Origin of the sequence: Novosphingobium sp. Leaf2 (assembly GCF_001421325.1) — a bacterium.
Classification (GTDB): Bacteria; Pseudomonadota; Alphaproteobacteria; order Sphingomonadales; family Sphingomonadaceae; genus Novosphingobium.
The window spans coordinates 1-57,671 of record NZ_LMJY01000005.1 but is presented as its reverse complement, the minus strand read 5'-3'; the positions used below and the strand labels follow the sequence as shown (position 1 = coordinate 57,671).

Genomic DNA, 57,671 nt, shown 5'->3' with positions numbered 1-57,671 from the left:
CCGCTCGCCTTTGGGGCAACGACCGTGGCTGCGGGTCATATTGGTCGCGGTCCAGGTTTCGTCGATGAAGACCAGGCGCTCCGGTTCGAGATCGAGTTGACCCTCGAACCAGTCCTGACGCTGCTTCAGGACGTCAGGTCGATCTTGCTCTATCGCATGGCCTGTTTTTTTTGCGCGTCAGTCCACGACGAACAAAAAAGCGATGTAGCCCGGCAACGGAAACGTCCATGCCCTTGTCCGCCCGCGCCAAACGCAGTTCCTCGAGGGTGATGTCCCTGCGCTCCTCCCAAATGGCCAGAATGTCCGCCGCCCGCTCTTCCATCCGCCGCGAGCGCATATCCCCGCCGCGGGGCTTTGGGGCAATGTCACCCGTCTCGCGCTGCTGTGCCCGCCAGCGCGTTCTGTCGCAAAAATCTGCAGGTGGCGGTAGAGGAGGCGTTTGTTGGCATTTCCACGCAGAGGTAGAATGTTCAAGGGCCGCCATTTTGACCGACCGGTGATCCTGCTGTGCGTACGCTGGTACCTGAGCTACCCCTTGAGCTTGCGAGACCTGGAGGAGATGATCGCAGAGCGTGGTATCCGGACTTCCTGTTTTCGCCGACCCGAAATCTCAAGGACGCGAAGCGCTTCTTCCGCAAGGCATATGCGCGCCATGGTCTGCCCAGGCAGGTAACCATCGACGGCAGCCAGACGAACTTGGAAGCGGCCCGGAAATGTCACGCCGAAGTGCGGATGCGGAGCCGGCCGGACACAAAGCCACTCACAGTCCGGCAGAGCCAGTACCTGAACAACCGGATTGAGCAGGACCATCGACGCATCAAACGCCGTATCCGCCACATGCTCGGTTTCAAGTCCGAGCACACGGCCGCCGTCATTCTCGACGGCATCGAACTCGTTCACATGATCCGCANTCCTGTTTTCGCCGACCCGAAATCTCAAGGACGCGAAGCGCTTCTTCCGCAAGGCATATGCGCGCCATGGTCTGCCCAGGCAGGTAACCATCGACGCATCAAACGCCGTATCCGCCACATGCTCGGTTTCAAGTCCGAGCACACGGCCGCCGTCATTCTCGACGGCATCGAACTCGTTCACATGATCCGCAAGGGTCAGATGATCTCTGCGAACGACGCCCGAAATCCGTCCATTGCAGAGCAGTTCAACCGCCTCGCGGTATAGTTCACCATTTCAAAGACTCAACACCGTCTCTAGCCGGCGTTTGCGACAGAACCGATAGTCCGAACATCCTGCTGGTGGACTTGTCCGAAAGCCGAAATCCGTCCATTGCAGAGCAGTTCAACCGCCTCGCGGTATAGTTCACCATTTCAAAGACTCAACACCGTCTCTAGCCGGCGTTTGCGACAGAACCCGCGATGTTCCATCTGATAAAATGCCGACAGCTCGGCGCCCGCGACGCGCGCAAGCACGCGCGGGAGCGCTTCAAGCAGCGTGACGTTGAGCCCCAGCTTGGAAAGCACCGCCGCCGCCTCCAGGCCGATATATCCGCCGCCGATGACGACGATGTTTCGCGCACCCGCGTCGATCTGGGCCATCAGGCGGTCACAATCCTCACGCGTGCGTACCGAGTGCACCCCGACGAGATCCGCGCCGGAGCAGGAAATCCTTCGAGGATCGCCTCCGGCCGCCCAGACCAGCTTGCCATAGCCATGCTTTTCGCCGGTAGAAAGCGTCAGCTTACGCGTGCTGGAATCGACTTCCGTCACTTCTATGCCAAGCCGAAAAGCGATTTCCTTTTCTGCCCAGAAGGCCGGGGGCCGGATGTAAAGCCGATCGAAGCTTTTTTGTCGCGCGAAATACTCCTTCGAAAGTGGCGGCCGCTCATATGGGAATTCCGGTTCGCGGCCGATGACCGTGATGCTGCCTGCAAAGCCGTTTTGCCGCAGGGCGATGGCGCACTGCGCCGCGCCATGCCCCGCTCCCACGATCACGACATCGGAGCTGTTCATCACACCCGCTCCAACAGGAGCGCCAGCCCCTGCCCAACGCCGATGCACATGAATGCAAGGGCGTAGCGCCCTTGGGTGCGGTGCAGTTCCTCGACAGCCGAAAGCGCGATGCGCGCGCCCGACATGCCCAGCGGATGGCCAAGCGCGATGGCGCCGCCGTTCGGGTTCACGCGCGGGTCGAAGGGGTCGATTTCGAGATCGCGCAACGTCGCGATGGCCTGACTGGCGAACGCCTCGTTGAGTTCGATGACGTTGAGCCGATCGGCGGTCAGTGCCTTGCGGGCGAGCAGCTTGCGCGCCGCCTCGATCGGTCCCACGCCCATGATGCGCGGCGCGACGCCCGCCGCCGCCATGCCGATGATCCGCGCGCGCGGCGTTAGGCCATGGCGCTTCGCCGCCGCTTCGGACGCAACCAACATCGCGGCGGCGCCGTCGTTGAGGCCCGACGCGTTGCCTGCCGTCACGGTGCCATCCGCTGTGACCACCGGCTTGAGGTTCGCGAGCGCCTCAAGGGTCGTGGCGCGGGGATGCTCGTCGGCGGCGAAAACGATCGGGTCGCCTTTCTTTTGCGCGATGGTGACAGGCACAATCTCGGCGGCGAGCCGGCCGTTCGCCTGCGCCCGCGCGGCCTTCTGCTGGCTGGCGAGGGCGAAGCGATCCTGCTCCTCGCGGCTGACCCGCCATTGCTTGGCGACATTCTCGCCGGTCTGCGGCATGGTGTCGACGCCATAAGCCGCCTTCATCGCCGAATTGACGAAGCGCCAGCCCAGCGTCGTGTCCTCGATCTTCTGGTCGCGGCCAAAAGCGCTGCCCGCCTTGCCCAGCACGTAGGGCGCGCGGGTCATGCTCTCGACGCCGCCCGCGGCCATGAAGTCCGCGTCTCCGCTGCGGATCGCCTGCGCCGCGATGCCCAGTGCGTTGAGGCCGGACGCGCACAGGCGGTTGACGGTCACGCCGGGCACAGTCTCGCGCATGCCCGCCAGCAGCACGGCCATGCGCGCGACGTTGCGATTGTCTTCGCCCGCCTGGTTGGCGCAGCCAAGGATTACGTCGTCGAGAGCCGACCAGTCGACCGTCGGGTTGCGCTCCATCAGCGCTTTGAGCGGAAGCGCGGCGAGATCGTCGGCGCGAACGGTAGAAAGGCTGCCGTTGAGCTTGCCGATGGGTGTGCGGATGGCATCGCAGATGAAGGCCTGTGTCACGGATGTTCAGCTTTCGAGAAAGGAGACGATGGACGCCGCGAGCGCTTTGGGGGCTTCGAGCGGTGCGAGGTGCGCGGCGTCCAACACGATATGGGCAGCGCCCGGAATGCACGCCACCAGATGCTCGCCATGCCCCTCATAAGGGGTCGAGGCGTCGCGGGTGCCGGTGACGACGAGGGTGGGGGTGGCGATGCCCTCGATCCGATCGGCAAGGTCCATGTCCCGGATCGCCGCGCCGCATGCCGCATAGCCCTCCGCGTTCATGCCGATAAGCTGGCGGCGCACAGCCTGATAGATTGCGGGGTCGGCGGCGTCCGAGAGGAAGCGGCCCATAGCGAGATCCGCGATCGCCGCCATTCCCTGCGCGCGAACCGTGGCAACGCGATCCTCCCATGCGGCGCTGTCCATCGCCGCCGACGTGCAGATGGGGACCAGCCTCTCGACGCGATCGGGCGTTTGCAGCGCGATTTCCATGGCGACCATGCCGCCGAGCGACACGCCTGCCAGCGAGAAACGCCCGAACCCGGCGGCATCCGCGACGGCGAGCACGTCGTCGGCCAGCGTCGCCATGGATAGATCTCCGCCCGGCGCCGCCGAAGCGCCGTGGCCGCGCGCGTCCAAGCGCAGCAGCGCGAAGCGCCGGCGCAGGAAGGGAAGGGCGCCGTCCCACAAGTCCATGTCGGTGCCTATGGAATTGAGCAGCACCAGCGCGGGTGCGTCTTCGATCCCATCGCGCTTCCAGTACAGGCCGGTCGGCGTGAAGGGCATGGGCTCAGTCCTCCGGCGCGATCGTGACGCGCAACCCGTCGAGCGCGGGGGTGAGGCTGACCTGGCAGGACAATCGCGAAAGCGGACCGCGATGGTCGGAGCTGTCGAGCAGGTCATTCTCGTCCTCGCCCGGTGCTCCGGTACGGCCGATCCAGTCCGCGTCCACGAACACATGGCATGTCGCGCAAGAACAGCAGCCGCCGCACAACGCCAGGAGTTCCTCGAAGCCATTATCGCGAATGGCTTCCATGACGGTCACGCCCTCACGGGCATCAATGGTGGTTTCGTCTCCCGAACGGTCGACGACGGTCAATTTGGGCACTCTGGACGCTTTCTGGGTTAGGCTGACTGAAGCAAGGTGAGCGGCGTACCGGTCTTTTCGATAATCTCGGCCTCGGTAACGCCGGGTGCAAGCTCGACGAGGGTGAGGCCGCCATGGGCGCGATCCACCGCGATCACGGCGAGGTCGGTGATGATGAGATCGATGCACGCCTTCCCGGTCAGGGGGAGCGAACATTCGGGCAGGATCTTGGGACTACCATTCTTGGACACATGGTCCATGACCACGACCACACGCTTGACCCCGGCGACGAGGTCCATCGCCCCGCCCATGCCCTTCACCATCTTGCCCGGGATCGTCCAGTTGGCGAGATCGCCCCTGGCCGATACCTCCATCGCGCCCAGCACGGCCATGTCGATATGGCCGCCCCGGATCATCGCGAAGCTGTCCGCGCTGGAGAAGTAGCTGGACGTCGGCAGCGCGGTAATCGTCTGCTTTCCAGCGTTTATGAGGTCGGGATCGACGTCCTCGTCATAAGGAAACGGGCCGATGCCGAGCATGCCGTTCTCGCTCTGCAGCGTCACGTTAACGCCCTCGGGCACATGGTTCGCGACCAGCGTCGGGATGCCGATGCCGAGGTTCACATAGTAGCCGTCACGCAGTTCCTTTGCGGCGCGCGCGGCCATTTCATCACGACACCAGCCTTTGGATTCCTGGGGCATTACGCGGCCTCCCTCTCACGAACTGTACGCTTTTCGATGCGCTTCTCGTTGACGGTGCAGAGTACCACGCGGTCCACGTAGATGCCGGGCGTGTGGATGCAGTCGGGATCGAAGGTGCCTTCGGCCACGATCTCCTCCACCTCGACTACCGTCACCTTGCCCGCCGTCGCCATGTTGGGGTTAAAGTTGCGCGCGGTCTTGCGGAACATGAGATTTCCTGCGGGATCGGCGCGCCATGCCTTGATGATCGAGAGGTCGGAGCGCAGCCAGGTCTCGCGCACGTATTCCTCGCCCTCGAACACTTCGACCGGCTTGCCCTCGGCCACTACGGTGCCGACGCCGGTCTTCGTGTAGAACGCCGGAATGCCTGCCCCACCCGCGCGAATCCGCTCGGCCAGCGTGCCCTGCGGATTGAGTTCGAGTTCCAATTCGCCCGAGAGATACTGCTGCTCGAACAGCTTGTTCTCGCCCACATAGGAGGAGATCATCTTGCGGACCTGACGGCTTTCCAGCAGCATCCACAGCCCAAACCCGTCCGCCCCTGCATTGTTGGACACGACCGTCAGGCCGGTCACGCCCGACTTGCGGATCTGCGGTATCAGGCTCTCGGGATTGCCCGACAGGCCGAAGCCGCCCGACATTATCGTCATCCCACTGAACAGCAGGCCATCGAGGGCTGCGGCGGGGCTATCGTAGATCTTCGACATTTCTGGCTCCTTCAGCCGATATCGCCGCCGGCGACGGGGAGCACCGATCCAGTCACGTAGCTAGCCTCGTCCGAGGCGAGGAAGAGAATCGGGGCGATCTGCTCCTCCAGCGTACCGTAGCGCTTCATAAAGGCGGAGGACGTGACCTGCGCGACCGCTTCGGCCATCCATGCCTGTTCTTGTGCGTCGTCGCCTAGCGGGTTGCGGGCAACGCGGCGCGGCGGCGCGCTGGTGCCGCCGGGTGCGGTTGCGACGACACGGATTCCGGCCTCTGCATACTCCATGGCGAGCGCCTGCGTCAGCCCGTTGATCCCCCCCTTCGCTGCCGAGTACGGCACCCGGCGAATGCCGCGCGTGGCGTTGGACGACAGATTGACGATGGTGCCAGATCCCTGCCCCAACATCACCGGCAGAACCGCGTGACAACAGTAGAGCGTGGGCATTAGCGAACGCCGAATTTCCGCGTCGATCTGCGCGGGCTCGAACTGGGCATAAGGCCGCATCCGGATCGCGCCGCCGACGTTGTTGACGAGAATGTCGATGCGGCCGAAAGCCGATACCGCCGTCGTCATGGCCTGCGCCGCGCCTTCGTAAGTTTCAAGATCGCACTGCACGGACACCGCCTTGCCGCCCGCCGCGACGATGGCCTCCTCCACTTCCGTCACGAAGTCGGCGCGGTCGACGAGGACGACGCTCGCCCCCTCCGCCGCCGCGCGGGTGGCGACGCCCGCCCCGATGCCCTGCGCCGCGCCGGTCACGACCATGACCTTGCCGGCGAACCGTGCTGCGAAGATCACTGCAACCTCCTCAGACGTGATAGACGTCGATGACCTGATGAATGTAATCGTCCTTGAGGACGATCTTCTTCTGCAGGATCTTCGGTGTCGCACCAGTCGTGTCCAGCGTCAGGAACGTAGTGCCGAAGAACTGCTGCGTGTGCTGGTAACGGTGGGCGAGCGTGTTCCAATTATATCGCAGGTCCACGCCGCCTTCGCGCGTCTCCAGTACTTCGACATTGCCGATGAGATGCGCCGTGCGCGCCTCGGGGGTACTGGCCGACGAGCGTTCGGTCTTGAGGCGATAGACGCGGTCTTCGAGACCCTTGCGGTTCGCGTAGTAGATCAGCGAGATCTCGGTCTGCGGATCGGTGGTCAGCGCATCGTCATCGGTCCACGCGGGCATCCAGTACTCAGCGGCCTCTGAATAGCATTCCAGCCATTCGTCGAACTTGCGATCGTCGAGCAGGCGCGCCTCGCGGTAGAGGAAGGCGCAGATGTCGGCGTAGGACAGCGCGGGCGCATTCTTTTGGATAACCAGGGTCATTCCGCTGCCTCCAGCATCGGTTCGGTATCCTTGGCCATGCCGTCGAGCATGATCTGCGCCCAGAACTCGTGCTGGCGCACGAAGAGGCCCTCGTCCTCGCTACGTTCGCTGGAGAGCAGCGGGTTCATGCCCATCGCCTTCGCATTGGCATCGGGACCGGCGATCCAGCGCGTGGCGCCGCGGCTGAGGTCGTTCCAGAGCTCGCCGGCGCCTTCATAGGCCTTCTGACAACTGCGGAATTCCTCCAGATCGTCGGGCGTGCCCATGCCGGTGACGTTGAAGAAATCCTCATACTGGCGGATGCGGTTGGCGCGGTCCTGAGCGCTTTCGCCTTTGGGGGCGTAGCAGTAGATGGTGACTTCGGTGGTATGCACGTCGATAGGCCGCACCACGCGGATCTGGGTGGAGAACTGGTCCATCAGGAACACGTTCGGGTACAGCGCCAGATTGCGGGTCTGTTCGAGGATGAACTTTGCCTTGTCGGCACCAAGACGCTCCTCCAGAGCCGCCTTATGGTTCCAGATCGGGCGTACCTCGGGGTTCAGCACCTGGGTCCAGAGCAGGATATGGCCATGCTCGAACCCGTAGACGCCGCTCGCCGGAGCCTTCGACCAGCCGTTGGCGTCGACGGCCTTGGTCCCGCCCTCGGCGCGACGGCCCATGGTCGACTGGTAATTTTCGTGGACGGAACTGACGTGATAGCCGTCGCAGCCATTCTCCATCTGCATCTTCCAGTTGCCGTCGAAAGTGTAGGTGGAATTGCCGGTCAGGATTTCCAAACCTTCGGGCGCCTGATCGACCATCTGGTCGATGATGACTTTCGCCTCGCCCAGATGCTGCTCCAGCGGCCGCACATCATGGTTGAGCGAGGCGAATATGAAGCCGCGATAGCTCTCTACCCGGGCGCGGGTCAGATCGTGGGATCCTTCATGGTCGAAGCTGTCAGGATAGGCGCCGGTGCTGGCGTCCTTGGCGCGCAGCAGAGCACCGTCGGTCTTGAAGCTCCAGCCGTGAAAGGGGCACACGAAGAGCGGTTGATTGCCGCGCTTGCGACGGCATAACTTGGCGCCGCGATGGGCGCAGGCGTTGACCACGCAGTTGATGCCGCCATCTTTGCCGCGGGTCAGGATGACAGGCGTGCGCCCGATCCAGGTCGTGAAATAGTCGTTCTTCTTCTCAAGCTGGCTTTCGTGCGCGACGTAGACCCAGTTGCTCTCGAAAATATATTTCATTTCGAGTTCGAACAGCGCCGGGTCCGTGAAGACGTCGCGGCGGCAGCGGAACAGACCGGTTTCGGGGTCGTCGACCACTGCGGTCGCGACGCGGTTCATCAGGTGTCCTTGCATGATCCTGTCTCCTGCTTCGCGATTTTCAGACGGTCTCGGCTTGAGGCAGCGGCTCCGCCTCCGCGCGGGCCCGCGATGAGAAGCCCTCATCGCCCGCGTCGTGAGCCCGCTGGAGCTGGAAATCGAACTGGATGGAGGCGGTGTCGCCCTGGCGGATCGGCATGGGCAGCAGGCCCTCTCGCGTGCCGAAGGCGAAATCATCGGCGGCAAAGGGATCATCGCCAAAGTTGATCTGCGTGGTCAGCGTACGGTAGCCCGGCGCCTCGATGAAAAAGTGGACATGCGCCGGACGGTTGCCGTGACGGCCGAGCGCCTGCATCAACTGATCGGTGCCGCCCTGCGGCGGCACTGAATAGCCGCTTGGCTGCCTCGAGTGGAAAGCATAGCGCGCGTCCGGCCCCAGCTTAATGCGGCGGCGGTTGTTGAACGGAGTCTGCTCGCCCGTCGGATCGAAGTGCGAGTACCAGCCCTTGGAGTTGGCGTGCCAGACATGGACGATGGCGTTCTGAACCAGTTCGCCATCGGGGCCGGTGATCGTACCGTTCATGTTCAGTGCCTGACTGCCTTCGTCCGGATCGCTTGTGAGGTTGACATTGCCTTCCATCAGCGGCGCGCCGGCGACGTATAGCGGTCCTTCGATGGTGCGCGGCGTGCCGCCCGTCAGGCCTGCTTCGGCGTCCTTGGCGTCCATGTAGAGATCGAGGAAATGCTCGAGGCCCGTACCCGGCACGATCAGGCCGATCTCGTCTGCGCTGTCGGCGAGATACTTCATCGCCAGCCAGAATTCGTCTTCGGAGATGTCGTGCTTCACGATCAGCTCCATCACGCTTTCGGTCAGGTCGCGGAAAATCGCCTTGAGGCGCGGATTGCCGCCGCTCTCGTTCACGCCTGCGGCGCGATCTAACAACTGCTGGATTGCCGGGGTCTGTACGAAGCTGATGTCCATTTCATTCTCTCCCAAAGACTTGATTATCAGGCTGCAGCGATCACCGATCGTCCTCATGGATGGAGGAAGGGTGCCGACAGAGCGGGGTCACCTTAATGGTCATGAAGGAATAGAGCGGCAGGCCCATAAGCGTGTCATGCAGCGCCGCATTGCTATCGACGTCGAAGATCGAGACGTTGGAGTAGAGGCCGACCTTGCGCCAGATGTGCCGCCACAGGCCAGCCTGCTGAAGCTTCTGGAAATAAGCCTTTTCGGCCGTCTTGATCTTCGCGGCTTCCTCCGTGTCGAAGTCCAGCGGAATATTGACATCCATTTCGACCATGAACAGCATGGGTGTTATGCTCCTGCGGTGACGGCGTGGAGGAGGGGAGCGGTGCGGTCGCGGCGGAAATACGCGACCTTGTCCTCGTCGAGGCTGATCCCGAGCCCTGGGCCCGTGGGAATCGCCAGTGAGAAGTCGCCATAGGCGAGCGGGTCGCGTAATATTTCCTCGATCTGCAGGAGCGGGCCGAACAGTTCGGTCCCCCATGCCAGTTCGGGCAGGGTGGCAAAGACATGGGCGGACGCGATCGTGCCCACGCTGCCTTCTAGCATGGTGCCACCGTAAAGCCCGATGCCCGCCGCCGACCCGATCGCCGCGACTTCGGCCGTAGCGAAAAGGCCGCCGGACTGCGCGATCTTGAGCGCGAAGACGCCTGCCGCGCCCGCTGATGCTATCCGCAGCGCTGTACGCGGGCCGTGCAGGGCTTCGTCCGCCATCAACGGAACGGCCTGCCCAACAGAGAGGCGCGCCATGCCCGCGATATCATCCCCAGCGACAGGCTGTTCCACCAAGTCGCATCCGACGTCATGCAGCATCGCCATCCCGAGTTTGGCCTGCGCCTCACTCCAGTTCTGATTGACATCGACGCGCACGCTAGCGCGATCGCCCAGCGCCTTACAGATCGCGCCGACATGCGCGACATCGGCGCGCATCTCGCGCTTGCCGATCTTCAGCTTGAAGATCCGGTGACGGCGCAGGGACAGCATCTCCTCGCCCTCGGCGATGTCGCGCGCCGTGTCGCCGCTGGCCAGCGTCCATGCGACCGGAAGACTGTCGCGCACTCGGCCTCCGCCGATCAGCTCGGAGACAGCGACGCCAAGGCGCTTGCCCTGCATGTCGAGCAATGCCGTTTCGACAGCGCATTTGGCGAAATGGTTACCGCGCACATATTTCGCGATTTTCGCCATCGTAGCTCCGACTTGCGCGATATCGCAGCTTTCCAGGATCGGGACGATATAGGTGTCGATGGCCGACTTGATGCTCTCGGGGCTTTCCTCGCCATAGCTGAGGCCGCCGATGGTCGTGCCTTCGCCAATACCTTCCACGCCGTCCGCATCCGTCAACCGCACGATCACCATCGACTGCGCATGCATCGTGGCCATCGCGAGTACATGAGGTCTGATTGTAGGAATATCGACGATGAAGGTATCGGCGTTTTTCAATGCAGCCATCGCAGCGACTCTCCCGGGTGCCTGTTTTTTCCAAGGCAGCGATACTATCGCGCTGCCACTTGTTCAAAGACCGATCTGGTCATAATGCTATACTCTACAGGTATAGAGAAGGCTCGCTTATGATGGATTTGCGCCTGCTTCGTTATTATGTGGCAGTCGCGGATGCGGGCAGCTTCAACCGGGCAGCCGAGCGATTGAATATCGCCCAGCCGCCCTTGTCGCGCGCGATCCAGCAGTTGGAGGCACTCGTCGGCGCCGCGCTCATCGACCGGTCGACGCGACCTGTGCGGCCAACCCCCGTGGGCAACCTGCTATATGTGCAGGCACGGCAGATGCTTGCGCGAATGGAAGATATGGAAGGAATGCTCAAGGCCGCGGCAGTGAGCGAACGTCGCCGCTTCGTCATAGGCTTTGTCGCGTCGACCATATATGCGAGGCTGCCGGAATTGATCCGGGAATTCCGTCAAGTAGCGGAGAACGTTGAGCTAATCCTCGTAGAGCATTCCACGCTCGATCAGATCGCGGCGCTGAAAGAGGGCAAGATCGATGTTGGATTTGGGCGCATACGGTTCGACGATCCAGCCGTTCGACGCGTCATATTGCGAGAAGAAAGACTGATCGTCGCCCTGCCCATGGGCCACCCCTTGGCGGCGGGCAGCGGCCCTTTGTCGCTACAGGATCTGGCTGACGAGCCACAGATACTGTATCCGCGCTCACCGCGTCCAAGTTACGCCGACCAAGTGCTCTCGCTGTTCCGCGACCATGCGGTGGAGCCCCGTATTGCGCATGAGGCGCGCGAACTTCAGATAGCGATCGGATTGGTGGCGGCGGAAGAAGGCATCGCAATCGTCCCGGAATCCGTCCGTTTCGCCCGGAGCCATGATCTGGTGTTTCGCGAAATCAGGGAAAAGGCCACGTCTCCCATCATCATGAGCCATCGCCTTCAGGACTCCTCGCCTGAACTGGTTTTGATGCGCGAGGTGATATCCCGCAAATATGGGGAATGGGGCTATGAAACGCCGTCCGCGCTTCCGCGCGGTGGATAACGGCCTGGGCTGCGGCGTCCTGCCCGACGGTTTCGCGCCGATACCCATTCGCGTCTGCGGCTCCACCGGCGTGCCGAAGATCGGTGCGGCAGCAGGCCCGATGGTCGTGCCTGTCCGCCGCCGTTCCTGTCTCTTAAATCGCGACCTGCGGGTCCGCATTATTCGACCGCGAGAATTTGGCGGCGTTCCTGCCCGCGATGCGACCAAATACGACCGCATTGGCGACGGCGTTGCCGCTGCCCAGATAGACTTCGCCCATGGCACCTCCCGACGCTTCGCCCGCCGCGTACAGGCCGGCAATGGATTGCCCCATGGCGTTCTGCACGCGCGCCTCGCGGTCGATTCTCAGCCCATAGGACGTCAGGCCGAGGCTCCGCATCTTCATTACCGCTGCATAATAGGGGCCATCTCCCAGCGGCCGGAGGTGAAGGAGATGCTTGAAAAACAGTGTGTCCTGGCCAGTCGCCACATCGTCGTTATATTTCGCCACGGTAACAAGCAGCGCCTCGGCGGGAACGTCCAGCGTGGCAGCGAGGTCCGTCAGGGTTTCGCCACGCAGGATCAGGCCGTCGCGCAGACCGGCGTCAAGCGTGTCGCGTTTCCAGTCGTTGGCCAGTTCGCCCGCCTGGATCATCGGCGCGTAGCGGAAGTCCAAGGGCGAATTTTCGAAGGACGCCTGATCGAAGATGGCGAAGGCAAGCTGATCGGGCTGCGCTTCCATGATGGACTTCTGGATGCAATAGGCAGCGCCCTCGTCCATGAAGCGGCGTCCGAAGCGGTTGACGAACATGAGCCAGCCGGGCGGCAACGTCAACTCGCGGCTCAAGCCGGCCGTCATCATCATCGTGCCCCGGTTCTCGCCATAGAGATCGGCGCCCACCGCCGGTCCGAAGGTGAGGGCGTCCCCCTGCGCGGTCGCGGGGCCGCCATACCATCGCCCCTCCACATAGGAGCTCGGATAATGGCGGTCGAGGAGGTTCTCGTTGGCGCCAAAACCGCCGGTCGCGACGACGACGGCCTTCGCCCTGATGACTTCGCCCTCGACCTCGATGCCCACAACCGCGCCATTCTCGACGACCAACTTCTGGACACGGGTGTGTGTGGCAATCTCCACACCAGCCGACTGCGCGTGACCTTCGAGTATCTCGACCAGGCCTGCACCCCCGCCCACCGGCCAGTGGCTGCGCGCGGTGTCGGACACATCGCCTTGCGTAAGCGCGCCGACGCGGACGCCACAGTCAATCAACCAGTCGATCGTCTCCGCGCCGGCATCGCAAAATCGCCGCATTACCGACGGCTCTATGCGGTAGCGGGACAGCGCCATCGCATAGGTGAACATCGCGTCGGGTGTGTCGTCGATACCCGCCTCACGCTGGATCTTTGTGCCGGACGCATAGAGCGCGCCCCCGGAGGTGGCGGTCGCGCCGCCGCAGCGCGGGCCTGCCTCCACCACCAGGACGCGCGCGCCTGTATCCGCGGCGGTCGCGGCGGCGGACAGCCCCGCTCCCCCGCCACCGATCACGATCACGTCGAAGTCGTCTTCCGCCATCGCTTATCTCCTTGCTGGCCGGCGCGTGTCGCCCGTTGTTTTAGAATTTCGTTCTAAGGATCGGGGCACAGCGCGCTGCGCCTGCGCTTAAGTGGTGCGCACGCCCAATCAGGATAGAAATGCGGGGCTCAGATATTCTGGATTGGGGTACTTATAAAAGCCTTCGCCGGTCGCGGCGCCGAGCAGTCCGTTATCGATGAACTCGGTTTTTATTCGCTGTGCCGCTTTGGCAACGAGCGGGTCATTGTAAGCCTCCGCCAGGCTGCTGAACATGTTATAGGCCGTGTTCATCCCGCCGATGTCTACAAGCATGAACGGCGCAAAGTTGCTGCCCGTTGCGACCATCCAGCTTTTGTCGATCGACTTGAAGCCGGCCACATCATCGGCCCACAATTTTAGTCCGGCCATGACCCAGGGAAGCATCAGTGAATTGATGATATAGCCGGGCCGTTCCTTATGCACGGGGACCGTCACCATGCCGATCGACCCGGCGAATGCAGTCACTGCGTCGAAGGTCGCCTGAGCGGTTCCGGCGTGCCCCATCACTTCGGCGATGTTTCGCTTCCAAATTTCATTGGCGAAGTGCAATGCGAGAAATTTATCGGCACGGCCCGTGGCGTCCGCCATTTGACTTGGCAAAAGCGTCGAGCTGTTCGTGGCGAAGATCGTCTTTGCGGGAGCGACTTTGGCCGCCTTCTCGTAAAATGCTATTTTGGTTGCGAGGATCTCGGGCACGGATTCGATGAGGAGGTCGGCATTCGCGAGCGCGGCCCCAAGATTACCTGTCATGGTCAAACGTTCGAGGGTGGCGTCGATCTGCCCAGGCGTTGCCGCCATGTCTTTCGCGTAGTACTCGCCCAGTCCTATCAGCGTCGCTCGCCCTCTTTCGAGAACGTCATTGTCGATGTCGTAAACCGTCACATCATAGCCGTGCAAGGCGGCCTGAAATGCGATCTGGGTGCCAAGAACGCCGCTACCGGCGATGACTATATTTCTCATGCCTATTTCCATCTTTTCATCAGGACAACGCGCCATTATCGATGATCTCTGTCACGCGGCGAGATGATCCGCAGCGATATAGGCGAATGTCATTGCCGCTCCCAACGTCGCCCCGGCGCCGGGATAAGAATCGCCAAACGGCGAGGCTGCACTGTTTCCGATCGCGTACAGACCAGAGATGGGCGTGCCGTCGGCCCGTTCCACTTGTGCGTTGGCATTGACGCGGATGCCGCCCTTGCTGCCGATGTCGCCGATATAGGCGCGAATGGCGTAGAACGGTGGCTTGTCGATCGGAACCAGGCTGGGGTTCGGGCCTGCTGCTGGGTCTCCAGACAGCGTCCGGTCGAACAGGGTATCACCCCGTCCGAACTGAGTATCCTTGCCCTCCCTGGCAGCCTCGTTCATCCGCGCGACGACCGCGTTGAGTTGCTCGGCCGGCAAGCCTGTCGAAGACGCCAGTTCGGCGATCGTATCGGCCTTATAGATGAAGCGGTTCCACCATTCGCGCGGAAGCGTCTTGTCCGATGCCATGGCCGACGGAACAAGATTGCCTATGGGATAAGTAGTACGATAGCGCGCGTCAAAAATCATCCAATAAGGGTCGGAACTGCGGCGGTTCGAACCTTCGGCAAGAACGGCGTTGCCGATGCGGTCATAGGAAGAGGCTTCGTTGACGAAGCGTTCGCCATCAGGACGGACCAAGACACATCCCGGGGACCGGAAAAGAGGGCCCGGCACCATGGAATTGGGCACATGCGGATCCGGCAACACCACGACTGGCGTCCACCAGAAATGGCCCATCATCTCGGTGCCAGCACCGACGTCCTGCGCCGCCATCAGACCGTCACCGGTATTGATGCCTGGCGCGATGCTGTGGCCTGCGCTTGTCGGACGGAGTGCGTATGCGTCGCGAAGCGCCTGATTATGCTCGAAGCCGCCGGCCGCGATGATGACGCCCTTGGCAGCACGCACTGTTACTTCCCGTCCATCGCTGTCGAACGTCGCGCCGCTGACCCGGCCGCCGCTATCGGCAAGATCGGTAAGACGCATGTTCAGCATTAACGGAATGCCGCGTTTTTCCATTGCGATCCGGAGAGCGCAGACAAGCGCCGCCCCCATAGTGACGCGACGATCACGCCGCGTGATCCGGCGCCATGACAAATCTGTCCAGTAGCGCGCGAACAATTTCGCGATGGACATCTGCCATCCCGTTTGCTTTTCGATTACCGCATGCATGTCGGGCCAGTCGAGTGCGACCCGATGCCCTGCCTTCCACAAATGCGAGGGTTCGCGCATTTCAAAGAACGTCGGCCCTAAAGCTTTGCCGTCAAGTTTGGTCGGCACGATGCTGCGGCCCGTCATGCCGCCTTCAACTTCGATGAAATAGTCGGGCGTCGTGTCCGCGGCGATGCCAACGCCGATTTCTTTCAGATAGTTTGTCATGTCGGGCGCGGCGGCCAGAAACGCATCGGCGCGATCCTCGCGCATGTTACCGTTGGTGATGGCGGTCAGATATTTCTTCGCCTTCTCCACGCTGTCCGACCCGTTCATGAACTGATTGTTAGGAGCCCAGATCGCGCCTCCGGAGAGAGCCGACGTGCCGCCGAAATAATGCGTCTTTTCCACCACGACGCTTTTCAGGCCAAGATCATGGGCGCGTATAGCGGCAAGCATTCCCCCGGCGCCGGATCCCACGACCAACACGTCGCAATAAATGGCCTGTTTCGGTTCCATGCTCACGCTTTCCAATCCTAATGCCAATGTTGTTCCAAGCGGCAAAGTTCGCTGTCCCAGCTACCGGGGAATGATAGTCAACCGGGGTGGAGTGCGCGCCGCAGGGCCTGGCTTGCGTCATCGAACGCTTGTCGCACTTCGGCTGCCTGATCAAAGAAGCCGCAGAAACCGTGTATGAGGCTGGGGTACTCATGAAATTCGACCGGTACGCCATTGTCCCTCAGCCGGGCGGCGTAGATCTTGTCTTCGTCTGCAAAAATGTCATTGCTGCCTACTGCGATAAAGGCAGGAGGGGAGTGGCTGATATCTTTACGAAGCAGGATCGAGATGCGGGGATCGGTCCGTTGGCTTTCTGTCTCGAGGTAAGTGTTTAAGCAATTGTTGTGCAACCCGATCGTGACAAGATACCCGTTAGCGAATTCGCGGCGCGAGGCGGTATCGAGATCGACCTGCACCAAAGGATAGAACAGCAGTTGCAGCGAGCACTTCTTACCGGCTTTGCCGCCCAATTCAGTGGCGACGAAGGCCGCCATGTTTGCCCCCGCGGATTCGCCGCCGACCGCGATCCGGGAGGGATCGACGCCCAGTTCCTTGGCATGGTCGAAAAGCCAGGATGTGCTGGTTAAGGCATCATCATGCGCCGCCGGGAAATGGTTCTCGGGCGCCAGCCGATAAGCGACCAGCAACACCTTGATACCGGCCCCCAGCGCAAGACGCCGTCCACTCTGGTCGTGCGTATCAAGCCCGCCGACCATCCAGCCCCCGCCGTGGAAGTAGACAAGGCACGGTAGATCACCCGTCTCGTCGGGGCCGCGGGTCGGCGACAGCAGACGGGCATTGAGCACGGCATCGCCCGTGTCGATCTGCAGATCCCGTGAATCGACGCCCGGTATCGGCGTTGGCGCAGATCGCATGGCGCTGAAGAATTTGCGCTGCTCATGTGCGTCCATGCTTTCAAGCGCCGGGCCGGCGTTTAAACTATCCAGGATGGCAGCGATATTCGGGTCGAGCATTAAAGGGGCTTTCTGGTTGAGGCGCCTACTAGTGGGACGGCACAGAGACTTGAGCATTCCTGATATCGGTCAGATACAACATTTCCCCCCTTCTCTTCGCGCCCGTCGGCAATACCTGCGTTCGTGTCCGCCCGGAGAAGGAAGCCATCGGGGCGGCTGTCACGCGATCCGGTTTGAAAGGACGCCAATGCCCGCAATCTCGATCCGAACGGTGTCGCCCTTCGACATGAAACGGCCGGTTTCCGCGCCAACGCCCGACGGCGTCCCGGTGATGATGACGTCGCCGGGGAAGAGGTCAAAGCGACTGCTGAGGAACGCGATCTGCTCCGGGATAGAATAGATCAGGTTTTTAGTACTTGAATCCTGCCGCAATTCGTTGTTGACCCATGTCTTGATGTTAACATTCTCAGGGTCCGGGATAAACTCCGACGGGGTCAAAAATGGCCCCATAGGACAGGATTTCGGGAAAACCTTGTGGCCCATCCAATCAAAGCGGAATGGAGAACTTATATCCTCCTCGCGTCGGAGCAATCGGTCGCGTGCGGACAGATCGTTGGCGCAGGTATAGCCAGCTACATAAGAGAAAGCATCCGCTTCGCCAACGTTGCGCGCACGCCGACCGATGACAACGGCGAGTTCCGCTTCAAAATCCAGCCTCTGCACGCCTGCGGGATAATCGACATCTTCGCCATGTCCCGCTAAGCCGGTGCGACCGGGAATGGTGAAGAAGAACGGCGGCAGGCCGACCGCGCGGCCGTCAACCACGGTGAGACCCATCGCCTTAGACATCGCCTCGACATGATCAGAATAATTTGCTCCGCAGGCGTAAATTGTCGCGGTGTTCAAGGTCGGCGCGGTGAGGCTCGTGGCGCCGAGATCGATCGTTTCTGGCCTTTCCTCACCATCGGCAATCCGCCGCGCCAGTACCTTCATACGCTCATGCTGAACGTCAACATCGGCGAGGTAGGCGTCCAGAGTGCATTCCGGCACGCGATATCCCTTATCCGCAACTAGTATTCCAAGTTCCGGTGCCCCGGACGAGGGCACAAACTGAAAGAGCTTGTAAGATGTCACGAATAAACTCCAGTGCAAGTGAACTGTAACAAAACGATTGGCTCAGTTCTGCGACCGAGGTTCTTTGTGAAACTTACCATCCTTCATCACCGCTACGATGTTGTTCTTGTCTTGAAGCAGGGTGACGTCCTGGGTGACATCGCCCTTCACCAGCACGATGTCGGCCAGGTAGCCGGGTTTGATCATGCCGAGTTCATTGCCCATATCCATCAGCTCGCCACCGAGTTTGGTCGCGGCGACCAGCGCATCGATTGGCGTGAAGCCCATTTGCGTTACGAAGATTTCGAGATCCCGCGCCTGCCAACCATGCGGATTGAAGGGGAAACCATAGTCGCCGAACGGCAATACCCTAATGCCGCGCCTGCGCATTTCAGGGATCAGTTCCCGATGACGCTCGAGCACCATCTGCCCATCCGCCTTCTGTTCGGTAAGCTCCATCCCCGGCGGCGGCGCGAAGTCCATCATGGCTTGGATAACGCCGATGGCTGGTGCGACGAAAATATCGTTCTTGCGCGCCTCCAGCAGGTCCAGAGCTTCCTCATCCGCATGGGTGCAATGATACAGCATGCGGAACCCGTTGCGCACGCCGAGCTTCACCGCCTCCGCAGCATGCGCGTGTCCGTTCAGCCAGATGCCGGATTCAAGCGCTTGTTCATGCGCGGCGCGAAGTTCCTCATCACTATATTGTAGCTCGAACGACGTGCCAGGACGCAGCTGGCTTTCACCCGATATAAGCAGTTTTACCGACTTGGCGCCGAACTCCGCACATTCCTTGATGAACGCGCGTATTTCCTCGGGGCCGCTCAGTTGATGCTCGGATTGACCAGGGTTGAAGGTGTTGTCATCGCCCGAAGGCGGTTCCTTCTCGATCGACGAGGGAATGAAGCGCGGACCGGGCAAGCCACCGCTTTCGATTTGCTGAGCAAGGTAAATTTCCAGTCGCTTGCTCATCGCACCCGCCGAGTATGCGCTGGTGATGCCATAATCGAGCAGGATGCGCGCGTTACGCGCCGCAGTCAGTGCCAACTCTTCAGGCGGCATCGACATTTCCCGGACGGGGCGCTCGACCGAACTCGGCCATGTGAGATGCGCGTGCGAATCGACCATACCGGGCATCAGGATGGCATTCTCGCAATCTATGACCTGCGCTTCGACTGCAAAGTCAGCGCCGATCATCGTGTCTTCGGGAGAAACAGCAACGATGCGATTCTCCTTGACAGACACGACCCCCGCGAACGGCGGCTCCCCAGTGCCATCAAAGATGCGGACGTTTTTGAAGATGATCATCTGAAACTCCGTATTGAGATCGGTGATGCGCAAAAGCGGACCGCCAATGCGGCCCGCTTTCCTAGCGTCAAAAATTCACACCGGCCCGTATGCCGTATGTGCGCGGCGGCCGGAGGGAGGAGCTGTAGAAGTTGCTGAACGGCGTGGGGAAGGTGTTTGCAATCACCGTCTTGTCGAAGACATTGTTGACGAACGCCCCCACGGAGTAGCGCTTTCCAGGCGAATAGAAGGTCACGGCACCATCGACAACCCAATACGCTTCCTGATCCTCGATCGGCAGAAATTCGAGGCCGGTAAGAGTCTTCGACTGATAATGACCGCGCGCGTCTAAGACCAACTCGCCGAATGATAGTGGAATCTGCTGCTGCCCGCTAAGATTGATCGTCCATGTAGGCGAATTTGGCGGGCGCTTGCCGGAGCAATCCACAGTATATGCTAGCCCCGGCGTACCTGCATTTGGGCAGCCCGTGCCATTGCTGAGACCGCCGTTGAGGTTTGGTGTCGTGTACTGGAAATTGTTGTACTTGGCATCGAGATATTGAACGTCTGCCGTGAGCGTCGTCGTGCGCGTAGGCGCGAACCGGGTTTCAATCTCGAACCCGCGATAGGTGCCCTTTCCGACATTTTCGATCGGGAAGATGATATTGCCCTGACTATCGACGCCAAGATGGGCGATCTGCTGGTTGTTATAGCGCCAGTAGAACAGCTCGAGATTAATCTGGATACGGTTATCTAGAAACCGGTTCTTAGAACCGATCGTGAACGCGCTGATCGTCTCTGGGCTATAAACACCCTCCTTATTGGAAGTCGCCGGATTGTCGGCCGAATAGAAGAAGCCCCCCGCCTTGAAACCGGTCTCAAAGCTTGCATATAGCAGATTTTGCGGCGTGATGTCCCAATCGGCGCCGGCCCGCCACGTAAACTTCTTGAATTTCCTGGCATCATTAGTGACGATCTGACCTTCGGTTTGGATCAGAGCTGGGCTGAAGTCAGGATTGAACGAGATGATCCCGCCATAGGGTGGCGTGCCGAAGACCGGAACCACCACGCCGGGGACCGCAGGCGCCGTGGCGGTGTATGGGATCGGCGCCGCATCGGGGCAGGCTGCGGTGAGACAGATCCGCGTGATCCCGCGCAGCGTGCCGGAGAAGCCCTTGTCTTCCCAGGTCTGCCTTGCCCCGACGCTCAGTCGGACGTCGGGAGTGACTGCATAGGTTAGGCGACCGAAGATCGCCTTGCTTTCGGTCGAGAGCCTCTCGTTCCGATAATAGGCATAGTTTTGCGTATTCACTCCGGAATATGGGTCGTTAGTATCTTCTTTATAGTAGAATGCGCCGAGAAGGGCGCGCACTGGAAAATCGTCGGTCGTGGCAAAGCGGCTTTCAATAGACGTCTGGTTGCTCTTGGACTTTTCTGCAACGTAAAAGCCAGGCGTAAAGCTCGCATAATCCAGCCTGGCTTCGCGGTAGGCCGGAATGACTGTCAGGGTGCCGACCGAAGTCTCCCAATCAATCGTCGATGAGATGCCCCAATAGTGATTGTTCAGGTACGGTTGTGCCTGGGGGAGGGGAATGGACGCGAAATTCCGTCCCAAGGTGCCGTTGGGCTGACCGGTATAGAAGGCTTGCCCCGCCGGAGACAGCAAGTCGATGCGGTCATCGACCTTTAAGCTAGCCGGTGTGGCAACGCCATTTTGCGCGAGACGCGGCGTGCTCCCGAGTCCGTTTCCGCCTTGCTTGAAGTAGTCCGCCGAAATGACCATCTTGAACGTATCTGACGGTTTGACCAGGAATGACGCGCGAGCACCCCAATCGTCCTGATTGTCCATGCCATTGTTCATATAGCCGTCATGCTTGACGTGAATGCCAGCAAACCGCAGCGCAGCCTTATCCCCCAGCGGTACGTTCAGGGCGCCATCGATGCGGAACGCGTCGTAATTGCCATATTGCGCCGAAAATTCGCCGGCGAACTCGCCGAGATCGGGCTTGTGGCTGATCACGTTGATTGCGCCGCCGGTCGCATTCCGGCCGTAGAGCGTGCCCTGCGGCCCCTTCACCACCTCGACCCGCTCCAGATCGTAGAAGAAGCCCGTCGTCGAGGACGGTCGACCGACGAACACGCCATCCATGTTGAACGCGATCGCCGAGTCAGAGAACGCATTAGAGTTGAAATTTCCTACGCCCCGAAGATAGAAGAGATTATAAGGGCCTGCCGCAGTGGACACCTGAAGGGCAGGAACCACAGCAGTCAAGTCAGTCGGGTTCGTAACCCCGGCTGCTTTGAGCATATCCCCGCTCACCGCCGAAACCGCAATGGCTGCACGTTGCAGATTTTCCTGACGACGTTGGGCCGTGACGACAATGTCTTGGATCCCCCCTTCCGCCTGCTCTGCCGCGACCGGTTGCGAAGGGGGTGTTGCAGAAGCGGCACCGCCCTGGCCGGCGCTTTGCGCCATCGCCGTACCGCTGATGCTCAACGCAAGAAGCGAAATTGCGCCGTGAAGTTTTAGTTTGCTCATTTCTTTAGTCCCTCCCAATTTTTTTAGAGAAATCTCGCAGGCGATCGCACTGTCAACAGGCGTGCAAGATTGCTCACACAGCGGGTGCGTGAGGCTTCGAACTCCGTCGGTCGAAGTGGTATTGGACAGTTTTCGGCTTTAACTTCGAGACGGCAGCATATATCTGTGTCGTGATATATTGCCTTCGACAAGAAAGAAAGATTTCGCTATAGATTACTACTATAAGAGCAATATCATTATAAAAAGTAATTTATTCTACGGCATCATTTCAGTGGTAACAATCTTTACAGAAGTGTGCCGACCTTAGAGCTTAAGATCATGTCTGTCGTTTTCTGGAAATGCTCGCTGACTAGTTCACAGGCTTTTGCCACGTCGCGGCCGAGAACGGCATCGACGAGATCCTGATGCTCTCCATCAACGATACGCGGCTCACGCGCGAGCAGGCCCATGAGGTAGCGATAGCGTCGAGACTGATCGTCATAGAGGTCGCGCAGTCCAAGTAACCTTGAAGATTCGCATGCCGAAACAAGACAATGGTGAAATCTCGTGTGCGCAGCCTCCCACTCGGTCGAGAGATGTCGCTTAGCCTCATCAGCGTAAGTAGGGAGGCGGGCCAGTCGATGCGCGGCTGAGAGAACATGCGTTTCCCATTCCACATCGCCGCGTTCGATTGAACGCGTTAATGTCAGACACTCTACAGCTATTCGAATTTCTGTGAGATCGATAAGATCAGCGCGCGATACCGGCGCTACCGAAAAGCCCTTTTTATCTTCGAACACGACAAGGCCTTGGTTCGCAAGCCGGGCGAGTGCCTCACGCAATGGAATTGCGCTTGTCCCATACTTTGCTCCCAAACCTGTAATTTTCAGGCGCGAACCTGGCTCGAGATCGCCCGCCACGATGTCCTGGGCGACCTGTCGAGTAAGCTCAACCGTCATGGAGTTCTGTCTGGTGTCCATGAGCTGCTGGTAAACCCATGGGGCTATAGAATCAAGCTGATTCGATATAACGTCAAAGATAATATATTATTCGACCGCGCGCGGAAATCCTCGGGAATATGTTGCGGAAGCAACAGCCTGCGCGTTCCGGTTGCTTCGACTCTACCGCGGCCAGGGTTCTGTAAGCCAAGAAATTGTCCAGGATGACGATGTCGCCCGGACGCAGCGTTGGCGCCGGAACGTGGTGGGCACAGGCACCGAACCATTCCCCCGTCATAGGGCGTCCCAAGCCCACATGCGCTGTTCTGCCCGTCAAGCACAACCCGCTGATGGGGTTAGCGGTTTTCTGATAGCGGATTGGCAAGCGGCACCGAGTGCTGCGCCTTGCCCGTTGACCCGTAACTCGCCGCGTTCCACGCGCATCAGCCTATCAAACGGTGAATGCTCGCCTTGGCTCATCGCCACCACCGACATAAGCGCGTTCTCCCAGCCAGGAGGAGGACCATGCCACCGGGACCGCTAGACGTCCCAGCGTTATGACATCTCTAAATTCCGGGGTGGGACATCTCTAAGTTGGGCTTACACAACGCAAGCTCGATAACATTTCTTATGTTAAATTTATTAATAACTTAGTGTACATAACGCTGTCTCGCCGAGGTTCGAAATTCGACGGTTCGACTAAATTTACTGCGCAGCAAATCGACTGGCGATTAGCAGTTGTTAGCCAAGGCCGACCGCACATCTGGTGCTATCGTGTAGACGGCTTCACGCTGTGCGCCGCGATTGTGATGATCGACGCGATACCCCTGATAATGGCGATGCAACAATCCAGCGCGCACGAGATCAGATACCGCCCGGCTAACGTTTGTCCGACCGGATCGAAGGATGCGCGCTTCTATTTCCTCGTCCTGCTGCTGAGCCAAAACGACCGCATTTTCTGCGGCGTCAGCGTTTGCCACGACTTCCGACCGGACCGCTGCAATCATGGCCGTTCGCCGACAATCGCGATTAGCCAGAGGCGCTAGTGCCAGGCAGAGCCAGTCACGCACCGGAACCTGCTCGGTTTCGCTTCGGACATAAGGCCCGAGGCTGCCATTTTCTCCAGCGGCTTTCGCAATCAGGTTGAGGACGAGCAACACATATCTGGGTCGCTTCGACACCTGCGAAACGCGCTCAACGAGATCTGGCAGCGCGACGGTCGACGGCACGTCTGCCGGTGAGGCTGAGGCGATATGATCGAAGAGGTCGGCCTGGTGGAACACATCGTGAATCTAGCACAAGCGACTCTGCTGTGAATCCCCCAAAATCGCCAGACTTCACAAAAATCACCAGTGTCACTTTACCAGCGGGGTAAAGTGACACTGGTGACACACTCTATGGACAAAGCCATGTGCTTCAACCTAGTTGGGTTTCCTCACGGCGGAACGGCAACGTGCCGCCGCAGAAAAGAAACGTCACGCTATATGATCGAGAACTGCTCTTAAAATGCTGGCAGTCCCCTTCCCAGGGGCCCAAATCGGCTCGCCTTTGGCAAGTGCATCCTTGACGCAGTAGAACGCTTGGTGGCTGCTGCTCTTCCAGGCAAAGACAAACAAGTCAGCCACTTTTGCCAGATTTGACAACTGCGCCGTCGCGACGAGATCGGAATTGACGACCACCTTGCAGCCGGGAAACAGTTTCTCCAGTGCGGCCTTCGCTCGGCTGCCTGCCGCCTCCGCAAGAGTATAGATTCCGATCGTCTTGCCTTGCAGGTCAGGTAACGCCCCCTCGTCGGTAGCTTCCTGAGAGGCATCGCGTTTCAGCGCGGCAACTGCCTCATCCCCAATGCCGTAGTCTCTTACAAGCGCCTCTATGGGGATGAGATCGGTCGCGATCAGGCGATGGGCGAAGCCAGATGCCTGCCCGATAACCTGCAGAAAAAGACGTAATCGCGCATCGCGTGCGGCGTCCGTCGGACAAGGCAACGTCGCAAGGACTTCGCTTACGTCCAGACTCCACGGCAAATAGCTGTAGGAACCGATCCTCCTCTGGACATCGGTCAAATCGTCTATCAGCGCTACATACTCGTCGGGCGACAATCCTTGTTCGATCAAGATGGTGGTCAGTTGGCGAAGGAGATCGAGATCCGTGCGCAATAGTTTGTCGTCCATCGCGATCAGCAGAAACAGCAGCGAGGCAATGGGCTTCGCCGTTGGTGTCACAGGCGCATCTTCAGGGATGTCAATCGGCGCGCAAAAAGGACCCCCTATCGGCGTCCAAAAGGGACCCCTTTGCGGAGTAGCGTGACAGGTATGAGGGCCGCAGCATTCGCGCTGGTCGCGGCGTAGGGAGGGCGTAGCCCGACCGGAGACGCGATCAGCGCGAGGCATCTTGTTGGAGATGTCAGCTACGGTGTTTGAAGCGCCAGCTGTCGTTGCCGGTTTCGATGATGTCGCAGTGGTGGGTGATGCGATCCAGCAGCGCAGTGGTCATCTTGGGGTCGCCAAAGACCGTCGGCCATTCACCAAACGCCAGGTTCGTCGTTACGATGACCGAGGTCCGCTCGTAGAGCTTGCTGATTAGATGGAAGAGCAGTTGCCCGCCCGAGCGTGCAAACGGCAGACAGCGTCATCGCCGGCACCCAGCTTGCGCCTTAATCGTGATAGTGCCGGCGGCAATTCCCAGTGCTGGAAAGGTGCGCCGTTGCGCAGCGCACCGGGTTTGATCGCCAGCACCGGCAGGTAGTGCCACGGATCGTAGATGGTCCGGTCGCGCCCAAAACAGCGAGGATGGTCTGCGACGATCTCACCATCGCAGCGCACAAGGATACGGTCGGCATAGGCCCGGACCTGCACCGTACGGCGGACCGCTCTGGCCATGACGGAATAACGGTTGCGGTCGAAGCTGATCAGGCATGTGCCGCTCACCGCATGCTCGCTCTCGTGGAAGCCGTCGAAGGGGGCGGCGATGGGCTGGAGCACGGCGCGCTCCGCAGCCCATGCCTGGGCGACGGTCAGCTCCTTGTGCTCAGGATGCTGGTGCATGTCGGCCCAGCGGCAGCACTCCGCCTCTAGCCAGCCATTCAATTCCTCGATGCTGGCAAAGCGCAGCCGTGGCTGGAAGAACCGCCCACGCGCCGTCTGCACCTGGTTTTCGACCTGGCCCTTTTCCCAACCGGCCGCCGGTGAGCAGGCTGTCGGCTCGACCATGTAGTGACTGGCCATGACCAAAAAGCGCCGGTTAAAGACCCGCTCCTTGCCGGTGAACACGCTCGTCACCGCTGTTTTCATATTGTCGTAGATGCCACGCGTCGGCACCCCGCCGAAGAAGGCAAAAGCTCGTGCGTGCGCGTCGAACAGCATCTCCTGCGTCTCGCGTGGATAGGCCCGCACATACATCGTGCGCGACGCGCACAGCCGCACATGTGCTACTTTCACGCGCATCGGCTTGCCGGCGATCTCGACGTCCTCGTGGCTCCAGTCGAACTGGTAGGCCTCGCCCGGACGAAACAGCAGAGGGATGAAGGCCGGCGCGTCCATCACGTCGCGGCGCCGCGCCTGGCGCCAGCGGCGCACCGCATCATATGAGCCGTCAAACCCCTCTCGTAGCAGAAGGTCGTGAATACGTGTGATGCGCAGTTTCTCGCGCCGCGGCCGCGCCTCATCCTCCTCCAGCAACGCGTCGAGCCGCTCCTGAAAGGGCCCGAGCTTAGGCAGCGGCTGAACCTCTCGCCGGTAACCCATGTCCGCATCCGGTGCCCGGATCGCTTTGCGAACCACCTTGCGCGACAAATGCAGATCTCGCGCTATCGCCTTGATGGCTTTGCCCGACGCGTGCTCGCGCCGGATCCTCAACACCATCTCCAATATCAACATCCCGATCTCGCCGCCTGACACACCGCCAAGCGAGCAGCCTAAACCACCGAGATGAGGGGTCCCTTTTTGACGCCGATCACCCCGCTAACGGGGTCCTTTTTCCACGCCGATCCACACTATCTGGGGCGAGCCCTCAGAGCGATGGCCACGAAAGGCCGCACGGTTGACGAAGCTTTGCTGCCCCACATCGCACCGCTGGGCTGGCAGCATATCAATCTCACTGGCGATTATCTCTGGTCGGATGCGCCCCCGCTCGGTGAGGACGGATATCGCCAACTCCGCCGGTCCAATGCCCTTAAAACCGCGCCGGCGTGATCGCCGCACAACCTTATCGTGCTATCCTGCCCGTTCTATGTCGTGACCCCAATCTCGGCTAACGTCAGCGACGCGGGTATCGTCTCGACGCCCAGATATTGCTCCCGCCAGCTTTCCATTGCCGATCTCCCCACGCGGATGGGAAGCTACGCATCTTCACCGCATGTGTCTTCGAAAACTTGGGCAGCACGTAAGTTACTGTGTAGGCGCGATATTATTGTAAGACAGCCCTGTATGTTACTGTTATACATAGATAATTCATACCGCTACTTTCGGCGAAAGTGGTGCGGGAACCCCATATCGTAACGCAAGCGAGCTCATATTCGCGATCATGCCAACCCACTCGGCCAACGCCCGCCGCCCCGTTTAACGCTGTCGATAAGGGCCGTCAGTCGGGTGGCGGATTAGCCCCGGGGATATCTCTGGGCCACGACCAGTTAGACATATATATATCCCTATACTGGATCATCTGTGGCCCTCCTCTGGTGACAAAACTTTAAAGCGGCAAGCCCACATAATTTTCAGCAATGGCGGTTTGCATCGCCATCGATTGCGCCAGATAGTCCAGTTCCGCGATCTGCATCCGCCGCTCGAACGGACTTTGCCCCGGAAAACTGTGCATCAGTCGCGTCAAAGTCCAGCTAAACCGTTCCGCCTTCCAGATGCGCGACAGGGCGCGCTCCTGGTAATGCAACAGGCCACTATCGTCATTCCGGCCATAATAGCCGATCAACGCGTCGGACAGATAGGCAATGTCGGACGCAGCCAGGTTCAGCCCCTTCGCCCCGGTCGGTGGTACGATATGGGCCGCGTCGCCAGCGAGAAACAACCGGCCATGCCGCATAGTCTCGAATACGTAGGAACGCAGTGGCGCGATCGACATTTCGAGCGCCGGACCACGCGTCACACCATGGTTCGACAGCGGGTTGAAACGCCCATCCAGTTCATCCCACAACCGCGCTTCGGGCCAGTCCTCCAGCTTTTCACCCCGGGGCACCTGGATATAATAACGGCTCCGTGTCGGTGACCGCATCGAAGCGAGCGCAAACCCGCGCGGACCATTGGCGTAGATGAGTTCATCATGACAAGGCGGAACATCTGCCAATATACCGAGCCAGCCGAACGGATATTCCTGGGTATATTCACGCGCCAGGGAGGCCGGGATGGCGCGGCGTGACGGACCATGGAACCCGTCACAACCCGCGATGAAATCCGCTTCAATCGTCTGGGCAAGGCCGTCCTTCACGAACGTCACGCTGGGCCGTGCGCTGTCCACATCATGCAATTTCAGGTCGCCAGCCTGAAACACGATCTCCAGATCGCGTTCGGGCGCGGCGGCAATCAGGTCGCGGGTCAGTTCGGTCTGGCCATAGACAGTGACATGCTTGCCCGTCAGCGCCTTGATGTCGATACGCACCAACTGGTCACCATCGGCGAGGTTGAAGCCGTCCTCGATCAAGCCCTCGCTGTCCATGCGCGCATCGATACCCAGCCTGTGCATCAGGTCGGTAGTCGTCGTTTCCAGTACGCCGGCACGAATCCGGCTCTCGACATATTCGCGATCCTGCCGCTCCAGGATCAGGCAATCAATTCCTTCTGCCCGCAGCAGGTGGCCGAGCATCAGCCCGGCTGGCCCCGACCCGATGATCGCGACCTTGGTGCGGCGCACGCTCATGTCGCAAGCTGCTTTTCGAGGTCACCCAATACACGATAGCAGTCGAGCACCTTGCCGACCGAGCTGTTCGGTTCGCGCCCTTCGCGGATCGCGGCGATAAATTCGCGGTCCTGCAGTTCAATACCGTTCAGGGACACATCGACATGGAATACGTCGATAGGCTCTTCCTTCCCGTTCACCAGATCGTCGTAGCGCGCAATATAGGTTGCGGTGTCACAGATATATCGGAAGAACGTACCAAGCGGGCCGTCATTGTTGAAGCTCAAGGACAGAGTGCAGATCGCGCCGCTCTCGCTCTTGAGCTGGATCGACATATCCATCGCGATGCCAAGTTCGGGGTGAATCGGACCCTGGATGGCATTGGCCTGGACGATCTTGCCTGCCTGATAGGCAAACAGATCGACCGTATGCGCGGCATGATGCCAGAGCAGATGGTCGGTCCAGCTACGCGCCTCGCCCTTCGCATTGATATTCTTGCGGCGAAAGAAATAGGTCTGCACGTCCATCTGCTGAAGGTTCAGCTCGCCCGCGACGATCCTGTTGTGGACATATTGATGTGAGGGATTGAAGCGGCGAGTGTGGCCGACCATGCAAGTGAGACCCGTTTCCTTCTGCTTCGCCACGACCGCTTCGGCATCGGCCCAGCTGTCGGCTAGCGGGATTTCGACCTGAACATGCTTGCCCGCATTCATGCAGGCGATCGCTTGGCTCGCGTGCATCTGTGTCGGCGTGCAGAGGATGACCGCATCGACATCGCCGCGGGCAAGCGCATCTTCCAGGTTTTCCGAACTGTGCTTCGCGCCATATTTGGCGGCGACCGCAGCGGCCTGTTCGCCAGTACGGCTGATGATCGAGATGATTTCGACGCCGTCGATCTTTTTCAGACCATCAAGATGTTTTTCGCCGAACGCGCCGGCACCGGCCAAAGCTATTCGCATGGATATTTCCTTCTATCTTGCTGTCAGGCGATCGGTTCGAGCACGATGTGCCCGACCGCGGTATTGGACGCCGGGACGTGATAATGGCGGTGCAAGGCGCGGACATTCGCCCCTAGCGCGCCGCGCATGATGAGCCACATGACCATCTCGATCCCTTCCGAGCCGGTCTCGCGCAGATATTCGATGTGCGGGATATGGCGGAGGCGCTGCGGGTCGTTCACCAGATCATCGAGGAAGCGATTGTCCCACTCGGCATTGATGAGACCGGCACGCGGACCCTGAAGCTGGTGGCTCATGCCGCCCGTGCCCCATATCTGCACAGTGATGTCCTCCGGATAGCTCTCCACGGCGCGTGCGATTGCCTCGCCCAGCGCATAGCAGCGATTGCCCGATGGCGGCGGATAAGTGACGACATTGACCGCAAGCGGCACGACTTTACAGGGCCATGCCTCCGGCTGGCCGAACATCAGACTTAATGGCACGGTCAGGCCATGATCGACGTCCATCTGGTTGACCATCGTCATGTCGAATTCGTCGAGGATACATGACTGCGCTATGTGCCAGGCAAGATCGGGATCCCCGATCACTTCGGGAACCGGGCGCGGCCCCCACCCCTCGTCCGCGCTTTTGTAGCGTTCGGCACAACCGATCGCGAAAGTCGGGATGAAGTTCATGTCAAAGGCGGTGGCATGGTCGTTATAGACCAGAATGACGACATCGGGCTTTTGCGCCGCTTCCCACTGCCGGGTCCAGTCGTAGCCGGCAAAGCAATCCTTCCAGTAAGGCTCCTGCGTCTTGCCATGATCGATCGTCGCACCCAGCGCCGGTATATGGCTGCTCGCGACGCCTGCCGTAATGCGGGCCATCAATAGGGATCCTTCTTCGAACGCAGGCCGACCGGCGGACGCCCGCCCGCGATCATCATTGCCTGATAGTCGGGAGCGCTCATGCCCGTCATCGTACCGACCGCCTGCAGGAAGCTGATCTCGTCGGTAAAGAACACTTTGGCGAGGAAATAGATGTTGCCGCCCTCATCCAGCGCCGCATTATAATCGCGAGTCAGCACTGCCTGCTTTTGCACTTCCGTCATCGGCCATTCGTCGAGATAGGCACGCTCGTCCGCCTTGAAGCGGGCACGATTTTCCGCTTTCATCAGCGTCATGCAGAACTGGTTGAGCCAATACCCCTTGCGCGCCCGCGCCGTGGTGAACACGCGGGTGCCCGGAATATCCTCCAGCTCGGCCAGATATTCGTGAATGTCCTGCCGTTTGGGATTTTCGGTGATCATCGCCCCTGCTCTTTCAGGATCGCGTCCAGGCGAGGAAAAACCTTGCGCGCATTGCCCGCAAAGATCGCGTCGCGTGCTTCTGTGCTGATGTCGAGCGCATCCACATAGCGCTTTGTATCGTCGAAATAATAGCCTGTGGTGGGGTCGATGCCGCGAACCGCACCGACCATTTCCGAGCCGAACAGGATATTCTTGTTCTCGATCACATCCGCCAGCAAGTCGACGCCCGGCTGATGGTAGACGCAGGTATCGAAGAAGATGTTGTTCATCAGGTGCGTCGACAGATCAGGCTTTTTGAGCATATCGGCGAGCCCACGATAGCGCCCCCAATGATAGGGAACCGCGCCGCCGCCGTGCGGGATGATGAAGCGCAAGGTCGGAAAATCTGCGAACAGGTTGCCCTCCAGCAGCTGCATGAAGGCGATCGTATCGGCGGCGATATAGTAACCGCCGGTGGCATGCATTGCCGGATTGCAGCTACCCGACACGTGGATCATCGCCGGGACATCCAACTCCACCATCTTTTCGTAGAAGGGATACCAATATTTGTCGGTCAGAGGCGGATGGCGGAAATGTCCGCCGCTGGGATCGGGGTTTAGGTTGCAGCCAATGAAGCCATGTTCCGTGACACAGCGCTCCAGTTCGGCAATCGAATTGGCCATGTCCGCATCCGGTGATTGCGGCAACATACACACGCCCGCAAATACATCGGGATAGAGAGTGACGACGCGCGCGATAAGATCGTTGCAGCGTATCGCCCATTCCCTCGCCATAGCGGCGTCGCCGGCATGGGGGGCCATGGCGGACGCGCGTGGCGAAAAGATCGTCATGTCCGCTCCGCGTTCCTTGATCAGGCGCAGCTGATTGGACTCGATCGTCTCGCGGATTTCGGCATCGCTGATATCGGGATAGGGCGGCGCGGCCTCGCCTGCCTTATACGCGGCCTTCTGCGCCTCTCGCCATGCGTCATGGCCCTTGGGCAGCACGGTGTAGTGGCCGTGACAGTCGATCACCAATGTCATGCGTTCTGCTTTCCCTTTGCGCTCATCTGCGCTGCGTCGATCTGTTCGATCTTGGCTGGCAATCCAGCGTCGGGCCGGATCAAACCCAGCGCACCAATGGTGCGCTGGCGCTCGACCGTGCCACGCGTCATGACCGATCCGGTGCTGAGGCCATCCAGCGTCTTCACCACCTCTTCCATCTCGGCGGCGCGGCGCAGGCCGTGGACCATCATACGATCGAGATTATAGTCGACCCGGCTATCCCAGGGTTTTGGCTTCTCGCTGGCGTCGAGTGAGGCGATAACCTCTTCGCGCACACCTGCGGCCTCGGCGGCCAGCACACATTCGGCGGAGAGCGCCTCCAGCCCCTTTACCATCACCGATCTTATCATCTTGATCGACGAGGCACGTCCCACGCGATCCCCGACGACACGGATATTGCTGAAACCCAATGCAGCAAGCGTCTCAGCCGCAGATTGCGCCCGCGCGCCGCTCAGCAATAACGGAACCGCAAGACGGGCGGGATCGACCGGAGCCATTACCGCCACATCGACATAATGGCCGCCAACGGCCTCGATCAAATGGGCGGCAGCCTGCTTTGTCTGCGGCGCGATGCTATTCATGTCACAATATAAGGTGCCTGGAGAAAGATCGGCAGCGGCAGCCTCTGCGGCGGCCAGCGCCTGATCGGCGGTGACGAGGGAGAGCAGCAGGTCGGCGCCGTTGACAATCTCCGCCATCGTTTCCCGACCGTCCGCCTGTGATGCGGCATAATCGGCGAGATTGGCGCCGCGCGTTTCGGCACGATCGGTCTTGATGTCATAGACCCGGCAGCCGGCAACCCAGTCGCCCGCCTCCATGAATGTGCGGCCCGCCTCTCCGAAGCCGATCAATCCCGTCATCATCGCCATGCCGACCATTTAGGCGTCAGCGACACCAGCGAGCCAATCGAATCACCGCAAAGACGATAAGCTAATACGAATTGCCACTCACCGGACGCATCTTCCCGGCCTCTTCGATCAGCGTCGCCATGAATGCCTGCTGGAGTGGGGTCGGTCGCCAGTCGGCACGCGTAGTAAGTCCGATCGTACGGCTAACCGCACCGGGAGCGACACCCAGCTGGACCAGCCAGCCTGCTTCCAGTTCGACAGCCACCTGATCGGGTGAGAGCATGGTAAGGAAATCCGTCTGCCCAAGCAGTTGCCGAATGGTGATGACCGAACCACATTCGATCGGCACCTTCGGCAAACTGACGTCTGCAAGCGCAAACATCCGCTGCCATAGACTACGCAACGGCGTACCCTCCGCCGCCATGATCCAGGGAAAGCAGGCAAGGTCGGCCGGGGCCAATCGTCCGGCTTCATGCGCCAGCGGATGACCAGAGCGCGCGAGAATAACCGGCTGATCGGTAAATAGGGCCATCTGGACCAAATCGGCGCCGGGCGTATCATCGCGCAGCGCGCCGATCATCATGTCGATATCACCATCGCGAAGCGGGCCGATCAACTCGGCATGAGAACCCTCCGCGACAGCGAAATCGACTTGCGCATTATCGCGGAGGAAGGTGGCTATAGCGTTGGGCAACAGGCGCGCCCGCGAGAGCGGCATGGCGCCAACAGCGATATGGCCGACCTCCCTTCCCTGCAACGCGGCGATCTCCGCACGGCCAGAGCGCAGTTCCGCCAGCGCCAGCCGGAAATTGCGCGCAATTTCTTCCCCCCGCCGCGTGAGTACGACGCCCCGCCCCCGTCGATCAACGAGCCGCACGCCCAGCGTCAGCGACAGGTCGGCGACCGCCCGATGGAGCGAGGCTTCGGCCAGCCCTGTCACGCCTGCCGCGGCCGCATAGCTGCCATGCTGCGCCAAGGCGACGAAGGCGCGGATCTGTGCCGCCGTCGCGCGTCGGTTACCCAGAAAACGCAGCGCATTCTCGGCGCGTTCCGCCAGCAGATGTGCCGCCGGGGTCGCGATCAGCAGCCCCGGTACACGATCGAACAATGCCATCCCGATCTGGCGCTCCAGCTTGGCGATGCCCTGCGTGATGGCCGGCTGGGTCAGATTCACTGCCCGCGCGGCGACGCTGATGCTGCCGCTGCGGACGACTATTGGCAGCGCCAGGAGGTGACGAATATTGAGGTGATTCGGATGCATCGTGGCCTATCATTAGCGATTACTTATGCGGGATGCACGAGTTCCCATTTGCGCTGTGTCGGGCAAGACGCGCATCAGATGGCGCAAATCAGGAGAAGAATATGGCTGGCATCGTCGTCCAGAATATCGAACGCCCGGCGTTATCGGTCATCGATGGCCTCGCAAAATGTGGCGTCGCGACATGCCATGAGGCGCAGGGCCGTACCGGCCTGCTCGCGCCTTACATGCGTCCCATCTATCCCGGTGCGCGCATCGCCGGATCCGCAGTTACCATCTCCGCGCCGCCTGGCGACAACTGGATGGTGCATGTCGCGATCGAGCAGCTGCGTGAGGGAGACGTGCTGTTGCTGGCACCCACCAGCCCTTGCTCGGACGGCTATTTTGGCGATCTGCTGGCGACCTCGGCGCAAGCGCGCGGGTGTCGTGGCCTGATTATCGACGCCGGTGTGCGCGACTTGCGCGATCTGAAGGAGATGAACTTTCCCGTCTGGTCGAAGGCGGTCCACGCACAGGGGACGATCAAAGGCACATTGGGATCGGTCAATGTCCCGGTCGTGTGCGCCAATGCGCTGGTCAATCCCGGCGACATCGTGATTGCCGACGACGATGGCGTGTGCATCGTGCCACGCGCAAATGCTGAAGCGGTTCTTGCGAAGGCGGAGGCGCGCGAGGCTTTGGAGGAGGCGAAGCGGCAGCGCTTGGCCGCCGGACAGCTCGGCCTCGATATTTATGACATGCGGGGTAAATTGGCCGAGATGGGACTGAAATATGTCTGATCGGTCCCCGGTCATGTGGATGCGCGGGGGAACGTCGAAAGGTGGCTATTTCCTCAAGCACGACCTGCCAGCAGACAGCACCGAACGCGACGGCTTTCTTCTGCGCGTCATGGGATCGCCTGACTCGCGCCAGATAGACGGCATGGGTGGTGCGGACCCGCTGACGAGCAAGGTGGCGGTGCTCGCCAAGTCGGCGCGCGAGGGGATCGATGTCGACTATCTGTTCCTGCAAGTGTTCGTCGACAAGGCCATCGTGTCCGATCAGCAGAATTGCGGTAACATACTGGCCGGGGTCGGCCCGTTCGCTATCGAGCGCGGTCTGGTCACGGCGCAGGATGGAGAGACGCAGGTCTCGATCTATATGGAAAATACCGGGCAGGTCGCTGTGGCTACCGTTAAGACACCCGGCTGCGCAGTGACCTATGCCGGAGATGCGCGCATCGACGGGGTGCCAGGGAGCGCTGCGCCAGTGCCACTGGAGTTTCGCGATACCGCCGGCTCATCATGCGGCGCGCTGCTTCCAACCGGCAACCCAGTCGATGTCGTCAACGGCGTGCCCGTAACACTGATCGATAACGGAATGCCCAGCGTGGTGATGAAGGCGCATGATGTCGGCGCGACAGGGTATGAAAGCCGTGAAGAGCTGGATGCAGACATGGCCTTGAAGGCGAAGATCGAAGCCATAAGGCTGGCGGTTGGAGCACGGATGAATTTGGGTGACGTATCCGACAAATCGGTACCCAAAATGATGCTGGTCGCCCCGCCACGCAATGGCGGCGCGGTCACGGTACGCAGCTTCATCCCGCATCGCGCCCATGCTTCGATCGGGGTTCTGGGGGCCGTCAGCGTCGCCACCGCCTGCCTTATCGCCGGATCACCTGCGGCAGAGGTTGCGCAAGTGCCTGCCGGCAATCGCAAGACACTGTCGGTCGAGCATCCTACTGGGGAGACGACGTGCGTCATGGAACTGGACGAAAACGGCGCAGTAGCGAGCGCAGCGATGCTGCGTACCGCGCGTAAATTGATGGACGGAGTAGTTTTCGCATGAATGCCGATACGCAAGATCGCATCATCAGCTGGCACGGTAATCCATCGGTGCCCGGCTTTACGCCTCCCCCCGGTGCCGTGGACGCGCATTGCCATGTATTCGGCCCAATGGCGCAATTCCCGTTCGGCGCGAAGGCCAAGTATTTGCCCGAGGATGCCGGAGCTGAGATGCTGTTCGCATTGCGCGATCGGCTCGGCTTTTCCCGCAACGTCATCGTACAAGCTAGCTGCCATGGCACCGACAACAGCGCGACTCTGGACGCAATCCACAAGGCGGAGGGTAGAGCGCGCGGCGTCGCTGTCGTTGATCCCGCGATTTCCGATGCAGAACTGGAACGGCTACACGCCGGCGGCATTCGTGGCGTACGGTTCAACTTCCTCAAGCGACTGGTCGATGATGCGCCGAAGGACAAGTTCCTGGATATTGCCCGCCGCATTCAGGCGCTCGGCTGGCATGTCGTCATCTATTTCGAAGCGGATATATTGGAAGAGTTGCGGCCCTTCCTGGATGCGATCCCCACGCTGATCGTGATCGATCATATGGGGCGTCCCGATGTCGCACAGGGCCCGGATGGCCTCGATATGCAGGCGTTTCGCGCTTTGCTTGACGGCCGTGAGGACATCTGGACGAAGATGACATGTCCCGACAGGCTCGACCCCAAAGGGCCGCCTTGGGACGATTTTGTGGCAGCGGTCTCGCCCCTTGTCGCCGATTATTCCGACCGCGTGCTCTGGGGAACCGACTGGCCGCATCCGAATATGCAGGATGCGGTCCCCGACGATGGCGCCCTGGTCGATATGATCCCACGCATCGCGCCGACAGCAGAGCTTCAACGCAAAATACTCGTGGACAATCCGATGCAGCTATACTGGCCCGAAGAGGGTTAATTATGTGATTTCCACATTTAGCCGGGTCAGAAATGCGGTCGAAAACGGGCGTTGCCATCAGCCTACGCTCAGGAGAGCCTTGCGACAGCGAGAGGTTATAGTGCCGCTCATAAACCAACCCATCATCGGTGAGCGAACAGGTCGATCTTGGCGGCAAAATAAAGTCAACCATCTGCTCTTAGGAGGCAGGTGAAGTCCGCCACACATTCTGATTTGCTCTGTCGGCGGCGAACTAGCAGCCGAGAACATTGTTGGCGACGACCGACCGTTCGCCGTTATCCTAGCAGGGGTTCCCGTACCGCTTTCGCAGAAAGTAGCGTTAGGAAATATTACGCTATATCAATAGCTTGCGTATTTCTGCCAAATCGTGTTTCTTTGCAAATCAATGGCTTAATGTGCCTTCAGGTTTTGAGCCTGCGTTTAAGCTTGCCGTCGTCCCGCTACTGCGAAGCCGGCGTAGTGCTCGATGGGAAAGTGCAGTTTGCCGGTACCCGTCCGGCGGGCCCCGCCTTGCCGATGAGGTGAGCGACCGGTCTTAAGTGCGCTCTTAAGAGTGCGCTTAGGAGCGGTCGATGGGTCAGATCACGGTGTTTTCCGGGCCGGAGCGGCGTCGCCGTTGGAGCGACGAGGAACGGCTGGAGATCCTGAGCGAGTTCACGCCCATTGTAGGCGTTACGTAGCGTATGCATCGCCACACTAAGCGGATGATCGGGTGCAATCGTCAGACAAATGGCGTCCGCCTGCTTGAGCAACAGGCGCAACGGCCCAGGCGTTGTGGCCATCTGGTTGCGGATTGCCTGGACCTTGCCTCTCGTCGCCGGTGCCGAGCGAAGCGGTCACACCGCCTTGGAGACCCTCTCGCGGAACTCGCGATCGGAAAGGTCGTAATCGTCGAGTGCGCTGATGATCGTGTCGACGCCAGTGCGGTATTGATTAAGCTGCTCGAGCGCTCGCTCCTCGACCTTCCTGCGGGCGTCGCTCCAAAGTTGACCGATGCGCCGGCTCGTCTGCATCAAAACGACGTCGGTCATCTCGAGCAAGTGCAGCCGCAACCAACAGCCGATCTCTACCGTACGCCGTGGCTCGTTTAGGCGCGGCAGCGTCGATGCCTTGCGGCGAGAGATCCGTATGGCGTGTTGACGAATGCGTTCAATCGGCACTTCGGGGAGGATAAGGCGCTCGGCGCCGAGAGCATGGAGCACGGCAATCCGCTTTTGAACGTCACCTATTGCACGAGCTCCAAAGCCCTTGGGTGAGGCGCGCAGCCAGTCAAGCAGCGCCTGGTCCGGGTTGGGACCGACAGCGCTCAACTTCACAGTCCACCCAGCTACTGTGTCGCTGCCGGCGCTAGCCTCAATTGCGTTCTTGAGTTCGCCCAGAGCATACTCCTGCGCGCGGGCGGCGATTTGCTCGAGGCTTCGGTCAGTAGGAATCAAGAACGCGTGATCGTAGAGCCAGCGGCGTGCCGCAGTCACCAACTCCTCACGAACAAGGACGGTCTCAGCCTGGCGGCGCAGATACGCGGTCAACATCCTCAGTTGGGCCTCGTTGGCTGCGCTGATGCCGGTGGCCGACGCCGCAAGGCGCTGATGCGCGAATAGTGTCATGCGCCGCCGATAGATGGCGCGCAGTGTAGCCAGCTGCGGGGCAGCCACTCCCACTTCGTCACCAGCGAATGCAAGGACAGAGGAAGGGACCCTCTCGAGCGCGGACAAATGTCGGCCGCTCATTCGCAAAAAGCCGATATGCAGGACTAACCCGAGCCGGGTCATTGGACGCCGACGGCTGGTGACAACCTGTAGGCTATCCTCATCGAGGCGGAAGAAGAACGCAATTTCCGCTTCGGTCAGCGTCTCAGGAATCGCTTCAATCCCTAGATACTGCTCTCGCCACCTTTCCATCGCCGAGTCGCCTCCAACGAAAAGACTATGGGAAGCGGCCCGCCGAGTCTTTCAATACCTTCAGATTGGCTAAGTCATTGACTTATAAAGGCACTCAATTCCTTAAATCGAAGCATGTTATTGATATAAGCCGATAATCCTTACCGCTACTTTCTGCAAACGTGGTACGGGAACCCCGGCTACAGCGGTCACCGAAGGCCTTCAACGAGTGCCTGCCGACCTAGCCGGCTCCAAGACCACCAGCAAGGCCTTCGGCGTCGGCTCCCTGCGGCCTCCGTCGACTTGCAGGCGTAAGGGTCTGATCTCAAAAGGGTCGGAGCCAACGCCACGAGCCGGTACCCTGCCTTGTACCTCGCTGAACGCTTGGTGCTGCGGCGCATAGCACTATGCTATCGAGCATCCACATGCTTTCCACAGGTTGTCCGCAGCCCTACGCTGTCACTTGTTGGACGTGCAAGCAGACGGGTTTCTGGTAATCGCGTGTCCCTCTTATGCTTCTTCGGCAGGCATGAGCCTTCGGCCCGCCTCTATCTGCCGAGGCAAGAACGAGGAACGGCATGCCCTTTGTGACTCATGCGGGGTGCCGGTGACACTATCGCACCAGAGGCAATGGCGCGTAAGCGAGCTGCCAGTGGGATCCAAGAACCCACCCCGGGCACCTCGTGCCTAACGAGGTGCGGTACAGACGGCCGTAGGTCACCGCTGCACCGCACCTCAGTCACCTTCACGCTACTCGGTTGGCCCGTCCCCACCAGGCGCCCCGCTAGCGATCGGTGCGTCGACGCTACGAGCGATGCGCTTGGGCAGCTTGCGCTTGGCAGGCGCTTTCGCCGGCGTGGCAGCGCCTGCACCCTCCGCCTCCTGCGGCTGTGACGTAGTGTCGTCACCGTCGACGTCAGATGCAGCGGCAAGGGCGCCTTTCCCTGCCTCCGAGTTCTTGAACAAACCGAGCTTCGAGCGGCGCTTAGTCGTCTTCGCGGGCGCGCTCGGCTCGCCAGCAGCCGAACTCGCAGCAGGCGAGCTTTCAGCGGCGACCTTGGCGGACTCGGGCGCCTGAGCCTTTGCCTTGCCGCGCTTCGATCCCGATGCCCTCGTCGGGGCCTTGCCAGAGCGCTTGCCGGCTGCTGACCGAGCCCGCTTCTTGGGAGCTGTGGCCGCGTCGCCCTGTTGGTTCTCTGCAGAGGTGGAGCTAGTCGTGTCAGCCGGGATGTTAGCCTCTGCTGCGAGCGTCGGATCCGGACTTGAAGCTGCCGTCTCATCTGCGGCACCGGTCCCAGTGACGGGAGTGTCAGCGCCCGTCTGCTCGGTGCCTGCGCGCTGCGGCTCGCTCTCCGATGCGGAGACCTGTGCTAGCGAGGGCTCCTCCACTTGAGCCGAGCCTTGCGTGTCGAGTTGCTCGTCGGTCGAGCTTGCACCTTCCGTCGTTGTGCTCTTCCGCACTCCCAGACCAGTCTTCTGCGCAACCGCACGGCGGTGCTCAGCGTAGGTCGGCGCCACCATCGGATAGCTCGCCCGAAGACCGTAGCGGCTGCGATAAGCGTCCGGCGTCAGGCCGTGGCTCATCAGGTGCCGCTTCAACGTCTTGTAGGGTTTGCCGTCAATGAGGCTGAGGATGTGGTCGGGCGACGCCAGGCTCTTGCGCACCGAGACGGCCGGCGTGGCAACCTCCGGCTCAAGTTGCGGATTTTGGCCCTGCTCGCCCAAGGCATCTTTCGTAGTCCGGATCAACCCGGCGAGATCTTCGGACGCGACAGTGTTGTTGGCGAGATAAACGCTTAGCAATTGCACGGTAAGCGCCGCAACATCGTTCGTGGGCTCGACTTCGGGCATCCGGCTTCCCTTTCACGCGCTCACGTGCCTTGTCTCAGCTCAAGATCAAGTACACATCTCATTGAGCCAACTTGGCTAGACCATGCAAGTTGCGCTCTTCAACGCCTTTATCGCCTTTGAGATCCGAGAAAGGCCCGACATGCCATTGCCAGCTGTCAAAGGACCCTCAAAGAGCGATTGCCTCAGTTCGGTGCGGCACGACGAAGGTCAAGTGTTCTGTGCAAGCGCGAACTCACCCCAGTTTCGCCATTAACCTTCCCGCCGCGCCCTGTTCGGCCGCGAGGTTGCGGTTGTAGGCCAGCGGCATGCGTGGGCTCTTCCAGCGCAGCGCATCCATGATGCCTGCAAGGTCCTCTCCGCTCGTGAACAAATCCTGGTTGAGCCCGACGCGTGTGGAGTGCGCGCTGATCCCCTTGAGCACTCTGGCCAGATCATCTGCGGTCAGATCGGGCAGAGCTCCGCGGTCGAACGCCTCCCGGATCATCTTTCGATAGATCGGTCCGATGGAGCCGGGATGCAACGCGCCCTCGCCCACGTCGTATTCGACCCGCGCGGGCACAGCGGGCTTCGACAACGTCTTGCGCAGATCCCAGTGCTCGCGCCCTGAGAAGCTCGAGGTCGGCCGGCCTTTCACCGCGGCGCGCGCCTTGTAGCGCCGCACGGCGACGCGGCGGAAGATCGGCCCGCCCGTCACGCCCGCGGCGTGCTGCCAGGCCGCGATCGCGCGCACCGAGCGCGGTGAGAGGAAGGCCGTGGCGCCCTCCCCTTCCTGGTCGCTTTTGCTGCGCGGAATGATCAGCAGCCGCGCCTCAGGATCGATTGCCTCGCGGATGTGCTCAACCGCCATCGCCACCAGCTCGGAGGCGCGCAGCCCGGTATCATATGCGACGGATAGCAACGCGCGGTTGCGCAAGCCAGGCAGGTCCTCGGCACAGCTCTCGAGCAAGGCGCGGATGTTGAGCCCGCGCGCGGTATCGCGCGCGACATCGCGCACCGCGCCCTTGAAGCGCAGCGGGCGCGCCTGGGTCTGCGCGGTCCCCTGCGCGCGCCGGATCGCCGCCAGGCGCAGCTTCACCAACGAAGCTGCGGTCGGATCAGCGAGGTCGAGCAAACGATGGATCTTCGCGATTGAAGCCTTGTAGCGCCCGAGCGAGGCCGGCTTGCCCCCCTGCCCTGCCCGGGCGTCGAGGTAATCAGCCACCGTCTCAGGCGACGCGGGGAGCGCAACCCGGTTTGCACGCCGGCACCACAGGTCGAACGCCTCGAGGTCGGACCGGAGCGCGCGCAGGCTGTGCGGGGAAGAACTGGCACTGAAGGCTTCGACCAGCCGCGCATCGATGAGGATGCGCGCGCCTGCCTTCATTTTGATGATGGCCCAGGAGAGCTCGTCCATCGCCGCCACAGAGGCAGCTTCGCCGCCGCCGGATGACGGAGCCGGCTCGAGGGAGGAGGCTGCATTCATCGCGGATTTCATAACTTCTACGGGCCGAGTGCGTCAACAACGGATATTAGATAAGTGCAATTATCATAGGTCCATTTCTAATGAGCAACAGCATGGTAGACGCTACGGGTACTTTGCGGATATGTTTATGCCATGCCCGTTGCCATGCCAGACCTCTCAGAGCCAATCTGGACCTCCAGGCTCGCCGCCCGTCTCGAACGGGCGGCAGCGGCGATAGGCCGCCTCGATGCCCGTGTTTCTACCAGTCCTACCGCAGCGCCGTGGCAGCGACGCGCCACCTGGACCGGCTATACCACGGCGCTGCGGGTGCAGGGCGCCGAGATTGACGAAATTGATATTTTCGGACGGGAATGCGCCGTCAATCTGCCCGGTCGTCGGCCGATGCCTACCAATCTGGACGATCATGATGCGCTTCCGATTTGGCAGCGGCAATTGGCCCATCGCGAATCCCGTTATTGGCGAGACGAGTTGGCGATCTCAACGGACGTCCCAGAAGATTGGAGCCAGCGGCCAGCCCTCCTCCGCGCGCTCGAGATTACGGCCCGGCGCTCCCGCGCAGACAGCACGATCGCGCCGTGGCTTGCCGTTCCCGGGCTCCTGCGATCGATGAAGATCACTCAGGCCGTGCTGCCGTGCCTGACCATTGGCGACAAGGCGTTTCGCCTCTCGCCGCGCGACACGCAGGCCATCGTCCTGCGCAACCTCCGGTCGCTCACCGATCGGGCGGAAGAGGGGCTGGTGAGGCTACAGGCGCTCGAGGAAGACCGCTTACGCGCCGCCTCAGCCCTCCATGGCGCGCACCGCCCTGGCAAGCTCCTGGAGTTGCTCAGCCTTGTCCAGTTTGTCCCCGTCGTCAGTCCTCGGATGCTCGCCCGGCGATTGGACGTGACCATCTCTGGTGCCGGCAAGCTGCTTTCTCGCGCGGCAAAGCTGGACCTTCTTGTAGAGGTGAGCGGTCGTCAGGCTTGGCGGACCTATATGACGCGCGATCTGGCTATCGCCTTCGGGTTTGGTGTCCGTCCGGTAGGGCGTCCCCCTGCCCCGCCCCGGGCGCTCCCAGATTTTGTACCCGCGCTCGCAGAGTTTGATCGTGAAATGGCCGAACTCGATTCGATGCTAGCTGGCCTCGGTATCGATGCCTCGGCACGCCCCACTGATTGAGTTGTAGCGGGGCGTGACCGCTTGATGTCACGCCGCAGGGAGCACGTAAGCTGGTGGCCAAACTCGCGTAAATCAGAGCCTACTGCCAATGCGTGTCGAGCAATGTCTTGATAGCGGCCTCCGCTTCGTCCCGCGAACCGCCACCGTGTGGGAGCAAGGTGATCCTCACCCCCTTACGGTCCTTACCCTCAAACCGAAGCAATGGCTTTCCGCTCTGCGATGCCACAGTTTCACTCAATCCTGACTTCTTGGGGGATCCTGACCTCTTGGGGGGATCGGCTGCCAACGCCAATGCACGAATAACCTCCGGCACCGCAATAGGAGCGCCCTCCCCTCCTGATCGCGCGCTGAGCGCCGCTGCTTCGGCAAATACCCGCCGGCGACGATCATCGGGTTTCAGCAAGGGCTTGATGGCTGTGACATGCTTGATCCGCAAATCCTGCGGATTGGGAAAAGCGACCATCAGTTCCGCCGGAAGGCGGGCGAGATCAAGATAGCGGCTCAGCCAGCTCTCTGTGACATTGATCCGCTCGGCCATGACCTTCTGGCGGCCCTCATAATAGGCATCAAGCGCACGGAGATAGTCGCGCGCCCGCTCCAGGTCGCTAAGGTCTTCGCGCGCCCTGTTCTCGATATCCGCGATGCGGAATGCTTCTTCATCGGACAGTTCGCGGATGTCGACCAAGAACCGGAAGTCGGGGTAATTATGGCTGCGCAGCCAGCTGATCGACCAGTGACGCCGTGCGCCGCAGATCACCTCGAAATCAAAGTCTGGTTCGCCGCGCACCCGCCGGACAATTGCCGGCATTTCCTGGCGTCCCTGCGCCTTTATGCTCTCGATGAGATCGGCGCATCGCTCCTCGTTGAGGAGCGCATATTCCCGGTTGTGCCCCACCCACATTCGGCATCGAGCGGGATCAACCAGTTCATGCGTGCGGCTGACAACCGATCCCGCTGCCAATTCGGCCAAGCGGTTCTCTCTTCCAGTCAGCACATTCGAACCAAGGCCGGGACGACGCGGGGCGGGCGCACCATCTTCAGGCAGATTTATTCCGGCCGCCAAGCCAGCCGCGAAACTCGCATTCTTTCTGCTCATAACGCCGCCCCTCTACCCGGAATTGCACCGGTGCAATTTTTGCTTTTCATGCCAACCCCTCCTTTCGCAAACGGCCTAAGTGGCTGGGCCACATGGCGCGAATATCCAATTCCAGTTCAGCGTTGACGCCATCGAGATAAGTGAGGCAGCGGTTGCGCACCGCACTGCTTGTGACGGGGCCATCGAGTTCATAAACCGTCATCAGACGAGCCGTCGCATTGTCGATCTCAGCTGAATCCTTAAGCGGCGTACGCACCATTGCGTGACCGAACAATGTCCGCATCAGATTGAGCAGTTCCTTCTGCATCGACTTGTTCTCGTCGACCTTCGAGGCAACAAAGCGCAGGAATTTGAGAGTCGGCGCAAAGCCGCGTTCGGCCAGCGTCTCGATGGTCTCATCGAGCATCGCCAGAAACGCCGCGGTCGAAGAAAAGTCCATGACGGTGGGAGGCACCGGCACAACGAGAGCATTCGCCGCGCGCAAAACTGACAAGGATATGGCGCCAAGGGCTGGGGGTGGATCAAGGACGATGACATCGAAGCGATCAGCAATGCTAGCGATGCCTTGAGAGAGGCGATCGATAAGCCCCCCCTGCCCGCGCGCCATCCGGGCGGCGATCTCATATTCCGACTGGAATAGCCGCAAATTGGCAGGGATTAGTTCAAGGCCATCGAAATGCGTTTTGCGGAGGGCATAGTCTAGCGAGGTCATTTCCTCCTGGCGGAGAAACGGATAGAGCGTGTCGTCCTCGGTCAGGTCGAGATCCGGCACATAGCCGAACAGCGTCGTCGCGGAGGCCTGGCTATCGCAGTCGATCAACGCGACCCGATAGCCCTGGATGGCGAGATACTGGGCAAGATGCACCGACAGGGTTGATTTGCCCACACCTCCCTTGAAGTTCTGGACAGCAACGACACAGCACGGGTCGTCTGCTGCCCGCCAAGGTCTCGTACCGAACAGGCCCCGCATATCATTGAGCTGCGCGAGCGTATAACCTACTCTGCGATTATTCTCGGTTCGCGGCGGCGGCGGAAGTCGCCCGTCCTTTTCTGCGTCGCGGATCGCTGCAGGCGTCCGCCCCACTAGGTCGGCCGCCTTTCCGATTGGGAAGGTGGGCTCACGACGATCATCCGCCCGCGCGCTGCGCGCCGAATCGCGAAGCCGCTCCAGCACCGAGGACGTTCGCTGGGCAAGCGTGGCCACCGATAGAAGATCGTGTGTGTCGTCGATGTCTAGTGATGCTGCCACAGGGCGCCCCTTTGCGAAACTCGGGGCACTGTAGCGCTACTTGCGCTTTTCCGTCAAATAGAAGCGGAATTTCGAAAGTCGCGGCGCATCGTAGTCGGCATATCGCCTGAATATCGCCAATCACCGCTTATCGAAGGGTCTATCCTGACTCGGTGGGGGCGACGGAAAATTGCACCGGTGCAATTTTCGTTAGGGACGCCCCCTCCGCGCAACGAAACTCTCGCAAAAGCCTGTCCAGGAACTCGTCAGCTTTGCGCCCTTGAGCTTCGCCAGACGGTCGCCCATCTGCTGGCGATACGCGTCGGCGATAAGATCGATGTCCCATCCGCCCCCGTGCGAGCGTGCAATCGCGGCCAAGCCTTCCGCGTTGAACCGGATCGTCCCTTGCGGAAAGACGATCTCCGAACTTTTCTCGGGCGCGATAAGCGCGCTGATGGCAGCCTTGACGACCGATCCCACTTCCACCGTGTCAGCGACCGCTTCCACAGCCCCTTCCCGGCGCGCCTTGCGTCCCGTCGAGTGCCGCTCAATCTCATCGACAGTCGCGATCTGCGCTGGCGCATCCTTCGGTTCGAAACGGAACTCGATCTCGGTCACCGTTCGGCCTTGCCGTATCTCCTTCCACTCAACTCGGAAGTGAGCCAGCTGATCAATCTCGGCCTTCGCCTTTTCGAGCACCTTGCGACGGAGTTGCGCGAAATCCTTATACACATCGGGCGATATGCCCAGCGCAGCACGCAGCGCTGCCATATCGCCCTTCCAGGTTGACTGGCGACGATGGAGCCGCAGCGATCCAATCTCATAAAGTTTGAGCGCATAGCTCGATCGGAAGCCCAGCACCGCCTGCCTATTAAGAACGGCATAGCTCTCGGATTCCTGGATGAGCTTGCGCGCATCAGGCGTAAACTCCCATTCGATCCAACCCGCATCCGCGCCGTCTGTATCTTCCGCCTCTTCGCGAGACGACGAGATTAGCGAAAAACGCAGCGTAGCTTTCTTGCCTCGCCAGGACCGGTCGTCGATCGCAAACAAGGTCCGGTGAAGTTCCTCCAACATGTCGGAGATACGTTCATTACCCTTATGACCGCGGCGAATATCGGCCTTGCGCATGCGATGCGGCCGGTCCTGCCAGGCATCGCCGCCTGCGGTCAGGATCATCAACGCGAGCAACCGGGACGCCGTCAGGCTGAGCGATTGGCCTTTCACGAACTTGATCTCAACGATGCTACCGGGTTTGGCGAATTCCTCGCCACCCTTCGCCTGCAGGGCCGCTGCAACGCGCATGGCACGGCCCGGCGCCGAATCGGCTTGCGCCTCTTGCGCTACATCGGCGCTTAGATTTTCCGCATGTTCCATGTCATATAAGCCGAACGCATATTGGGCAGGTTCGCCTAATTGCTGCCTGACCTGTCCTCGCTCGTCAAGTCAGGGCAGGCTGAAACACTTTTATCGCCCCCATCTGGTCAGGATAGAATCATATGGCACGTCCGCTAATGCCTTGAGATTCCGCCGAGTCGCAATGCGATTCGGGTTCTGCCCGTCTTCGGCTCCCTCACGCTCGAAAAACACGGCAGAATGCCGCCGTTCTCAAGCGCGGGATCGCCAGATGCCAGCGCCCCCAATAGGTCAGGATAGCCCCAATAGGTCAGCTATCTCCCCCCGATCGGTCAGGGTGACGCCCCCGCGGGGTCAGGCAAAATCCCCCGCGCGGTCAGGACAAATGCGACAGGCCATTGAAATTGCAAATCTTTTCGGCATCGAATCTGAATCACTTAGAATCATGAATCCTTCCGCTGCGAGCAGCGGCGTTGTTTTAGAATGATTCTAAGAGACCAAGGGGGCGATTCGCTGATCCTTTACGGACCGACAGCGTCACCGATCCCCCTCGCTAGGGGGATACCTCCAGACCGGTCTTCCACGATAGCATCACGGTCTCGATCCTCGGCAGCTCCGCCCTGAGCCGAGATCCTCAGCGAACCGATCGTAGCTGCACCACCGCTCGTCGCCGCTGGGCAGACGCAGTGAGTAGGTCGCATGATCAATTTTGCCAAATTCGAGATCATCGGACGGATCGGTGAGATCGATGCCAAGCCCAAGATCACCAACATCTCGGTATGTGCGAACTATCGCCGCCGTGGAGAAGGCGATCAGTGGATCGAGGATAGCTACTGGAACCGAGTCGTCATTTTCAGCGACGGCCAGCGTAAATATATCGATGAGAAGGTCCAGGTTGGCGATCTCGTACGGATTGCCGGACGGCTCCGTGACACCTCCTACGAGCGCGACGGCGCCACCCACTACACGACCGACCGGATCGTCGAAGAGTTCGGTGTGCTCGCGACAAAGGCAGCATAGATCCCAGGAGGCATCGCCGATCGGCAAGAGGGGAGGGGGCATGCGCGGAGCGACCTTGGATTTCGACAGGAGTTTCGCCCATGCCCGCCACCATCGATGCAGCAGTCCGCGCTAAACAAATCGTCGAGAGCTTGGGTGGACGCTGGTCAGGATCGCGCGGAGAGTGCCGCTGCCCCGCCCATGACGATCACTCGCCTAGCCTTTCGGTCCGCCTCGGCACCAAGGCGATCCTGTTCAAATGTTTTGCGGGATGCACATCGACCGATATCCTCAAGGCTCTCGATCGTCAGGGTTTGCACGATCGAGAGCCGGTCCATGTCGAACCGCGCGCGCCCTCACGCGATCTGAGCGGTTTGGCCCGGTCATTATGGCAGCGCAGCATACCCATTGCCGGCACACCGGCTGAAGCCTATCTTCATGCTCGGGGTCTTTATGCGCCGACGCCTGACCTTCGCTTCAATCCGCAAACGATCATAGGGAAGGGGAAGGATCGGCAAAGCCATCCCGCAATGATCGCAGCCGTGAGAAATGAGCTTGGCCTGGTCGCGGTCCACCGGACCTTCCTTGATTCCACCGACATTTTGCGGCGCCCCTTCCACAAACCCAAGCTGGCGCTGGGCCAGCTTGGCTCGGGCAGCGTGCGGTTTGGTGAGCCGGCTGACGTTCTGGGCATCGCCGAAGGGATCGAAGATGCCCTGTCCGCCATCGACTGGTTTCAATTGCCGGTTTGGGCTGTGCTCGGTGCCGAGCGCTATGCCCATGTCGGCATACCGTCCCGTGTGAAGCGCGTCATCGTGTTTGGTCAACGGAACAAGGCGGCGAAGATCTGCCTGAAGAGGGCAGGGGAGCACCTCAGCGCCAACGGGCGAAGGGTCGAGGAGTGGCTCCCGTCCGAGCATGACGATTGGAACGATGCTCTGCGCGATCGGCTTGCCCGCAACGCCGTTCCTCGCACCGTGATCCAGACACACCCTCACTGAAGAGAGGAGAGGAGGCCTCCGGCTTGTTGACCCGGTGATGGGCACCGGACGATGCAATGGAGGCCTACAATGCGCACCTCAGCCGCTGATCTCGAACTCGATTTTACCGAACCATCCATTACCGCCGCAAACGCGGTCTATGCCGAGCTGCGCAAAGGCGACGGCGTGGACCGGCCTGGCCTGCTCCGGGCGATGGAAACCGCCTATGGTTCAACTGCTGCTGACGGGCGTTGGTCACTCCGCGATGCCTATGATGTTCTGGAGCTGGCCCAAGTTCTGCACCTCGCCACGCTTGACCTGTCGCAAGAGCCCGCCGAATGTCTTGCGGCCCTGACCGCACTCACCGCATCCCTGCCGACGCATACTGTGCGCAGCGAAGAACAGATCGAACTCCAGCAATTTTCGACACCGGCCGCGATTGGCTACCTTGCCGCACTGGCCGTCCGCATCACCACAGCCGATACCGTCCTGGAGCCCTCCGCCGGCACCGGGCTCCTCGCCGTTTTCGCCGCGCGCGCTGGCGCCAAGCTTGTCCTCAACGAGATCGATCCGGCGCGCGCTGACATGCTCCAGGCAGCATTCCCCACCGCACCAGTCAGTCGCCATGATGGCGAACTCATCGACGATCTGCTGCCGCTGTCGATCCGCCCCACCGCCGTGCTCATCAACCCGCCCTTTTCTCGCAGCATCGGTCGACATGCCGACCCGCTTGCCGCGTTCCGCCACTTGCGCACCGCCCTGAAACGGCTTGATGCCGGGGGGCGCTGCGCCGCTATCCTTCCCGATCGCGTGGATACATCGAGCCGCGCCTGGGCGAAGGCGACCGAGGGCTGTGCGATCACGCTCCACGTCGAACTGCCCGCCAATGCCTATGCCAAACATGGCACCAGCCAGATCGTGAAGCTCATTGTTCTGGAAAAAGGCTTCCAGGATGACGTCGCTATCGTTCGGTGCAACTCACTCCCTGAAGCGCTCGCGACGATCATCACTTCCGCCGCCAGCGTCACGGAAACCCCGCGACGCTCCCCAGCACGCCTTGCACCAACCCGTGCGCGCGCATCCCTGCTTGGCGGTCTCTCGAGCAGACCCCGGCTTTCGGCCCCGATCGGCAAGGCCGCCCAGTCTCTCAGCGCACTCGATATCGGCTACACCGTCTTTGCTGAACCCGTGCCGACCGGTGAGGCGGTGGGGGTGTACCTGCCGTATCGGCCAAGCCGCATCGCCATTCCCTGTGCATCCGCGCATCCGACCGCTCTGGTGGAATCGATCGCCATGGGCTCGATTACGGCACCGCGGCCGTCTTACGTTCCGAAGCTGCCGGCCGGTGTAGTCGACCACCGGGTGCTGTCCGACGCTCAGCTCGAAACGCTGATCTACGCCGGTGACGCTTTCGAGCGCGACATCTCCGGTCTGTTCAAGGCGGCCGAGGAAGGATTGTCGCTCACGGCGGACAAGGACGGTCGCCCTTACCGGACCGGATTCTTCCTTGGCGACGGCACGGGTGCCGGCAAGGGCCGTCAGGTTGCCGCCATCATCCTCGACCAGTGGCTGCGCGGGCGCCGCAAGCACATCTGGATATCCAAGACCGAGACACTGCTGGAGGATGCACGTCGCGACTGGACCGCGGTCGGCGGTCTTGCGCTCGACATCCAGCATCTCAACCAGTGGAAGCTGGGCTCGGCCGTAGGCGCGGCCGAGGGTGTGCTCTTCCTCACCTATGCGACGCTCCGCTCCAACCGGGGGGACAAGGGCACTCGCCTTCAGCAGATCCTCGACTGGGTCGGTGACGATTTCGACGGCATGATGGTGTTCGACGAGGCGCACGAAATGGCGGGTGTCGCCGGCGGCGAAGGCCGTTTCGGCACCAAGGACGGATCCGATCAAGGCATCGCCGGCGTGCGCTTGCAAAACCTGCTGCCCCGTGCCCGCGTCCTGTACGTGTCGGCAACCGGCGCGTCGGACGTCAACAATCTCGCTTATGCCACCCGGCTTGGCCTGTGGGGTCCGACCACCGCCTTCGCCGATCGCCGCGCATTCGTCGACAGTCTGCGACGTGGCGGGATCGCGGCGATGGAATTGATCGCCCGCGACCTGAAAATGCAGGGCCTCTATGTCGCCAGGGCGCTCAGTTTCGCTGGTGTCGAATATGACATCCTCGAACATCGCCTGACGCCCGATCAGGTCGAGGTCTATGACGCCTATGCTGATGCGTGGGCGATCATCCACGCCAATGTGCGCACCGCGCTCGATGCCACCCGGGTGACGGACAGTTTCTCCAACGACACCTACAACAGCGGCGCGAAGGCCGCTGCGCTGTCGATCTTCGAATCCACCAAGCAGCGGTTCTTCGGCCAGATCCTGATCGGCATGAAGCTGCCCTCGCTGATCCCGGCGATCAGAGCGGATCTGGCCCGGGGCGAGAGCGTTGTGATCCAGCTCGTCTCGACGTCCGAGGCGATGCTCAACCGGGCACTGGCCGCGCTGAACGCCGAGGACCGGGCGAATCTCGACATCGAGCTTTCACCCAAAGAGTTCGTCATGTCCTATCTCACGGCCGCCTTCCCCGTCCGTCAGATGAAGACCTTCGTCGATGATACCGGCAAGACGCGGTCCGAGCCGATGTCCGACGAGGACGGGCGTCCCATCTTCAGCCAGGAAGCGCTCGAAATGCGCGACAATCTCGTCGAGCGGTCCTGCTCCCTGCCGATCGTGGGGTCCGCCCTTGATCATATCATAGGGCATTTCGGGACCGATGCCGTCGCCGAGGTGACGGGACGCAGCCGGCGCATCGTCATCGACGCGCACGGTCGCCAGCGTATCGAGAGCCGTTCGCCGCGAACAAACCTTGCCGAGACCGACGCCTTCATGCGGAACCAGAAGAAGATACTGATCTTCTCCGATGCAGGCGGCACCGGACGCAGCTATCACGCCAGCCTTACCGCCGAGAACCAGTCGCGCCGCAACCACTATCTGCTCGAGCCCGGTTGGCGCGCTGACGCGGCCATCCAGGGTCTCGGCCGCACCCATCGCACGCATCAGGCAACTGCGCCGCTGTTCCGTCCGGTATCGACCGACTGCCGCGGCGAGCGGCGCTTCATCTCGACGATTGCCCGCCGCCTCGACAGCCTTGGTGCCCTGACACGGGGCCAGCGTCAGACAGGCGGCCAAGGTCTGTTCGACCCGCGTGACAATCTCGAAAGCGACTATGCCAAGGAATCCCTCGAAACATGGTTCCGCCTGCTTGCCGACGGTAAGCTGCGCTCGACCACGCTTGGCGAATTCCAGACGTTGACCGGACTTGAGCTCGAGGGCGAAGGCGCCGGGCTGAAGGAGGAGCTGCCGCCCATCCAGCGCTGGCTTAATCGCATTCTCGCGCTGCGCATCGCGCTGCAGAATGCGATCTTCGATGAATATCTCGGCCTGATTGAGGCCAGGATCGAAGCGGCGCGCGAAGCTGGCACGCTCGATCTTGGCGTCGAGAGCATCAATGCCGAACGCATCACGATCCTCGATCGCACGGTAATCCGGCGCGACCAGACCAGCGGCGCAGAAACGGAGATTCTGCGCCTCGAAACGGAAGAGCGCTACAAGCCGATCCCGCTCGACCGTGCGTTGCGTATCCTGGGCGATGACGCGCGCCCGATCGTCAATCGCAAGTCCGGCAGGGCCGCGATCCGGTGCAGCACCTATTCGCTCACCGATGACGATGGTGAGATCGTTCGCCGCTACGAGCTGCTTCGGCCGACCCGTTCCGAGCGGATGCGGCAGGATTTGCTGCTCGAAACGATGTGGGAAGAGACCAGCGAGGAGGAATTTTCGGCGCTGTGGCAGGCCGAGGTAGAGGAGATGCGGGACAAGACCCGCACCAGCACGCTCTATCTGGTCGCGGGCCTGCTCCTGCCGGTCTGGGATCGCTTGCCCGACGATCATGTTCAGGTTTGGCGCCTGAACACCGATGACGGCCAGTCCTTCCTCGGCCGGATCGTTCCTGCACCGCTGGTGTCGAAGCTCGCGGACGCCTTCGGGATCAACGCCGCCATCACCGTGTCAGGCGACGATACCGCAAAGCATGTGATGACCAGCGGCGAGATATCGTCCGTCGGAGCCTACCGGCTCAAGCGCAGCTTGGTCGCCGGCCAGCAGCGCCTCGAACTGCTCGATTGGCCGCACACGCGGCTTGCCGAACTCAAGGCGGCCGGCTGTTTTACCGACATCATCCAACACAGGACGCGGATGTTCGTTCCCGTGGCAAATGCCGCTGCCGTCATCGAGCGCATCGCCGCCTGACGATCGAGGTCCTCTCTCCGCGCCCAGCGCAGGAGAGGGGAGGGGGCCTTCGGCTTTGTGGGCCTGATGAGCAGGCTCGCGTGACCGTCGAGGCGGCGCGCCAGTTCCAGATGGAGACAAAAGATGATCCAGTCCGTGAAGGTCAAGAACCTCTCGCTGTCGAAAGACAATGTCCGTAAATCGAGCCGGGAGGCTGGTATCGAAGCCCTAGCCGCCAGCATCGCAACGCAAGGCTTATTGCAGAATCTCATCGTAACCCCGCTCAAGAAAGCGGGCCATTTCACCGTCAAGGCGGGCGGGCGCCGGCTGCGCGCACTCCAGAGCCTGATCGAACAGGGCACTCTGCCCGTCGACCATGCCGTGCCCGTCCTCGTCCTTACCGACGACGACAACTCGGTCGAGGCGAGCCTCACCGAGAATTTTCAGCGCGTTCCGATGAACCCGGCGGATGAAAGCACCGCGTTCAACTTCCTCATCCAGAAGGGGATGACCGCCGAGGACGTTGCCAAGCGACAGGGCGTCACCACCCGCTTCGTCGAGCAGCGGGTCCGGCTTGCCGAGCTTGCACCAAGCGTGTTCCAGGCTCTCGCCGCCGGCGAAATCACCCTGGGGGTCGCTCAGGCCTATGCCGTGACGAGCGACATCGATCGTCAGGCTCGCGTGTTCGCACAGATGAGTACCTCCTATTATGGCGATCAGCCCGACAACATCCGGCGTGCGATCCTCAACGGGACGATCAAGGCGAACGATGCCAAGGCGCGGTTCATCGGTCGCGATGCCTATGTCGCCGCAGGCGGCCGCATCGAGGGTGATCTCTTTGCCGCCGAGGGGGACGAGAACTGGATCGACGTCGATCTTCTTGAAGATCTTGCCGGCAAAAAGCTGGAGGCGGCCGCCGCCGAACTCGCGCAGGCCGAGGGCCTCGCATTCGTGACGCCGATTGCGGCCACCCACGTTCCCTACGATCTCGAGCGTCAGCTTCACGAGTTTCACGCGCCCGCGCGGCCGCTTAGCGAAGCGGAAAGCGCGCGCGTCGAAGCGCTTTCTGCCGAGAATGACCAACTCGTCGAGCAGCTTGAAGGCGAACTGACCGATGGGACGGCGGAAGCCGAGGTCGCGAACGATCGTCTCGACGAAATCGAACGGGAACTTGAAAGCATCGAGGAATCCCATCGCGAGATCGATCCGGCGGTCCGAGCGCAGATCGGGACGTTCGTTTATATCGGTGGCGATGGCGAAGCCCGCGTTCACACCCGCATGTTCAGTGAGAAGCCGGTTGTCGATCCGAATGCTCCGCCCAAGGTGATGGGCGGTACCAATGGTGACGACGGCGCCGATGACATCGATCATGGACCCAAACTCAGCGCCACGCTGATTGACGAGCTGGCGACCCAGCGCCGGCAGATCCTCGTCGCTCACATCGCCAGTGATCCGGCGATGGCGCTGGACCTCACCATCTTCCTGATGGCGCAGAATGTCGTCTTCGAGCAGAACTACGTCCGCAACCACTCGACGCTCAAGTCCAGCGGTGCGCAATTCCCGATCTTCGGCTTCCGCGACGAAGGGTCGATGGCGTCGCAGACCATCGAGGATCAACGCCAGCGTCTCGATACGAGCTGGGCCGGTCATAAGACCATGTCCGAACGTTTCGATGCCTTTCGTGCGCTCGACGACGAGGCCCGCGGCAGTTGGGTGGCCTTCTCGATCGCACGCACGCTGGAGCCGAGCCTGAACGTTCCCGAGGGCGGACGGTCCAATGGGTTCCATGACCATCTTGGTCGCGCGCTCGACATTCAGGTCGAGCATTGGTGGCGCCCCACGGCTGAAAACTTTTTCGGCCGCGTCAAAAAGGACGTCATGCTCGACGCGCTCGAGGCCATCGGCGGGCCGATCCTGCGCGGGCGATACAAGGACGCCAAGAAGGGCGACCTTGCCGCAACCTGCGCCTCGCTCTGCAACGGACAGGGGATCGTCGAGGCCGAAGTCCGCGAAAAGGCGGCGGCCTGGCTGCCGGATGCCATGCGCTTCGACGCCATCGAAAAGCCCGAGACCATCGCGCTGCGCTCGACCTTCATCGACGAGGCCGACGATGTCGATCCCGGCGACGATGGTGACGACGAGTCCGACCCTGATGACGCGACGCACGACGGTCAGGAGGATTTGAGCGAGGCGGCCTGACGCCTGCTTGCACGGTTCGAGGCGACTTGGGGGCGGCACTCTTCGCGGAGTGTCGCCCTTCCTTTTGTGCCCCGACGGCAGCCTTTCTGAGGAGAGGATGCTGGTCCGGGCTCGCCTCTTCCAGATCAGGAGAACTTGCCGTGGCAAAGACCGCCGATAAACCGTCGCCCGCCGACACCATCACAAACGCGATTATCGACAAACTCGAATCCGGCGTACGCCCTTGGGTGAAGCCGTGGCGGCCTGGCCTTGGCGGCCGCCCCCTTCGCGCGACCGGCGACCCGTATAAGGGCATCAATTGCTTCTGGCTGTGGCTCTGCGCCGAAAGCGCCGGCTATCGTTCGCGCACCTGGATGACCTACAAGCAGTCGCAGGCGCTGGGCGGCCAGGTCCGCGAAGGCGAGCGGTCGCAAATCGCCATCTTCTACAAATCCTACAGCAAGACCGTCGAGTCGCCCGTTACTGGCGATGCTACGGGCGAAATGCGCCGCGTGCTGAGATCCTACGCTGTCTTCAATGCCGATCAGATTGATGGGCTGCCCGAGAAGTTTTATCCACGCCCCGTCAGCGTCGTCGCCCCCGACGACGCGCTACCGGATCGCGCGCAGCGCTTCCTCGATGCCTTTCCGGCGAGGGTTCACCAGCGCGGCGATCGCGCCTACTACGACCGCGTTGCCGACAGCATCACGATGCCGCCCGTCGCGTTGTTTTCCACCCGCGCGTATTTCGCTTCGACGTTGGCGCATGAGGCAGGGCATTGGACCGGCCACCCTGACCGGCTCAACCGAGAGTTTGGCAAGAAATTCGGCGACAACGCCTATGCGTTCGAAGAGCTTTGCGCCGAGATGACATCTGCCCTGCTCGGCGCGGATCTTGGCCTCCCGACCGCCCATATCGACGATCATGCAGCGTATATCGGTTCGTGGCTCGCGGTGCTGCGCAAGGATTCCCGCGCCATTATGACGGCTGCGGCAAAAGCCGAAGCAGCGGCCGCCTTTCTGCTCCGCGCAACTGGCCTCGCCACGTCGGACGAAGTCCAGGAACAGATCCGTGAAGCAGCATGATCGCGGCGGTCGCCTGCCTCGACCCCGGCGCCTCCCGCCGGTTCGCCGTAGCGCTCCGCCGCCGCAAGGAGGGGGGAGGAGAGGACTTCTTCGGCCTTTTGAGCGCGCCAGAGCGCTCAGAAGGAGGCTCCCATGTTCTACGATACGCTCTACCGCCACAATCAGGCCCTTTTCCCCGCCGGTCTGGACCATCTGCCGGCGGCACTCCACGCCCTCAACGCCGCCGTCGACGACTGTCAGCGTGCTGGCAAGCCTGTTGCCAGCGACGCGGCAACCCTTCTCCTCATCCGCCATCTGGCAGACGTTGCCGAACGCGATGCGCCCAGCGCGGTCGCCCTTCGCCGTCGTTGCGAAGCAGATCGCCTGGCGGTCGACGCCGCACCAGCGCTACTCGACATTGCCGGAAAGAGCGTCGGCGGAAACTACCACGCCAAACGGACCTTCCACTATCAGGCGCGCCGCGCGCTTACACGTTTAGCGACAGCAATCGGCCTCGACGCGGACGAGGCTCGTATCAACACCGTGATGGGTGCCGATCACGAAGACGGCACAACGGAGCTGCGCCACGCGGATCTCGCCCTTCGCGTGGTCCCGCGCGGCTTTCTTCCGGACTGCGAGGTATCGATCAGCCGCTGTCGCGACGGGCAGGAGATCGGCAAGGCCCACCGCGCGCCGATCACCGAGTTACTCGACGTGGCCGCGTTCCAGCACCGACTTGCCGGCATCCCCGGCGACATCGGCGCGGCGCGTTTCGCGGCTGCCGCCTGAACCCCGCAATCGCAGGAGATATCACATGGGTTGGCTCTTCATGCGCGATATGGGTGGCTACGCCACTCCGCGCTCCTATCTCGACAACCAGTTCACCTATGCGCACGCGGACCATCGTCTCACGGTTCTCGCGTCTTCGATGGTCGGTTCGACCTATTACGCGGCGTGCGAACGGATCGAGGCGTCCGGCGGTCGGGCCGTCTTCGCCGTCGTGTGCCTGACCCGGCAAAGCACCGGCGCGCGCGACGGCTGCACGTTCGGCTACAAAGACATGACGGAAACGATGGGTCCGTGCGAAAGTGACTGCCCTGCTGCCATTCTCGATGAATTGACCGAGACCGACAGCACCTACGCCTCCGAATGGCGCGCACGCTGCCGTGCCAACCTGGTTCGCCGCAAGCTAGGGTCCGGACCCATAAACAGGATTCCCAGCAGCGCCGGGATATGATTCACCATCCTCCAGCAAGGAGGTATGGCGGATGGCGGATTTCTTCTGG

General features: G+C 61.1%; 48 protein-coding genes and 6 pseudogenes (1 of these 54 running past the window's edge). 16 read left to right on the top strand and 38 right to left on the bottom strand.

The annotated features are described in order from the left end of the window. Positions 1-397: pseudogene (locus tag ASE49_RS17640) on the bottom strand (IS630 family transposase) (its annotated part extends 435 nt beyond the left edge of the window); the annotation flags it as partial. A 69-nt stretch (positions 398-466) separates the two neighbouring features. Here ASE49_RS17640 and ASE49_RS17635 point away from each other — a divergent pair. Both ASE49_RS17635 and ASE49_RS17630 read left to right on the top strand, forming a co-directional pair. Continuing rightward, a pseudogene (locus ASE49_RS17635) lies at positions 467-910 on the top strand (DDE-type integrase/transposase/recombinase); the annotation flags it as partial. Positions 911-999: 89 nt separating this feature from the next. Continuing rightward, positions 1,000-1,176: pseudogene (locus ASE49_RS17630) on the top strand (IS6 family transposase); the annotation flags it as partial. 191 nt (positions 1,177-1,367) lie between these two features. Here the strand turns inward: ASE49_RS17630 and ASE49_RS04915 are convergent. The 12 genes and pseudogenes from ASE49_RS04915 to ASE49_RS04860 all read right to left on the bottom strand — a co-directional run. Further along, positions 1,368-1,964: pseudogene (locus ASE49_RS04915) on the bottom strand (NAD(P)/FAD-dependent oxidoreductase); the annotation flags it as partial. Then, entirely contained in the window at positions 1,964-3,166 is a 1,203-nt protein-coding gene (gene pcaF / locus ASE49_RS04910) for a 3-oxoadipyl-CoA thiolase (protein ID WP_056769008.1), read from the bottom strand. The pseudogene ASE49_RS04915 and the gene pcaF, both read right to left, overlap by 1 nt. A 6-nt stretch (positions 3,167-3,172) precedes the next feature. Then, entirely contained in the window at positions 3,173-3,934 is a 762-nt protein-coding gene (locus ASE49_RS04905; protein ID WP_056769007.1) for an alpha/beta fold hydrolase, read from the bottom strand. Between the two features lie 4 nt (positions 3,935-3,938). Then, the gene (locus ASE49_RS04900; RefSeq protein WP_056769006.1) at positions 3,939-4,256 is read right to left on the bottom strand and encodes a 2Fe-2S iron-sulfur cluster-binding protein; all 318 of its coding nucleotides are present in this window, start codon (positions 4,254-4,256) and stop codon (positions 3,939-3,941) included. Between the two features lie 17 nt (positions 4,257-4,273). Then, complete coding sequence (locus ASE49_RS04895; protein WP_056769005.1) at positions 4,274-4,936, bottom strand: 3-oxoacid CoA-transferase subunit B; 663 nt, start codon at positions 4,934-4,936, stop codon at positions 4,274-4,276. Further along, entirely contained in the window at positions 4,936-5,643 is a 708-nt protein-coding gene (locus tag ASE49_RS04890) for a CoA transferase subunit A (protein WP_056769004.1), read from the bottom strand. Before ASE49_RS04890 ends, ASE49_RS04895 begins: the two co-directional genes overlap by 1 nt. 11 nt (positions 5,644-5,654) lie before the next feature. Next, on the bottom strand, positions 5,655-6,440 hold the full coding sequence (benD, locus tag ASE49_RS04885) for a benzoate diol dehydrogenase BenD (protein ID WP_056769003.1): 786 nt from the start codon (positions 6,438-6,440) through the stop codon (positions 5,655-5,657). Between the two features lie 10 nt (positions 6,441-6,450). Continuing rightward, on the bottom strand, positions 6,451-6,966 hold the full coding sequence (benB, locus tag ASE49_RS04880) for a benzoate 1,2-dioxygenase small subunit (RefSeq protein ID WP_056769002.1): 516 nt from the start codon (positions 6,964-6,966) through the stop codon (positions 6,451-6,453). Beyond that, positions 6,963-8,312 (bottom strand): Rieske 2Fe-2S domain-containing protein, encoded by a 1,350-nt coding sequence (locus ASE49_RS04875; RefSeq protein WP_056769001.1) that lies wholly within the window; start codon positions 8,310-8,312, stop codon positions 6,963-6,965. The genes benB and ASE49_RS04875 overlap by 4 nt, the downstream gene beginning before the upstream one ends. A 25-nt stretch (positions 8,313-8,337) precedes the next feature. Then, positions 8,338-9,258 (bottom strand): dioxygenase family protein, encoded by a 921-nt coding sequence (locus tag ASE49_RS04870; protein WP_056769000.1) that lies wholly within the window; start codon positions 9,256-9,258, stop codon positions 8,338-8,340. A 40-nt stretch (positions 9,259-9,298) separates the two neighbouring features. After that, positions 9,299-9,589: a muconolactone Delta-isomerase gene (gene catC / locus ASE49_RS04865; RefSeq protein ID WP_056768999.1), complete on the bottom strand. Its 291-nt coding sequence runs from the start codon at positions 9,587-9,589 to the stop codon at positions 9,299-9,301. 5 nt (positions 9,590-9,594) lie between these two features. Continuing rightward, on the bottom strand, positions 9,595-10,752 hold the full coding sequence (locus ASE49_RS04860; protein WP_056768998.1) for a muconate/chloromuconate family cycloisomerase: 1,158 nt from the start codon (positions 10,750-10,752) through the stop codon (positions 9,595-9,597). A 122-nt stretch (positions 10,753-10,874) separates the two neighbouring features. Here ASE49_RS04860 and ASE49_RS04855 point away from each other — a divergent pair, with 122 nt between their 5' ends. Continuing rightward, positions 10,875-11,798 carry a LysR family transcriptional regulator gene (locus tag ASE49_RS04855; RefSeq protein WP_056769122.1) on the top strand — a complete coding sequence of 308 codons (924 nt, stop codon included), beginning with the start codon at positions 10,875-10,877 and terminating at the stop codon, positions 11,796-11,798. A 133-nt stretch (positions 11,799-11,931) separates the two neighbouring features. On the opposite strand, the gene ASE49_RS04850 is transcribed toward ASE49_RS04855, so the two are convergent. The 12 genes and pseudogenes from ASE49_RS04850 to istA form a co-directional block, all read right to left on the bottom strand. Then, positions 11,932-13,347 carry an FAD-dependent oxidoreductase gene (locus tag ASE49_RS04850; protein ID WP_056768997.1) on the bottom strand — a complete coding sequence of 472 codons (1,416 nt, stop codon included), beginning with the start codon at positions 13,345-13,347 and terminating at the stop codon, positions 11,932-11,934. A gap of 108 nt (positions 13,348-13,455) precedes the next feature. Continuing rightward, positions 13,456-14,346 (bottom strand): 3-hydroxyacyl-CoA dehydrogenase, encoded by an 891-nt coding sequence (locus tag ASE49_RS04845; RefSeq protein ID WP_200921971.1) that lies wholly within the window; start codon positions 14,344-14,346, stop codon positions 13,456-13,458. A gap of 51 nt (positions 14,347-14,397) precedes the next feature. Further along, the gene (locus ASE49_RS04840) at positions 14,398-16,080 is read right to left on the bottom strand and encodes an FAD-binding protein (protein WP_056769117.1); all 1,683 of its coding nucleotides are present in this window, start codon (positions 16,078-16,080) and stop codon (positions 14,398-14,400) included. Between the two features lie 77 nt (positions 16,081-16,157). Then, positions 16,158-17,093: an alpha/beta hydrolase gene (locus ASE49_RS04835; protein WP_056768996.1), complete on the bottom strand. Its 936-nt coding sequence runs from the start codon at positions 17,091-17,093 to the stop codon at positions 16,158-16,160. 159 nt (positions 17,094-17,252) lie between these two features. Then, positions 17,253-18,167 carry a fumarylacetoacetate hydrolase family protein gene (locus ASE49_RS04830; RefSeq protein WP_156370113.1) on the bottom strand — a complete coding sequence of 305 codons (915 nt, stop codon included), beginning with the start codon at positions 18,165-18,167 and terminating at the stop codon, positions 17,253-17,255. A gap of 42 nt (positions 18,168-18,209) precedes the next feature. Then, positions 18,210-19,487 carry an amidohydrolase family protein gene (locus tag ASE49_RS04825; RefSeq protein ID WP_235522840.1) on the bottom strand — a complete coding sequence of 426 codons (1,278 nt, stop codon included), beginning with the start codon at positions 19,485-19,487 and terminating at the stop codon, positions 18,210-18,212. 34 nt (positions 19,488-19,521) lie between these two features. Then, entirely contained in the window at positions 19,522-21,972 is a 2,451-nt protein-coding gene (locus tag ASE49_RS04820; RefSeq protein WP_056768994.1) for a TonB-dependent receptor, read from the bottom strand. A 284-nt stretch (positions 21,973-22,256) separates the two neighbouring features. After that, positions 22,257-22,910 carry a GntR family transcriptional regulator gene (locus tag ASE49_RS04815; protein ID WP_162234225.1) on the bottom strand — a complete coding sequence of 218 codons (654 nt, stop codon included), beginning with the start codon at positions 22,908-22,910 and terminating at the stop codon, positions 22,257-22,259. A gap of 710 nt (positions 22,911-23,620) precedes the next feature. Further along, positions 23,621-24,172: a hypothetical protein gene (locus ASE49_RS17625; protein WP_082456306.1), complete on the bottom strand. Its 552-nt coding sequence runs from the start codon at positions 24,170-24,172 to the stop codon at positions 23,621-23,623. 192 nt (positions 24,173-24,364) lie between these two features. Beyond that, entirely contained in the window at positions 24,365-25,111 is a 747-nt protein-coding gene (locus ASE49_RS04805; protein ID WP_056768991.1) for a hypothetical protein, read from the bottom strand. Between the two features lie 181 nt (positions 25,112-25,292). Next, a pseudogene (locus tag ASE49_RS04800) lies at positions 25,293-25,511 on the bottom strand (ATP-binding protein); the annotation flags it as partial. A 2-nt stretch (positions 25,512-25,513) separates the two neighbouring features. Next, positions 25,514-26,764: pseudogene (gene istA, locus ASE49_RS04795) on the bottom strand (IS21 family transposase); the annotation flags it as partial. Between the two features lie 66 nt (positions 26,765-26,830). On the opposite strand from istA, the gene ASE49_RS18630 reads away from it, so the two are divergent. Then, the gene (locus tag ASE49_RS18630) at positions 26,831-27,079 is read left to right on the top strand and encodes a Tn3 family transposase (RefSeq protein ID WP_162234224.1); all 249 of its coding nucleotides are present in this window, start codon (positions 26,831-26,833) and stop codon (positions 27,077-27,079) included. Between the two features lie 496 nt (positions 27,080-27,575). On the opposite strand, the gene pobA is transcribed toward ASE49_RS18630, so the two are convergent. The 7 genes from pobA to ASE49_RS04760 form a co-directional block, all read right to left on the bottom strand. Then, entirely contained in the window at positions 27,576-28,754 is a 1,179-nt protein-coding gene (pobA, locus tag ASE49_RS04790; protein WP_056768990.1) for a 4-hydroxybenzoate 3-monooxygenase, read from the bottom strand. Beyond that, positions 28,751-29,692 carry a Gfo/Idh/MocA family oxidoreductase gene (locus ASE49_RS04785; RefSeq protein ID WP_056768989.1) on the bottom strand — a complete coding sequence of 314 codons (942 nt, stop codon included), beginning with the start codon at positions 29,690-29,692 and terminating at the stop codon, positions 28,751-28,753. The genes pobA and ASE49_RS04785 overlap by 4 nt, the downstream gene beginning before the upstream one ends. A 23-nt stretch (positions 29,693-29,715) precedes the next feature. Then, a complete protein-coding gene (locus tag ASE49_RS04780) occupies positions 29,716-30,558 on the bottom strand; it encodes a class III extradiol dioxygenase subunit beta (RefSeq protein WP_056768988.1) in 843 nt (280 codons plus the stop codon). Beyond that, positions 30,558-30,980 (bottom strand): protocatechuate 4,5-dioxygenase subunit alpha, encoded by a 423-nt coding sequence (gene ligA / locus ASE49_RS04775; RefSeq protein ID WP_056768987.1) that lies wholly within the window; start codon positions 30,978-30,980, stop codon positions 30,558-30,560. The genes ASE49_RS04780 and ligA overlap by 1 nt, the downstream gene beginning before the upstream one ends. Continuing rightward, positions 30,977-32,002 (bottom strand): amidohydrolase family protein, encoded by a 1,026-nt coding sequence (locus tag ASE49_RS04770; protein WP_056768986.1) that lies wholly within the window; start codon positions 32,000-32,002, stop codon positions 30,977-30,979. The genes ligA and ASE49_RS04770 overlap by 4 nt, the downstream gene beginning before the upstream one ends. Beyond that, positions 31,999-32,892: an NAD(P)-dependent oxidoreductase gene (locus ASE49_RS04765; RefSeq protein ID WP_056769113.1), complete on the bottom strand. Its 894-nt coding sequence runs from the start codon at positions 32,890-32,892 to the stop codon at positions 31,999-32,001. Before ASE49_RS04765 ends, ASE49_RS04770 begins: the two co-directional genes overlap by 4 nt. Before the next feature lie 61 nt (positions 32,893-32,953). Next, positions 32,954-34,132: a LysR family transcriptional regulator gene (locus ASE49_RS04760; protein WP_056768985.1), complete on the bottom strand. Its 1,179-nt coding sequence runs from the start codon at positions 34,130-34,132 to the stop codon at positions 32,954-32,956. A 101-nt stretch (positions 34,133-34,233) separates the two neighbouring features. On the opposite strand from ASE49_RS04760, the gene ligK reads away from it, so the two are divergent. From ligK to ASE49_RS04745, 3 genes are read left to right on the top strand one after another with little or no spacing between them, the layout of a single operon-like run. Beyond that, on the top strand, positions 34,234-34,908 hold the full coding sequence (gene ligK / locus ASE49_RS04755) for a 4-carboxy-4-hydroxy-2-oxoadipate aldolase/oxaloacetate decarboxylase (RefSeq protein WP_056768984.1): 675 nt from the start codon (positions 34,234-34,236) through the stop codon (positions 34,906-34,908). Beyond that, positions 34,901-35,956, top strand: a complete 1,056-nt coding sequence (locus ASE49_RS04750) for a 4-oxalomesaconate tautomerase (protein WP_056768983.1) — start codon at positions 34,901-34,903, stop codon at positions 35,954-35,956. Before ligK ends, ASE49_RS04750 begins: the two co-directional genes overlap by 8 nt. Beyond that, positions 35,953-36,843: an amidohydrolase family protein gene (locus tag ASE49_RS04745; protein ID WP_056768982.1), complete on the top strand. Its 891-nt coding sequence runs from the start codon at positions 35,953-35,955 to the stop codon at positions 36,841-36,843. The genes ASE49_RS04750 and ASE49_RS04745 overlap by 4 nt, the downstream gene beginning before the upstream one ends. Positions 36,844-37,679: 836 nt before the next feature. Here ASE49_RS04745 and ASE49_RS04740 read toward each other — a convergent pair. From ASE49_RS04740 to ASE49_RS04730, 3 genes are all read right to left on the bottom strand, one after another. Then, entirely contained in the window at positions 37,680-38,744 is a 1,065-nt protein-coding gene (locus tag ASE49_RS04740) for a DUF4158 domain-containing protein (protein WP_056768981.1), read from the bottom strand. Positions 38,745-39,473: 729 nt separating this feature from the next. Next, positions 39,474-40,574 (bottom strand): MucR family transcriptional regulator, encoded by a 1,101-nt coding sequence (locus ASE49_RS04735; RefSeq protein WP_056768980.1) that lies wholly within the window; start codon positions 40,572-40,574, stop codon positions 39,474-39,476. 232 nt (positions 40,575-40,806) lie between these two features. Further along, complete coding sequence (locus ASE49_RS04730; RefSeq protein ID WP_156370132.1) at positions 40,807-41,967, bottom strand: tyrosine-type recombinase/integrase; 1,161 nt, start codon at positions 41,965-41,967, stop codon at positions 40,807-40,809. Between the two features lie 201 nt (positions 41,968-42,168). Between ASE49_RS04730 and ASE49_RS04725 the strand changes: the two genes are divergently transcribed. Next, a complete protein-coding gene (locus ASE49_RS04725) occupies positions 42,169-43,197 on the top strand; it encodes a hypothetical protein (protein ID WP_056768979.1) in 1,029 nt (342 codons plus the stop codon). Between the two features lie 79 nt (positions 43,198-43,276). On the opposite strand, the gene ASE49_RS04720 is transcribed toward ASE49_RS04725, so the two are convergent. The 3 genes from ASE49_RS04720 to ASE49_RS04710 all read right to left on the bottom strand — a co-directional run bounded on the left by ASE49_RS04720 (position 43,277) and on the right by ASE49_RS04710 (position 46,766). Further along, positions 43,277-44,293 (bottom strand): ParB/RepB/Spo0J family partition protein, encoded by a 1,017-nt coding sequence (locus ASE49_RS04720; protein ID WP_056768978.1) that lies wholly within the window; start codon positions 44,291-44,293, stop codon positions 43,277-43,279. Between the two features lie 46 nt (positions 44,294-44,339). After that, positions 44,340-45,542 carry an AAA family ATPase gene (locus ASE49_RS04715; protein ID WP_024020679.1) on the bottom strand — a complete coding sequence of 401 codons (1,203 nt, stop codon included), beginning with the start codon at positions 45,540-45,542 and terminating at the stop codon, positions 44,340-44,342. 189 nt (positions 45,543-45,731) lie between these two features. Beyond that, on the bottom strand, positions 45,732-46,766 hold the full coding sequence (locus tag ASE49_RS04710; RefSeq protein WP_327195750.1) for a replication initiation protein: 1,035 nt from the start codon (positions 46,764-46,766) through the stop codon (positions 45,732-45,734). On the opposite strand from ASE49_RS04710, the gene ASE49_RS18860 reads away from it, so the two are divergent. The 8 genes from ASE49_RS18860 (at position 46,737) to ASE49_RS04675 (ending at position 57,622) form a co-directional block, all read left to right on the top strand. Further along, a complete protein-coding gene (locus ASE49_RS18860; RefSeq protein WP_327195752.1) occupies positions 46,737-46,880 on the top strand; it encodes a hypothetical protein in 144 nt (47 codons plus the stop codon). The two genes, ASE49_RS04710 and ASE49_RS18860, sit on opposite strands and share 30 nt — an antisense overlap. A gap of 696 nt (positions 46,881-47,576) precedes the next feature. Beyond that, positions 47,577-47,897 carry a single-stranded DNA-binding protein gene (locus tag ASE49_RS04705; RefSeq protein ID WP_056768977.1) on the top strand — a complete coding sequence of 107 codons (321 nt, stop codon included), beginning with the start codon at positions 47,577-47,579 and terminating at the stop codon, positions 47,895-47,897. Positions 47,898-47,977: 80 nt separating this feature from the next. Continuing rightward, positions 47,978-48,877, top strand: coding sequence for a DUF7146 domain-containing protein (locus ASE49_RS04700; RefSeq protein WP_056768976.1), 900 nt, complete (start codon positions 47,978-47,980; stop codon positions 48,875-48,877). 69 nt (positions 48,878-48,946) lie between these two features. Further along, a complete protein-coding gene (locus ASE49_RS04695) occupies positions 48,947-53,164 on the top strand; it encodes a strawberry notch-like NTP hydrolase domain-containing protein (protein WP_056768975.1) in 4,218 nt (1,405 codons plus the stop codon). 123 nt (positions 53,165-53,287) lie between these two features. Continuing rightward, positions 53,288-55,342 (top strand): ParB/RepB/Spo0J family partition protein, encoded by a 2,055-nt coding sequence (locus ASE49_RS04690; RefSeq protein ID WP_056768974.1) that lies wholly within the window; start codon positions 53,288-53,290, stop codon positions 55,340-55,342. Between the two features lie 140 nt (positions 55,343-55,482). Then, positions 55,483-56,406: an ArdC family protein gene (locus ASE49_RS04685; protein WP_056768973.1), complete on the top strand. Its 924-nt coding sequence runs from the start codon at positions 55,483-55,485 to the stop codon at positions 56,404-56,406. Between the two features lie 132 nt (positions 56,407-56,538). Beyond that, positions 56,539-57,174 (top strand): hypothetical protein, encoded by a 636-nt coding sequence (locus tag ASE49_RS04680; protein WP_056768972.1) that lies wholly within the window; start codon positions 56,539-56,541, stop codon positions 57,172-57,174. A gap of 25 nt (positions 57,175-57,199) precedes the next feature. Then, positions 57,200-57,622 (top strand): hypothetical protein, encoded by a 423-nt coding sequence (locus ASE49_RS04675; protein WP_200921970.1) that lies wholly within the window; start codon positions 57,200-57,202, stop codon positions 57,620-57,622. Positions 57,623-57,671 lie beyond the last annotated feature (49 nt).

Coding starts and splice junctions, on each gene's coding strand:
- ASE49_RS04760 (WP_056768985.1), bottom strand. CDS start 34,132: ATGCATCCGAATCACCTCAATATTCGTCACCTCCTGGCGCTGCCAATA.
- ASE49_RS04890 (WP_056769004.1), bottom strand. CDS start 5,643: ATGTCGAAGATCTACGATAGCCCCGCCGCAGCCCTCGATGGCCTGCTG.
- ASE49_RS04695 (WP_056768975.1), top strand. CDS start 48,947: ATGCGCACCTCAGCCGCTGATCTCGAACTCGATTTTACCGAACCATCC.
- ASE49_RS04725 (WP_056768979.1), top strand. CDS start 42,169: ATGCCCGTTGCCATGCCAGACCTCTCAGAGCCAATCTGGACCTCCAGG.
- ASE49_RS04905 (WP_056769007.1), bottom strand. CDS start 3,934: ATGCCCTTCACGCCGACCGGCCTGTACTGGAAGCGCGATGGGATCGAA.
- ASE49_RS04730 (WP_156370132.1), bottom strand. CDS start 41,967: ATGGACGAGCTCTCCTGGGCCATCATCAAAATGAAGGCAGGCGCGCGC.
- ligA (WP_056768987.1), bottom strand. CDS start 30,980: ATGATCACCGAAAATCCCAAACGGCAGGACATTCACGAATATCTGGCC.
- ASE49_RS04680 (WP_056768972.1), top strand. CDS start 56,539: ATGTTCTACGATACGCTCTACCGCCACAATCAGGCCCTTTTCCCCGCC.
- ASE49_RS04705 (WP_056768977.1), top strand. CDS start 47,577: ATGATCAATTTTGCCAAATTCGAGATCATCGGACGGATCGGTGAGATC.
- ASE49_RS04845 (WP_200921971.1), bottom strand. CDS start 14,346: ATGAGAAATATAGTCATCGCCGGTAGCGGCGTTCTTGGCACCCAGATC.
- ASE49_RS04870 (WP_056769000.1), bottom strand. CDS start 9,258: ATGGACATCAGCTTCGTACAGACCCCGGCAATCCAGCAGTTGTTAGAT.
- ASE49_RS04740 (WP_056768981.1), bottom strand. CDS start 38,744: ATGGAAAGGTGGCGAGAGCAGTATCTAGGGATTGAAGCGATTCCTGAG.
- pobA (WP_056768990.1), bottom strand. CDS start 28,754: ATGAGCGTGCGCCGCACCAAGGTCGCGATCATCGGGTCGGGGCCAGCC.
- ASE49_RS04840 (WP_056769117.1), bottom strand. CDS start 16,080: ATGGAACCGAAACAGGCCATTTATTGCGACGTGTTGGTCGTGGGATCC.
- ASE49_RS04765 (WP_056769113.1), bottom strand. CDS start 32,892: ATGGCGATGATGACGGGATTGATCGGCTTCGGAGAGGCGGGCCGCACA.
- ASE49_RS04815 (WP_162234225.1), bottom strand. CDS start 22,910: ATGACGGTTGAGCTTACTCGACAGGTCGCCCAGGACATCGTGGCGGGC.
- ASE49_RS04835 (WP_056768996.1), bottom strand. CDS start 17,093: ATGCTCGACCCGAATATCGCTGCCATCCTGGATAGTTTAAACGCCGGC.
- ASE49_RS04750 (WP_056768983.1), top strand. CDS start 34,901: ATGTCTGATCGGTCCCCGGTCATGTGGATGCGCGGGGGAACGTCGAAA.
- ASE49_RS04770 (WP_056768986.1), bottom strand. CDS start 32,002: ATGACATTGGTGATCGACTGTCACGGCCACTACACCGTGCTGCCCAAG.
- ASE49_RS04850 (WP_056768997.1), bottom strand. CDS start 13,347: ATGGCGGAAGACGACTTCGACGTGATCGTGATCGGTGGCGGGGGAGCG.
- benB (WP_056769002.1), bottom strand. CDS start 6,966: ATGACCCTGGTTATCCAAAAGAATGCGCCCGCGCTGTCCTACGCCGAC.
- ligK (WP_056768984.1), top strand. CDS start 34,234: ATGGCTGGCATCGTCGTCCAGAATATCGAACGCCCGGCGTTATCGGTC.
- ASE49_RS04785 (WP_056768989.1), bottom strand. CDS start 29,692: ATGCGAATAGCTTTGGCCGGTGCCGGCGCGTTCGGCGAAAAACATCTT.
- ASE49_RS04780 (WP_056768988.1), bottom strand. CDS start 30,558: ATGGCCCGCATTACGGCAGGCGTCGCGAGCAGCCATATACCGGCGCTG.
- ASE49_RS04735 (WP_056768980.1), bottom strand. CDS start 40,574: ATGCCCGAAGTCGAGCCCACGAACGATGTTGCGGCGCTTACCGTGCAA.
- ASE49_RS04745 (WP_056768982.1), top strand. CDS start 35,953: ATGAATGCCGATACGCAAGATCGCATCATCAGCTGGCACGGTAATCCA.
- ASE49_RS04860 (WP_056768998.1), bottom strand. CDS start 10,752: ATGGCTGCATTGAAAAACGCCGATACCTTCATCGTCGATATTCCTACA.
- ASE49_RS04675 (WP_200921970.1), top strand. CDS start 57,200: ATGGGTTGGCTCTTCATGCGCGATATGGGTGGCTACGCCACTCCGCGC.
- ASE49_RS04700 (WP_056768976.1), top strand. CDS start 47,978: ATGCCCGCCACCATCGATGCAGCAGTCCGCGCTAAACAAATCGTCGAG.
- ASE49_RS04720 (WP_056768978.1), bottom strand. CDS start 44,293: ATGAGCAGAAAGAATGCGAGTTTCGCGGCTGGCTTGGCGGCCGGAATA.
- ASE49_RS04855 (WP_056769122.1), top strand. CDS start 10,875: ATGGATTTGCGCCTGCTTCGTTATTATGTGGCAGTCGCGGATGCGGGC.
- ASE49_RS04875 (WP_056769001.1), bottom strand. CDS start 8,312: ATGCAAGGACACCTGATGAACCGCGTCGCGACCGCAGTGGTCGACGAC.
- ASE49_RS04690 (WP_056768974.1), top strand. CDS start 53,288: ATGATCCAGTCCGTGAAGGTCAAGAACCTCTCGCTGTCGAAAGACAAT.
- ASE49_RS04820 (WP_056768994.1), bottom strand. CDS start 21,972: ATGAGCAAACTAAAACTTCACGGCGCAATTTCGCTTCTTGCGTTGAGC.
- ASE49_RS04895 (WP_056769005.1), bottom strand. CDS start 4,936: ATGCCCCAGGAATCCAAAGGCTGGTGTCGTGATGAAATGGCCGCGCGC.
- catC (WP_056768999.1), bottom strand. CDS start 9,589: ATGCTGTTCATGGTCGAAATGGATGTCAATATTCCGCTGGACTTCGAC.